The sequence below is a fragment of the Anaerobacillus sp. CMMVII genome (genome assembly GCF_025377685.1).
Classification (GTDB): Bacteria; Bacillota; Bacilli; order Bacillales; family Anaerobacillaceae; genus Anaerobacillus.
On sequence record NZ_JACEHK010000004.1, the window covers coordinates 1 to 57671 of the forward strand.

Consider the following 57671-nt stretch of genomic DNA (forward strand, 5'->3'; position numbering starts at 1 on the left):
AATGAAGATATAGAAATGTAAATCATTATTTTAATGAAGCACTTAAAGGTTCATCGTTAAATTATGAATGTCGACTTATTCGTAAAAGCGGTAGAACTATACATACAAAGGTTACAAATATCCCAATTACCGTTGATGGTGAGGTTGTAGGGGTTTATGGAATTGCTAAAGATATTACCCTACAAAAAATAGCAGAGGAGAATCTGGAGAACTCAGAGAAGCTTTCATTAGTTGGCCAATTATCAGCTTCCATTGCTCATGAAATTCGAAATCCACTTACAACACTAAAAGGATTTTTACAGCTTATTAAAAGCCAAGGTGAATTCACACCTACTTATATAGATCTAATGTTGTCTGAAATGGACCGGATCGAATCGATAACAAGTGAACTACTTCTTTTAGCAAAACCTCAAGCAATTGAGTTCCAGGAAGAAAACATGAAAGACATTATTTTCGATGTTGTTACATTGCTCCAATCCCAAGCACTTATGAAAAACGTGGAAATCATTTTTCTCTACGAAGAGGTTGGTAGTATTTATTGTGTTAGTAGTCAAATGAAGCAAGTCTTTATCAACATCATAAAAAATGCAATTGAGGCGATGTCTGAAGCTGGTGTTATCTATGTTCGTCTTACCAATCTAGATAAATACTATATCTTAATAGAAGTAATTGATGAAGGCTGTGGTATTCCAGAAGAATTAGCCTCTAATATCGGCTTGCCATTTTATTCAACAAAAGAAAAAGGCACTGGCCTAGGAATGCTTACAACCTATAAATTGGTGAATGATCATGGTGGAACCATTACCTTTGATAGTAAAGTAGGCGAAGGAACTACATTTAAAATTCAGTTACCTAGAAAAACATTAAAAATGGGCATCTGAAATCCTGAAATCCTTACTTGAAGTCGTGTACTCGTAGTGAGGATTTTTTAGTATTCAGTTACAAGAGGTTTTTATAGTTGCTTTGTTGAAATAAATATGTGTAAAGAATAGATTTCACCCTTCTATCTAGGCTGCTTGAATATTGTAACAAGGTTGCCATTGGTAAGTATGCTAACTGTGAACATTAAAAAGCCTGGGAGCTCGGGGTGGAAAATGGTTAAGGTGGTGGAGCCAATGTTTACTACTAAGTTTTTAAATCAATTGAAGAAGGATTATAACAATGCTTTTGGAAGAAAAATGATTGTAATGATGATGTTAGGAGTTTGACTAATGTAATCGGGCGGATTGTCTCTAATCAAATGATCCAGAGTTTAGGAATGATCATTTTTATCAGCTTTTTTTTAGTAGTTGCAATTGAAACATGGAAATTCAGTAAAAAAATTAGTCTTATAGTGGTTCTACTATGGTTTGTTGGTGTTGTTGGGCAAGCACTAATTACTTTTTTTTTGAAATAGATGTTTAACAGGTCTAGTTCTCTGCTGAAGAGTGCGATGAGTTTAGGAGGGTTATTAATGGTTTATGATAACGAAAATAAAACAATAACGACTGAAAGGTTAGTACTAAGAATGTTTCAAAAATCGGATGCACCAGTTGTTACTGAGCTTTGTAATAATTATAACATCTATAAAAATACATTATATTTACCTTATCCCTATTCTATTGAATGTGCATTATCATGGATCGAACATCATTTTGAGAATTTCAATGCCAATAAGTCCTATGAATTTGCCATTACGGATAAGGAAACAGGAACATTGTATGGAGCGATAGCATTATCTCACAAACAAAGATTTAAGAATGGTGAATTAGCATATTGGATTGGTGAGAAGTTTTGGGAAATGGTTATGCTACAGAGGCAGGTAAGGCCGTACTAGAATTTGCATTTAATGAAAAGCAATACCATAAAGTTTATGCTCGTCATTTCCACTCAAATCCGGCATCTGGCAAAGTAATACAAAAGTTAGGCATGATAAAAGAAGGTGTTTTAATAGACCATGTAATAAAAGAAAATCGTTTTGAAGATCTTGTTTGCTATGGAATAATTAAATCATAACATACAGCTACTAAAAGCTATTTTGGTCATGTAGTTTCTATTAGCTTTTTAGTTCGTAACTAAGCGAATGCTTGGTTCTTCACTCAAAGCAACAAAGCTTACGAAAACAGCCCTTTAAAAAAATACTCAAGTGAGGTGCCTTATGGAATTTATCATTTTGTTAGGTGTTATCGTGTTGGCAATAGCTTATTTTTCTATTAATGAAAAATTAAGTTTAATAAAGGAACAAGCTAAATTTAAAGTAAAAAACAAATTGGATGGCAAAACATATATTGTCTATTCAGTAAAAAATGAAAACAGTGAACGGACCGAATTTTTAATCTATGATGATGGTCAATGGCAGTGGGTTTTAAGTGATATTTATATCCCTTATTAAGGGAGTGAATAGATCGGTTTTATGAGAAGGAAGTGAACTGGAAGACCTTCAAATGAAATAAATGAAAGTTATTCAGGGAGATGAACTTATCAAACGACTAATAGCTATTTTACTTTTAACGCTTTTTTTAACAAGTTGTTCTAATAATAAAATACTAACAAATAATCCCGATTTTCAAGGTTCTTTATGTTAGAAGGAGAGAGAATCAGTTTAGTAGTAGTAGACAATAATATGACACAAGAAGACATAACGTTTTTTCGCTACCCTGACGAATGGGAAGCTTATGTTATTACGTGGAATGATGAAACAAATTTTCTAAATGAAACCGGAACTGAGATTACAGAAGAGGAATTCCAAAATCATGATTATATGATAAAAATTTGGACGAAGGAAATGTTTAAAAAGGAAATGACTGAGTTAAATACGGGTGGTAACGAAAAACTAACAGAAATATATCCGGTTTATAAAGCTCGTCAACTTCAGCTAGTTGAAATGAAAATGGAGGATTATTTAAAACGGCAGGTTACTTTTGAAGAGGGGAAGTTAGCAGTTATAGTGTTTTTAGGCGAAGAGATTAGTAATGATGATAACGCATTATATAAGTTTCAAACAGAGCTTAAAGAATTTATGCAAAATCAAAGAGATATTCATAGCTACAGCTTTAGTTTAGGAAGGGGTAGCAAACGAGATGTACAATTTTTAGAGATTGACGATTATCCAGCCTTTTTTGTCTTTGATCATGAAAAATTGATTTACAAAACGTACGAGCAAGATGAATTTATCGAGTTTATTGAAAATTACTAATATGATGTTCAATAAAGTAGGTGCTGAAAGTTAGGCTTTCCCTTAAGCGGGTTTCAGCAGTGCTCACGGTCATGCTAAAGTCTCTAGCGTGGCTTCTTTTATTTAGGTTTTATCGAAGAGTTCAGAAAAGCTGTAATGCCTTTTGCTTCATAGTTTACAGATATTTTTTATAAAGTTAACCAAGTCGTTTGAATAAAATTGAATAAGAAAAAAGAGCCAAATTACGTACATTCTCTTTACATAGGCATATGATAACTAGATAAATTTTGAAGGGAATGAATAACATGTATTATGGTCCTCAAAATCCATATTCTTATTATGCTAGTGGTAACACAACAATGTATCATGCAAACTATATGCCCAGAAATGATCTTGGTTATGAACCACAAGTGATTGAAGCGGTTCTTGCCGGTATAAAAAGAGAAGCTTCAGCCATTGACCTCTATAGTCGTTTAGCGAAAGTGGCACCAAATCATGAAAACCAATGGGGTATTCTTCATGCAATAGAAGACAAAAAAGTTCGACTGACTCAATTTACAAATCTTTATATGACTCTTACTGGCTCACAGCCAGTATACCGAGTTGAAAAAGTGCCTTTTACTAATTATAGAGAAGGTGTACAAAAGGCTTATCGATCCGAAGTAGAAGGTTATGAAGAATTTCGAAAGAATTGCGTCATGACTCAAAATCCATTAGTTCGAAATGTATTTACGTGGGCACTAAATGGAGAGAAAGAAAATGCTACACGGTTTGAAATTTTAAATGAGCAACTTGCTAATGAAATTAAAGATTATGGAGCAGAACCGTTTGTTTTTAACATTGAGGAGTTTACCAAGAAAAATAACACTTTCCGCACAGCATTATGGACGGGAAAACACTTACAACTGACCTTAATGAGCATCGGTGTTGGTGAAAGCATCGGTTTAGAACAACATCCAAACCTTGATCAATTTATCCGAATTGAAGAAGGTCAAGGGCTCGTACAAATGGGGGACAGTCAAATCAATTTAAATTTTGAGGCAGAAGCTTATGATGATTTTGCAATAATAATACCTGCAGGAAAATGGCACAATCTAACCAATACAGGTGATAAACCAATTAAGCTTTACTCTATTTATGCGCCGCCTCAGCACCCATTTGGTACAATTCATGAAACAAAAGCAATTGCCTTGGCGGCGGAAGAAGATCACCACCATTAATTAGTCGAGTTAAGTAGATAAGAGGATGGAAAAAGGTTCTATAAACTTGTTTTCATCCTTTTTTTGTTTTAGTTAAATGTTCCACGGTGAACTTTCGTAGAACATAGTAGCAATTTAAAGGAAACACTAAGTCCTAAATTTTTTTAGGATTTGTCATTTGCAGGTATTTCCCATTTTTTGCCGAATATAGAATTTTAGCTTTATATTACATACTAGAAAGGTGAAACCTATGAAAAAATTAGTAACGATTCTAGCGCTAATGCTAGTTTCTATTCCTGCATTCGTTTTTGCAAACTCTGGACCAGCTTATTGGGAGGGGTATCCCTCTAGTGAAATTATGGTAATTGATAAGAATTCGCCTATTAAAGTTGAAAATGAGGTGCTTGTCTTTGATTTTTCAGAAAGTGATAATTATTCACATACGATAAATGGCAAGGTTACTGCCACGTATGAAATGGCAAATCCTACAGATGAGCTACTAGAAGTAGAAATGGTGTTTCCTTTTGTTGGAGTACTTGCCCATTTTTCAGAAAATGAAGTGTTAGTTGCTGTAGATGAACAACCAGTTTCTTATGATTTATATTTAGGAGATTTAGCCAATCTGCAGCAGGAAGGAAAAAAGGATAATTTTGAATTCGAAAATATTGTTCCTATGATCACCAAAGAATCCTATCAGGCGAAGCATTTTACTGAAAATGAAATAGGTAAGCTTTATATCATTGAAGTAATGCCGCCAACAGAGGGAAGAGGCCATTTTGTAATTGACTTTCAACAATTGGATGCTGAAAAAACGAAAGTAATAACCAAAGGCTTTGATAGCTATGGCTATGAAAATGGTAGTACGAAGATCTCTGCATGGTACCACCAACCTGAGACCTTTGAAATTTTTGTTTTAGGTGAGGATGTTGATTTACATTAGCTGCTTATACAGATGGTGATCTTAAAGAGGAAACGAGCGACTTTCATTATGAAACAACAATCCTGGAAGTAGGGGTTAAAGACTTCCTGCTTGAATTAATAAAATCTGATCAAAATTATGGGAAGGTAATCTCAGAAACTCAAATTTACAATCTGTATGCGAAAGCACTTGATAATTACTTCACAAACAAGCATGGCTTTGTCAATGAATATGACCTTTTCGAGCAAGCAAATTACGAACGTATATTTTCGGTAGTATATACAGTTCAGTTCCCGGCTAATTCAAGCAAAAGTGTCAGTGTAAGTTACCAAACAAGAGGAACCATGGATATGACAAGAACAGTGAAACCTTTATACACCTTTGATTATATTTTGAACCCAGCAAAAAATTGGAGTGATTTTGGAGGTTTACAGATTAGAATTATTCCACCAGAACAGGCTCCTTATATTGTTAGTAGTAGCGTCGATCTAGTAAAAGATGAGAATAATATGTATCTCACCAATCTAGCTCAATTACCTGAAGAGGACCTAACATTTACGCTTTATGCAGATGAGGAGATTACTGAAAAGGGTCAAATCAAAGAGTTTTTTAATGTAATGCCCATAGTTATTTTGACAATCATTCTTTTCATTTTAGGCGTAGTTTTCTTGTTTCGTAGAAAGAAGTGAATTAACAATTGAAATCCATAAAACCAGTTTTCAACGGCAATAAATATTATCATGTATGTGTTTTAGTGCGAATTCAAAGGGACATACAGACTTTTTTTGAATGTATAATTAAGTTTGGAAAAATAATATGGTAAAATTGCATCAGAAATTATTAGGAGGGGTTTTTTTGAAAGCTGAAACAAGTTTAAGGGTTTGTGAAAAAGGACATAAGTACTACAAAAGTAGTGAATGTCCAAGTTGCCCTACCTGCGATAAAGAAAACAAGCCTGAAAGTGGCTTCCTTTCGAAACTGAGTTCCCCTGCTAAAAATGCCTTAGTTCACGAAGGGATTGACAACCTACAAGAATTATCAAAGTACACCGAAAAACAAATTTTAAAAATCCATGGTATTGGACCAGCCTCCTTACCAATTATGAGAAGTTTATTAAAAGAAGAAGGTTTATCATTTAAAGAATAAATATTAGGTTGGTAAAAGCTAAATTTGTAAACTAGTTTTGCTAAGGTCATTATGGTTAGTGAGTAATTAACATGACTATCATCTGCAAAATGACTTTTTATGTAGGAAAGGAAGTGTGTAAATAGATGTTAAAGCAAAAAATAATTGGTGAAGTTTTTAGTTGGAGTAAGGCCCTATTAATTGCATTTTCAATCGCAATAATTGTCAGCGCATTTATAGTTCAACCTTTTACAGTTAGTGGGAGTTCAATGGAACCAACATTGGATGGAGAAGACCCTATAAATGAAGAAAAAATCGGTGACCGAGTATTTATTTTCAAAAGTGCTTACATCTTAGGTGAACCAAAATATAATGACATTGTCATTATTGATAGTCGTGTTAATAGAAAAAGAACCTTAAAAGATAATCTACTCGAAAGTCCTATTGTGAGTTTGATATTTAAAAAGAACGATGATGAAAAAAGCATTGGATAAAAAGGGTAATTGGTGAAGGAGGAGATACGATAGAATATAAGGATGGAAGTGTGTACCGTAATGGTACTGAATTAGTCGAAGATTACATAAAGGAAGAAATGGTCTTACCATTTGAAACTATTGTTGTTCCAGAAAACTATATATTTGTAATGGGTGACAATAGAAATGGCAGTAGAGATAGCAGAAGTGTTGGTCCTATCCCGAAAGAAAATGTTTTAGGAAAAGTCCTTCTTAGGTATTATCCTTTAAATAAAATAAATAATTTTTAAGAGGTAGAAGTAATCCTATTTAATCTGTGAAGAAACGTACTTAAAAACGGGTAGCAAAAGTGCAAAAGCGGTCATCACAAATGGTGACCGCTTTTATTCAGGTAAAGAGCAGCAATATTGTAAAAAGGTGAAAGATGGAGGCGTGATGAGTGGATATTCTGAAACAAAGGGTTTTACAAGCATTGAGTTTAACAGATGACTTTTATAATCATATTAATGAGGGTTGTTTAACATTAAAAATATCAGACGTACCCTCAAATACAATAGGAGAACAAGCTTACTGTATGATCGGAGCGAGAGAAAGCTATTTAAAGTCTTTAAAAATTGGTAAATGGGCTGGTTTTGATTGCAGTTTAATTGATCGTAATAATAAACTTTAATAATTAGCAAATTGGAAGAAACTCATATTAACTTAAAGAGATTTTTACAAGATAATAGCATAGATGAAATTAACAGTAATTTGTTAATTGATTTATTAGAGCATGAGGTTCAGCATCACGGACAGTTAATTCGCTATGCCTATGCTAATAAAATTGATTTTCCAAAAAGCTGGAATTTTCGTTATACCGTTTAATTTTCTTCTTTAGCTATTTTTTATAGCTATTGAAACACTTAAGAGTCGTTTAGCTAGCTTATTTTTACGCTCAAGAGTATCGTTGAAAGAAAAATTGTTATTAATTTTTTATGATTTAGAAAGTACTATTTTCAGAATTAAGCGAGGAAACTTTCATTTTACAGGGGATGAATATTCGTGAGAAGTGAAAAAGAAATGTTTGATTTAATATTAAAGGTAGCAAAAGAGGATGAACGGATCCGAGCAGTATATGTGAACGGTTCTAGAACTAACCCTAATGTTCCTAAAGATATTTTTCAAGATTACGATATTGTTTATGTAGTGACGGAAACAATATCTTTTATAGAGGATGAAAATTGGATTAACATCTTTGGAGATTTACTGATGCTCCAAGAACCAGACAAAATGGATAAGTATCTTGGTATAGATAGCGATTTTGAATGTTCATATGGATATTTAATGCTTTTTACTGACGGGAATCGAATTGACCTTCATATCGAAACAAAGGATTCAATGATTAAAGGTTATGTCAGTGATAAACTTACTGTTCCATTATTAGATAAGGACAACATGTTACCAATCATTCCTCCACCTACAGATATTAATTATCAAGTAAAAAAGCCATCCGGACCAATGTTTGTGAGTTGTACAAATAATTTTTGGTGGTGTTTACAAAACGTTGCAAAAGGAATTTGGCGAGACGAATTGCCATACGCAAAATTAATGTTTGAAACTACCACGAGAGCATCACTTGATGAAATGGTATCATGGTGGATTGGAACAAGATATAATTTCCAAGTCTCAACTGGAAAGATGGGCAAGTATTTTAAAAATTATCTTCCAGAACCATATTGGGAGATGTATGAAAATACTTATTCCGATAATAACTATGAAAATTTTTGGAATTCCATATTTATCACATGTGAGTTATTTAGAACTTTAGCAGAAGATGTAGCAGATAACCTATTATTTACATACCCAATTGATGACGATAAAAATATGACGAAATTCCTTAAACATGTAAGATATTTGCCTTCGGATGCAAAGGAAATATTGTAGGTGAAGTTTTTTTATAAGAATAATTCTACTATCGAGTGCTTTGCTTCAAGTAGGAGTAAGGCTCTTTTTTTGCTGAATGATGAACAATAAAGTATGTTGGAGATTCGGAGGTTAATTAGCGTGGGAGATTGTCAGTGTTTGTCCGTTTTGCACCTCACAAGTAAATCCGTTAAACTTCTTTTTTTCGGTTTTCGTAAATGTAAGTGTGAGATACTTGGCTGTTATTGATACCTAGGATGTCGAACAAAAAATAATGGGTACTATCCTAGAAATGCTTCATATAAATAGAATAAAAACTAACAGGAGTAGAGATCATTGGACAAACAAGATAGTAGCTTTAGGTGGGTTGTATTTGCTTCGGTCCTGTTTACGTATTTAATAATGGCGAGCCAAAGAACCGCCCCAGGATTGATTACTGATCAATTGATGACGGATTTTAATGTAACCGCATCAACGATTGGGTTACTGACTAGCATACAATTTTTTGTATACACTGGTTTGCAAATTCCGATGGGGATTTTGGCTGATCGGTATGGACCCAATTTTTTTCTCATAATTGGTGCACTACTTACAGGTTTGGGTACAATGATTTATAGTCTAGGAACGCATGAATATATTCTGTTTTTCTCCCGAATACTTACAGGGACGGGAGATGCCACCATCTGGGTCAATATGGTATTAATTTTGAGTCAATGGTTTAGAGCAAAGGAATTTGTGCGATTAATTGGGGTGGCGGGAATGACTGGAAGCCTCGGTTTTCTTTTGGCGTCAGTTCCTTTCTCTGCATGGATAAACCTCTTAGGTTGGAGGGGAGCATTTTTTGGATTAGGACTCATTTTATGTTTTTGTGGGATACTTCTTTACTTTGTACTCCTAAAAAAACCAACTCAGCTTTTTCCGAATGAACCTGTAGTTATCGAAAATGAAAGCCAACGAGAAAAAATAGGGGAGTTACTTCGGCGAATTTTTTCAAATCGACAAGCGTGGGCATTATTTTTATGTCATTTTGGGCTTGTTGGTGGGTACCTAGGATTTATCAGTTCGTGGGCAGTGCCCTACGGAATGAACGTTTATGATATGACACGTTCTGGCGCTAGTCAGCTTATTATGATAGGGCTTGTCGGTGCACTTATTGGGGCCCCTCTAACTAGTTGGATTTCTAGTCGGGTAGAAACCATTAAACGGCCATACGTTGTTGTCCATATCATTATTTTTCTAGCTTGGTCTACATTTCTATTATTTAATGGAAATCCGCCATATTATTTGCTAGTTATTCTTTTCTTTATTATTGGTTATGGATTTGGGGCAAGTGCCTTGACGTTTGCTGTCGTTCGTCAATCTTTTCCAATTTTAGAATCTGGCATTGTTTCTGGATTTGCAAATACGGGTGGATTCTTAAGTGCAGTATTGCTGCCCAGCATTTTTGGGAGGATATTGGATCATTTTAATTCAACATCAGCAAGTTTAGGTAATGGTTATTTTTACGGTTTCATCATTCCAGTTACTTTCTCTTTAGTTGGTTTGATTGGAGTCATCTCAATTAAGGAAAACGTAAGGAAGCAGAAGGTGTACCCAATAATCCATAATGCTTTATAGTTTTCAACGCTTTACTTAAAAACTTATAAAAAACGGGAAGCTAAAATGCTTTCCTAGGTTCGGAATACTTTTCTAGTTTTCAGCGCAGCAAGTGGAAGAAGGTTAGTAGAATGTATAAAGAAGGCGTAGAGAGTCATTGTCTCTACGCCTTGGACCTTTTCCGTGTCAAATCTACTACTTGAGGATCACGTCAGTTGCTGCTCTGCAAATTCGCGATACAAAGCGTGGAAGTTGACTAGATCTTTGTGAGTTCCGATTCCGGTAATTTCACCTTTTTCAATAAAGATGATCTTATCGGCATTGACAATAGTAGATAAGCGGTGGGCAATAACAAATGTTGTTCTACCTTCCATTAATCGTGTTAACGCCTTTTGCACGATTCCCTCTGATTGACTGTCCAAACTTGCGGTTGCTTCGTCCATCATTAGAATTTTAGGATCTCTTAAAAAAGCTCGCGCGATCGCTATTCGCTGTCTTTGTCCTCCAGATAGTTTGACACCTCGCTCACCGACCTCAGTATCAAGCTTTAAGGGGAATTCCTGAATAAATTGGTCAGCGTAAGCCATTTTTGCAACTTCCCAAAGACGCTCATCAGTGACCATTGCTTCTAAACCATACGAAAGGTTCTCACGGATCGTTCCAGCAATCATTGGACTATCTTGGGAAACATAACCGATTTGACTGCGCCAGGAAGCTAATGTTAATGCTTTGATTGGCGTACTACCAATCAAGATCTGCCCAGAGGTAGGCTCATAGAAACGTTCTAATAAACCAAACATCGTTGTTTTTCCACCACCACTAGGTCCAGCAAAGGCTATCATACTACCAGGATTTACATCAAAAGACACGTTTTTAAGAACAGGCTCATCCTCGCTATAAGCAAAAGATACATTTTCTACGTGAATTGATTGGTTTGTAATATCCAAATCTAGGCCTTCTTGACCTTCTTCCGCTTCGAGGTCTAGTATTTCAATAATTCGCTCTGTAGCTCCTTTGGCTCGTTGAAGCTGCGTAAAAAACATGGTAAAGGCAGTGATCGGAAAGATAATTTGGAATAAATAAAGCAAGAATGCAACGAGTGACCCTGTTGACATCGAACCTTCTGCGACACGAATTCCACCATATCCGATAATTATAACAATTACGACCATAATCACGAGCTGCATCAATGGGCCAATAAGAGCAAAAATTCTTGATTCTTTAAGTCCATACGACAAAAGCTTTCCAATTCCTTGTAAGCCTTTTTCCTCTTCAGCTAGTTCCGCATTAGAAGCTTTCATTAAGCGGATTTCACTTAAAGTTTGTTGGACTTTCCCAGTAAATATTGCTGTTTCATCCTGTAAACCACGTGATATTTTTGCCATTCTTCGTCCAAGAGGCATCATAATTGCTATAGTAATCGGTACTGAAATTAACATTAACAGAGTCATTTTCCAGTCCATGATAAAAAGGATGATAACTGCACCGATAATCGAGATAATTCCGGTAATAAAATTAGGGAAATGCTGTGAAATTAAATCTTTAACAATGCTTGTATCGTTAACCACGCGACTAACCGACTCGCCACTAGTCTTTTTATCATAATAGCTGACTGGAAGCCGAATTAATTTAAAAAACATCATTTGTCGTAGTGTAGCAACAATTTTCTGGCCGACGTAAGCAAGTGAAAAAGTAGATAATCCATCAATGATTGCTTTAACAATAAATACAACACCAATCGTGACAATGAGGGCAACGCTTAAAGAGTCGACAGAAAAACCATCGACCATTTCCCGCGTTAATAAAGGTATGGTAAGACCGACTAGAGTTGTCATTAAACTACCGATTAACCCCAGAGTTAGTGCTAGTTTTGGAATTTTTGTAGAGAGAATTAGTGAGATAAATGGTTTTAGACTTTCTTTTTGAGGTTTTTCCATTAGTTAACTCCTTATGTCTGATAAATGATTTTGTTCATTATAACTCAGGGCTAATAATAAAATCGAATATTGTCCCTATTTTTTTCTGCATTCAAAAACGGGAGAGTAACTCTTACTATCATAACAGTGTAGGATTATAAACGAGGATAAACATGTTTAAAAAGCTGTTTTCGTAACTCTGTTGCTTTTAGGTTGTCTTTTGGGAATCAATAAGCCCTTGGGACAAATAAATTGGTCCCAAGGGCTTATTGATTCCCAAAAACTTCACGCTAAGCGGGAAGAACCAAGCATTCGCTTGGTTACTACCTAAAAGCTTATAGCAACAATCTTTTGGAAGAGATTTTCAAGAAAAATAAAAAATTTATAAATCAGAAAAAGTAAACAGTAGAGAGTGAGACTTTTATTCTAAGGGAACTCAAGAAAATTAAACGTAGCTGCAGCACTTAGATGTTTTTAAAAAACCACTTATAATAAATCCTTGAAAGGACAAATACAAAACCCATACTTACGCTACTCCAATACCATTTCCAGTGAATGTATTTTATGGTCTTTGTGTATTTTACCGCAATAAACTCTAGTCCGGTTAGGACCGAAATATAACAAAAATAATAGAAAAGTTTTAATATTAGCTTATTTTTTTCCGGGAAAAAAAGATTGAAAAACACGGTTATTGAAGGAAATACAAAATATTCAAAAGTGAAACTTGATTTATTAGCTTTCTTAAAAAAACGCCGTGGGTATCTAATTAAGTTTTTTTCAACAACTGTTAGCCCGAGGAGCCAAGTTATGATTTGAGTAAATAAAAATACCACCTGTGCGTTTCGTATTTTGTTTTTAGGTACTAATATTATTAGCAGGAAACCTAAAACTCCCCAGGAAGAAAGCAAAAGGGCTTTTTCTCTCGACAAAATGTTGTACCTCCTTATTGAAAACGTTGTTAAATCGGATAAACATCTCGATTTAAAAGTTTAATATACAACCTTTAGAATGACAAGTAATCGTGATTTTATTCATTACTTAGCTTGCGTTGAAATGGGAAATATATTTAACCTACTGGCAATTATGTTGTGTAAATCCCAAAATAGGGAGTAGAAATTGTCCTTGCATTAATAAAATGATTTGGCTATAATAAATAAAAATATGAATACTAAATAAGTTTTGATAGGAATGAGTAGCTTTTATCTCACTGTTTCAGAGAGCTGATGGTTGGTGCAAATCAGTACAAAGGTAAACGTGAATTACCTCCTTGAACTTTCTTTGTGAACATAAATGTAGCAAAGAACGGCTGAACCGTTATTTTATTAAGAGGAAGAGAAATCTTCAATTAGGGTGGTACCGCGTTAACCACGTCCCTTTTTTAGGGGCGTGGTTTTTTTACGTTAAGAAATATTTTCGCAAAATGTTGGTGCCTAGCATTCGCTTGGCTTCGTCCCAAAAGCTTTAAAAGTAGATAGAAACAGCATTTGAATAAAAGGAGAGAATGAAATGTCAGATTTTATTAAGCAACTTTCAGAGGAACAAATCTTAGAAGTAGAAAGACAATTTATGATTTATAAAAGTGGTGTGCACGAGATTATTCCAGAGCATGAGTTAAAAAACAAAATAGCGAGATCTATCGTGGAAAAAAGACCACTTCGAATTAAGCTAGGCTTAGACCCATCTGCACCAGATGTTCACTTAGGGCATACCGTTGTTTTAAATAACTGAAACAGTTTCAGGAGAATGGTCATACAATTCAACTACTAATTGGTGATTTCACTGGTAAAATTGGTGATCCAACAGGAAAGTCTGTCGCAAGAAAACAATTGACGGATGAAGAAGTGAAACATAATGCCCAAACATATTTTGAACAGTTTAGTAAGGTTTTGGATATGGAGAAGGTTGAACTTCATTACAACTCGAAATGGCTAGCGAAACTTCAACTTGAGGAGATCATTAACCTTTCAGCAAGCATTACTGTGGCACGATTGCTTGAGAGAAACGATTTTTCAGAGCGATTATCGACTGGAAAGCCGATCTCATTCCATGAATTTTTCTACCCTTTAATGCAAGGATATGACTCTGTCGAACTAGAGAGTGATGTAGAACTCGGCGGAACAGATCAGCATTTCAATGTGTTAATGGGGAGACATCTCCAGGAGCATTATGGGAAAGAAAAGCAAATTGTTATCCTCTTACCTTTAATCGAAGGTCTTGATGGAGTCGAAAAAATGTCAAAATCGAAGAACAATTATATTGGTGTATCAGAGGATCCAATCAAATGTATGGTAAAACGATGTCGATCCCTGATGAACTAATTACGAAATATTTTGATTTAGTCACTGACTTACCTTTGTCTGAAAAAAATCAGATCAGAACAAAACTCAACGAGGGTGAACTCCATCCACGAGATGCGAAAATGAAACTCGCAAAAACAATTGTTAGAATTTATCATGGAGAAGAGCTAGCTCATAAAGCTGAAGAAACATTTAAAGCGGTGTTTCAAAAAGGAGCGCTTCCTGAGGATATTCCGACAGTAGAGTGGAAAGGTGATCAAGAAATAACGATCATTGATTTACTAGTGAATTTAGATTTACAAAAATCTAAAACGGAAGCGAGAAAAATGATTCAAAATGGAGGAGTTAAGGTCAATGGTAGTAAAGTGAGTGATCTTAATTTAAATATAGACATTACTAATGAGACCATCATTCAGGTGGGGGAAACGTAAATTTGTTAAGTTAATAAGAACAAATGAATGACAAAAGAAACAAAAAAGCTTGTTAAGCACTAGTAATCTTAACAAGCTTTTTTGCCGTTCGTTATATGTATATTTGTCGTTACTAGAGCTACTTAAAATAAAAGATAACAGCCTTAGCCTAGCGGTAACAGGATTTCAACTAAAGTGCCTTTATTTACTTCGCTAGTGAAAAAAATCTGGCCGTTATGGGTATCGATTATTTGATTAGTAACCAATAACCTAAGCCTGTTCCGTCAGTTTTGTTGTATAGAAGGGATCGCCTAATTTCGAGAGTTTTTCCTTAGGAATACCGCAGCCTTCGTCTTGAACCTGGATTCTTAATTGGTTATTTTTATTGTTCACATTTATGTAGATGTTACCACCATTCGGCATCGCTTCCATTGCATTCTTGATAATATTTATAAATACCTGCTTGAGTTGGTTCTCGTCGCTATTGACAAGTAACCCATGATCATTGAAGGTAGGTATGACCTGAATATTACTCAAATGAGATTGTGGTTCTAACATAAAAATGACATTACTTATGATTTCAGAAATTCTATTCATCTTAAAATTGACAACTTTTGGCTTTGCCAACAATAGAAACTCGTTTACGATTGTATTAATTCTTTCTAATTCGGATTGCATCAGGCTAGCATATTTACTATTTATTTCAGGACTTAGTAAGTCTAGAAACCCTTTCAAGGTTGTTAATGGATTTCTAATTTCATGAGCAACTCCAGCGGCCAATTCTCCAATTACTGAAAGTTTGTCTGAGCGATGCATCATCATTTCCATTTGTTTGGCTTCGGTAACATCTTTGATGATCTCAAATAGACCGACAATTTCATTTTGACTCATAATCGGAATCATTTTCACCACTAATTTAAGTTGTTTTCCTATTTTATTAAAAATAGAAAGCTCGTATTCTTGTGGTTCACCATGACATGCTTTTTGGCAATGATAAATCTTTCGTTCAATATCCTCAATAGCAACACTCGAGATTAATTCTATATCCAAAAGTTCTTTTACAGTATAACCTGTAATTTTTTCAATGGCGGGGTTTGCATCAATCACATTTCCTTTTAAATCAAGAACAAGTATACCATCTATATTATAGTTAAATAGAGAATCATAGAGTTGTTCTTTTTGTTTTAGTATATCGACAATAGTAAGCTTCGTATTCTTGTCAGTTTCAAAATGAGCGTTGGAATGATGAACCACTGCTTTCACCTCTTTTACTAGAACTATTTAAATGTTACCATTTCTTAACAATGTTTTCATTGAAAATTTAGTGACAATTTTAATGTAATTAAAATTATATAAAAAGTTAAGTGAAATTCCTTTAGAATAGCGAGTTGAATGAAAAAGATTTTGACGTGAATATTAAATGTAAAGTATTTTGGTTTGCCATTCTATTTAAGAATATCTGGAGGAAGTATGAATTTTACTGGAAGAATTAGTGCAACGATCCCCATATTAATTATCTGTATTTGGCTATTGCAACATACAATTAAGGATGACGGGACTGCTAAATTTATTGTTAGTCTCACTATTGCTATAATTGCCATCGTGATTGCTTGGAATTTTGGTCGCCAATACGATAAGGCGAAATTTTACTATAAGGAACTTTTAATTAATAAAGAAGATTTGCAAAAAAAGAAAGATGACCTTCAACAAATCTTTGATAGTGTAGATGCCACGATTTGGTCAAATGACATCGTAAATCAACGAATTTACGTATCAAAAGGAATTGAGAGACTGACTGGATATACTGTTCAACAGTTTTATAATGAATATTCATTTTGGACAAGTATACTTCACCCTGATGATGTTACAAAAGGGGAGGAGTTTCTGAAAGAGATTATTTTAGGTAAATCTGCTCAAATCGAATTACGGTATGTGAATACGAGTGGAGAAACGTGTTGGTTACTGATGTCTGGCACACCAATTTTCGCAAGTGGTAGTAAAGAGGTCGTCAAAATTACAGGTGTCGTTGTTGATATCACAGAAAGAAAGAAAACAGAAGGTCGTCTACAAGAAAGTGAAATCCGTTATCGGAGCGTAGTTGAACTTTCACCAAACATAATCTTGATTATACAAGAGGATATAATCGTTTATACAAACCCAACAACAGTTAAAATACTAGGCTTAAGCGATGCATCAGAAATACTTGGGGAATCAATCTATGATTTTCTAGATCCAGCAGTTAAAAACAAGGTTATTAATCGAAAAAACGAAATATATATGGAGAAGGCGAAAATGTTTATACCGAATATAAAATCGTGAAACCCGACGGAAAGTCTATCTATATTGAAATGTTAGGTAATAAAATATCCTATAATGGCAAACCAGCGATTATGGTTGTTGGGATTGATGTTACTGCTAGAAAGGCATATCAAGAAAAAATTACGCATATGGCTTACCATGATTCACTCACCGGTTTGCCGAATCGCCATTTATATAATGAATATTTAGAAAAGGCAATGGAGCGCTGCTTCCAAAATCATCGATTGCTAGCCGTGATGTATATTGACTTAGATCACTTTAAATTCATAATGATACGATGGGACATGGTGCAGGAGATGAATTATTGAAGCTCGTTTCAGCTAGATTACTTTGCGGTGTTCGTGAAGGTGATTTTGTATCCCGTCTAGGCGGCGATGAATTCGCTATTTTATTGGAAGTATTTGAAGAACATGATGTTCGTGAAATTGCAGATCGAATTTTACATACCTTCTCAACACCATTTATGATAAAAGGGAAGGAATTCTTTACTTCACCTAGTATCGGGATTAGCTTATGTCCTTTAGATGGTGAGGATAAGGAGACAATTATGTCAAAAGCAGACACAGCTATGTACCTTGCTAAGAAGAGAGGGAAAAACAATTATCAGTTTTATAGTAAGCAACAAGGAGATTTGCTTGTTCGAAAAAATAAAATAGAACAAAACTTGCGAAGAGCGTTGAAACAAAATGAGTTCTATCTTGAATATCAACCGAAGCTTGAATTGAATACAGGAAATATCTACGCTGTTGAGGCATTAATTCGCTGGGATTGTAAAGAATTAGGGTCTGTATCACCAAATGAATTTATTCCTATTGTAGAAGAGCGCGGAATGATTTTAACTTTAGGAAAATGGGTTTTAAATGTAGCCTGTAAACAAATAAAATATGGCTGGATGCTGGAATTAAAGTGAAAATGGCCGTAAATGTATCTGCTTTACAATTTGAAGATGAGAATTTTATAAATGTAGTAACAGAAATTCTTGGAAAACATCAATTACCTCCACAATATCTTGGGCTAGAAATTACAGAAAGTGTCATGCAAAACTTCAAAAAATCATCAATCATCTTTAATAAATTAAAGGAAATAGGAGTGAAAATTTCAATTGATGATTTTGGAACGGGTTACTCTAGTTTAAGTGTCCTAAGTAACCTTCCGATTGATTTTGTAAAAATAGATAAGACATTCATTAACGAAGTTACAAGCAATAGTAATATAGCATCACTTGTTAAGACAATGATTGAAATGGGAGGAAATCTAGGTTTTGATTTGATTGCTGAGGGAATTGAAAACCGAGAGCAAGCAGAATTTTTAATTGCCAATGGTTGTCGATTTGGTCAGGGGTATTATTACAGTCAGCCCCTAGGTTCAGTTGAAGTGGAGAAGTTGCTGAAAGAAAAGCGAATTAGGGTTTTAGAATAACGCTCTTTTCGCAAATATTGTAGCACAACGTTTACGAAACTAGTCTAAAATAAAAAACTAGGTAAGGAGAAGGGGGAAAAATGAAAAAATATCTAAAGAGAGTTAGATTTATTTTTAGGTTCAAAAAGTTCATACCTTTCTTGAATGAGTTTTTCCGGTCGCGGGAGATACCCTTACCTAAAAAATTAAGTGGTGTACTATTAATTCTAACTTACGTATTGTTTCCTTTTGATCTAATACCCGATTATTTACTCTTTTTGGGTTGATCGACGATCTTGTTATTTCAACGTTTGTCCTAGAAAGAATGATAAAATTAGCTCCACAGTCTCTGAAAGATAAGTACAAAGTATTGGATTAATGATTATTAAAATAGGCGAATAACCAAACAGCGTTACATAAAAACAACCTTAATAACTTAATTATATTACGCTCTTTTCTAAAAGATTGTTGCTCTTAGATTTTAGGTCGTAACCAAGCGAATGCTTGGTTCTTCACGCTTTGCGTGAAGCTTTTGAGAATAAATAAGCCATTGGGACAAAAAAATTTGTCCCAAAAAGCTTATTTATTCTCAAAAGACGACCTAAAAGCAACAAAGTTTACGAAACAGCCTTATATTAAAATATCAAAATTTGCTAAATATAGATTTAAATACAAATAAATAATTAGTACAATAGTAACTATACTAAAATCTATGGAGGTGTTTGTACTATGGAAGGCAAGCCAAATCATTACGATGGTAGTATTCAGCACAATAATGATGCAGAAAATCATTTAACAGAAGAGCCTTTTCAACTAACTGACGAGATGAGAGCAAATCTTAGTGGTAATCCATATACAGGCGAGAAAGCAGAATAAAGAGTTATTAAAAAAATTGACTTTCTAAAGAGAGTCTTATAAAAGTTGCTATTCTAAATAGGTGAAACAAACTTTAATGTTTTGATCTACATTTTAGATGACTTTTATAGGACTTTCTGAGGATAGTCTTTTTTTATTGGTTTTAGAAATTAATTTACTAATGGTCTTGCCGATTAAGAAATTCACTCATTTACATAGAATAAAAAATTTCGTTAAAAATAAGATGATGAACAAATCGAAAGCAAGGAAAGGGAAGATGAAAATGACAAAGGTATTGTATATTACAGCTCATCCACATGACGACACGGTGTCTTATAGTATGGCAGTTGGTAAGGCCTTTATTGAAACCTACAAGCAAACAAATCCGGATCATGAAATAATTAATCTTGATTTATATACAGAACATATTCCAGAGATTGATGTTGATGTCTTCAGTGGTTGGGGGAAGCTAAGATCTGGACAGGATTTTAATGAACTTTCTGCAGAAGAAAAAAATAAGGTAAGTCGCCTATCAGAGTTATGTGAACAGTTTATTGCCGCAGATAAGTATGTGTTTGTTACACCACTATGGAACTTTTCGTTTCCACCTGTTGTAAAGGCATATATTGATGCTATTTCTGTTGCAGGAAAAACATTTAAATATACAGAACAGGGTCCAGTGGGACTTCTAACAGATAAGAAGGCTCTTCATATTCAGGCGCGAGGCGGAATTTATTCAGAGGGCCCTGCCGCTGCGATGGAAATGGGTCACCGCTTCTTAAATGTGATCATGCAGTTTTATGGAGTACCATCGTTTGAAGGCTTATTTGTCGAAGGACATGCAGCAATGCCGGATAAAGCCGAAGAAATTAAAGAAAATGCAATTGCACGTGCCAAGGATCTTGCTCATACTTTTTAATTGCAATGACATACTAGAGATATAAAAGTCGAGTTTAAATCTCGGCTTTTTTTCTCTCAAATTTACCATAATGAATAATCCACAGCTAAGTTTTCAAATAATATCTGTATAATAAAGGGGTGTAACTATGAGACCTGGCCAATCGGATGCATTGAGTAAAATTACAGCAATGACAGAGCAATTAAGCAAGCTCCAAATGGATTACTGGCAACAATACTCGAATATAGAAACATGGGGTTTTAAAATTATTTTGCTAATCTTTGTAGTCCCTTTAGTTTTATTGTATTTTACCATTGATCGAAAGCACATCCTCTTATTGGGTTTTTATGGGTTAAATGTTCATATTTGGTTTAGTTATATTAATATCGCAGGAGTTAAACAGGGGTTTTATACGTATCCGTTTGAGTTAATCCCATTTATCCCAGGGAATCTTGCTTTGGATGCATCATTAATTCCTGTTTTGTTTATCCTTGTTTATCAATGGACAATGCGGCACAGGAAGAATTTCTATCTTTATTCAATCGCATTGTCACTTTTTCTAGCATTTATCTTTAAGCCCATCCTGGTCTATGTAGGTATGTTTGTTATGTATAAAGGAACTAATTATTTTATTTTATTTGTTTTGTATTGCATTATCTTTTTATTGTCAAAACTTATAACAAACCTATTCTTAAAAATGCAAGAAAGTCCGCGGGCAACAAAAGAAGAGATTTAAACGCTATACCATTGTTCAATAAAGGCTTAGAGACTACTCTAAGCCTTAGTTAATTTTAAGAGGAATAAAAACTTTATCTTACGTAGAAAAAGGGATCCGATATCGGATCCCTTTCTTGCATAACTAAATTAAAATCCTAATGTCACTAGCTTCTTTTAATTGCTCTACAAGTTCACCAATAGCAGCTTGGTTTTTTTCGTTAATTAGTTCTTCTTGAAGAAACATTTCTACATCTTCTAGAGGAGGCATTTCATCAGTCTGCTCACTGTATTGAGCGTATAATTCCTCGATTTCCTCTTGAGAAATTTCAGGTGTTCCAATTTTGTCTCCTAAGTACTTATTAATCGTTAATTGGACCTTAATTTCTTCCTGAAGGCTAGCAAGTGTTAAATTATTCTCTTCAAGAATTTTAACTAGCTCTTCTTCACCGCCGTACTCAGCAAGAATCAAATCCATTTCTGCTTGGACCTCAGCTTCAGTAGCTTCAAATCCACCTTCAACAGCAGCTTGGTTTATAAGTGTTGTATTAACAAGCTGATCAAGAACGTGTCTTTTGATTTGAGCTTCGTTTTCTCCGTCAATTTCAATACCCATTTGTAAATAGGACATCTTAACTTGCTCATATTGGTTCGTAAGTTCTTGTTGTAAAATTTCTTCGCCGTTTACAGTGGCAACAGCTTCTTCTGGTGCTAGATCATTTACAGCTGAAATTTCTGTACCTTCACTAGGTTGTGTGTTTTCCTCTTTTACTTCGTCGTTGCTACATGCAGCTAGTCCAAAAGCAAGGACTAAACCCGCACATAATGGGATTAACTTTTTATTTAACAAAAGAACAACTCCTTTTTTATGATTAAAGCCAATTGTAACAAAGTCATTTTTTCATGTAAACCATAAAGGTGTGAAATTTTATCGTCGAAGGTTAAAGATGTGAATAACATGTGAAACAAAATAACTAAATAAGGGGATAAAATTAAATTGGAGAAAGAGTAATAATTATTTTTCTGAAAAAGTGTTCTTTGCATTTCAAAAACTCAACTTGTTTTATTGTAAATGCATGGAAAATAAAAATCTTATATTTTCAGGATAGGTTTTTTTATTGAAAATAAATTCTCAAAACTGTATAGTTTATAGAAAAGGGAATATTTTCCCAATATATTAACGAAAGGGAGGGATCATATGGCACTAAAGACAAATTCTAAATCTATTTCTTTAACAGATAACATTCAAGTGAATGATGGGTCTCATATCTTGTATTTTTATGATTCTGAAGAGAAATATCTTGAAAATCTAGTATCTTTCATATTAGCTGCAAAAAGTATGAATCAGCATGTTATTGTTATTGAGAGCTATGAGCTTTATATGGCCTTATTAGATAGATTAGGAGAGAAATTGATAGAGTTGGAGCTTATTGATTTCCTCCATTATAAAAATAATAAAGAATTTTATGAAACTCATGGGAACTTTAAATTTGAGCAGGCATTGAGTAATTTTAAGACAACTGTGCAACCGTTTGTCGATGGGGATCTTTCAGTTCGAGTATGGGGAAAGGTAGCTTGGAACGATCTTTCTGTTAGTAAAGAAGTGTTAAATAAATACGAATGCCAATGTGACCTAACTGTCAGCGAAATTGGCTATTTGACTGTTTGTTGTTACGATGGGAAAGAGGTTCCCTCTACGGTTCTAACAGACTTGATGAAAAGTCATCCGTATTTTATGACGGATACAAACTTAGTGAAATCATCTTTATATAATCATCCTGATGAAACGATTTTCCCCTCTTTAGCAGCGCAAAAAAAGATTGAAACAGAACTTGACTTCTACCGCCAAAAACTTGATTTTATTCACGTTGTCGCTCATGAGGTGCGAAATCCGTTAACAGTCATCAAATCTTTCGCCACAATATTAAAAAATGAAATAGGTGATAGAGATAAACAAACAAAGCTAAGCTTAATTGAAGATTATTCAGTTGCAATTGACCATGAAATCAATCATATCATCCAAACTGAACAAATGTTGACAACAGATACTTTTTGGAAAATGAAATTAATTAAAGCACGACCTGTTATTGAAGAAGTACTAGAGATTATGACGATTAAAGGAAGAACCCAAAATGTTGTTCTTGTTTCTGATCTTCAAGTACCTACGAATACAATTATCAATGGAAATTTAATGGGTTTTCGATTGATTATTTCTAATCTTCTAAGCAATGCCATTAAATATAGTTTTGAGGGACATACAGTTACGTTTAAGAGTTTTGTTGAAAAAGGTAATTTACATATAAATATTATTGATACAGGTGTAGGGATGAGTAAACAAGAGTGTGAAAAGCTCTTTCAAAAATATCAAAAGATTAATCAAGAAGCGGCAGGACAAGGGATAGGGCTATTTATGGTCTATCAAATCGTTACTCACTTTAAAGGCGAAATCAACGTTAGTAGTGAACCAGGGAAAGGTACAGATATTCGCGTGTCATTTCCGGTTTAGGTAGTCTATAGTCAAATATCTGAAAGTTAGTTCAACTTACATGTTAGTTATCACTAACTAATATAGCAAGAGGAATAAACGAGGAAAACGGATTTATGGAATTGATAAGAAATAGACTAATGGCTATGAAAGAGGTGGATCAACTTGAGATTTGATTATGTGGTCTTGGAGTGTGTTGCAAGCGATTATTCATGTTTTGATTCTGTTGTAGGGAAATTTCATCTCTATGATCTACGAGTTACAGTGTTATTAGGTGAAGAACACTTATCAATTAACTTTTATTTAACGGAATTTTATGACGACTGGGGCCATACCTTTTTTCATGATTCAGAAGGCTATGAGCGAGCGGCATTGTTCCCACGCCAAAAAATTCTCGAGTTATTACACTTTCACCCACGAGTTACACCTTATAAAGAACAAATAGAAAAGCAACTAGGAAAAGAAGGGTGCTTTCCTTATCAACCGATAGAGGAAGAGAGTTTGATTGAATATGATTTTGTTAAATTTTTCAGGAAGTGTAAAAAGATTGCGGCTAAGTTTAAGGTGAACTATAAAATATTGACATTTGAGGAACTTGGTTACACGAGCTATAATGCGGTAAGATTAGACTTTGAAAATGGACCAATCTATATACTATGTAACAACTATCGTGTTACGTTTGTTAAGAATAAGAATTCAGCATGGGGAGGCGAGTTAGATGGCTACCCATTAAATTTTATTGATCATGAACATCTAGCAAGAGAGTTTAGTGGGAATTATAGAGTATACACGGTGGCAGAACTAAATGAACCGTTTAATAAAGATGAATTTGTTTTAGATGATTTTAATAAGTATAGTGTAGATCACTGGAAACCTAAAAAAGTTGGTGACTTTCTGTTTAATTATTGGGATTAATTGGATATAAGAAGGGGCAAATTCATGTTGAGTTTGTTCCTTTATTTTTTATAGGCAATAATCATCAAGTTTGCATGTGCTCGCAGATATATGCAATCCTATTGATAAAGTTGATTTATTCGAGGGAGATTGGCTAATTATGAAATGGTTACGAACAATCCACTTAATTCATGGCATATTATTTACATTGATGCTTTTATCAGGTTTGTTCCTGTATGGTACCACAACACGAACTTGGTTTAACCAGATTGGATTTCCAATGGTTCAATTCCATATTGCCATAGCATTCTTGTATTGTGGGGTCATCCTCCTAAGCATGTATAGGGTGGGACGCTATCTACTAAAAAAACCTCCCATAAAAAAGTTTAATTTTATCTGGATGATCGTATTCTTTTTCTTATGGACGGTCTCGGGGCTACTTATGTATTTTCAGGCTGCTGTTCCTACTGGAATTCGAAATGGAGCCGTTGTTGTCCATGATTGGAGTACTTTTTTATTTATACCGTGGCTCCTCACCCATACAATTTGCCATCTATTTAAGATAAGCCTTCCTTGGCCAAATTGGTGGAATTCGCAAGCGGTATTACCTTCGCGGATAAAAGAAAATATCTTAGATCGCCGTGATTTTTTAAAATTGCTAAGCTTTTCCTTCTTATTTCTTGTGATTGGTGGCTGGCTCAAATGGAATCTACCGATATTAACAGTTGCTGAAAACGAAGTGAAACGGAGAGGATATTTTCGGATTTACAATGTAACGAATGACTTTCCACGTTATCCAAATAACGAGTGGAAGCTGACTATTGGTGGACTTTCGAATAAAAAGGTGGAAATCGGGTACTTTGATTTATTTCGACTTCCGTCAACAACGATTGTTGACGACTTTCATTGTGTGACTGGGTGGAGTGTCAGGAATGTAGAAATGAAAGGAATTCTGTTAAAAGACTTATTTAGTGCATATGGAATTGAAGCGAATAGTGAGTTTGTTACAGCATATTCCGGTGACAATGTTTATTTCGACTCATTTTTAACGAGACAATTATTAGACGAACCTTCTTATCTAATTTATGAAATAGATGGTGAGCCACTAAAAGCAGTGCAAGGCTATCCTTGCAGACTATATCATCCTGACATGTATGGATATAAATCTGTAAAATGGGTGGATCGTCTGGAATTTACTGAAAGTAGAAAACTAGGCTTTTGGCAGCAGAGTGGAGGGTATGATTTAGATGGCTACCTATAAACCAATTAAGCGATACCTTATTCCGTTAGTAGCGTTGTTCATTGGGGGTAGTCTAGCTTTCTTGTTCGTCCCATCAAAGATGGACTATGAATGGAAGATCTGGCGTGATCAAACGATCGAGTGGGAGAAACAACATTATGCAGTTAAAGGGAGTTTCACTTTAAACGGGGAAGTCGTGACAAATGAGATCGGCGATTGGTCAGAGGAAAACAGTCATTTGAATGTCTCAGTAGTAGTTTCCGATGATTCTGTGTTTGAGTTTCAAGTTGTTTTTCAAGAGGAACGAATTTATATCAATTCAGCTGATACGTGGTATCAGAATGAACTTAGCCCTCGCTTCGTTGAAGAATTTGCCCCTCTCTATCAGCCATTTAGTTGGATGCGTGAATTACTAAAAGAAGCCGATCGAATTGAAAAAAATAGAGGAGGGGAGCTAACAACTTATACAGCATTCTTTGATACGTTTGATAAGTTTGAATTTCGTGGCTATGAATTAAGTGAGCAAGAGCAGACATCTTTAACTGTCATAGAAAAAGAGGGTCAAATTCAATCCTTTACCTTTGATGTAAACCCAATTCGACCGGAAACTATAGGGCCACTTGATAGTTATCCAAACCAACTTAGCTATACGATGAGTTTTACAATCATAGATGAAGTACAAATTGTATTACCAAAGGAAGCCTATGAAGGTGAGAAACTGGAATAGCAAAGACTGTCCTTTTATATAGTCCTATCCCATCTAAGCTTTTATCGACTCGCACTATGCGAGTCGATTTATTTTTGCTTAATCAAGAACGTAAAATGACGGGCAAAAACACTAAACGAGTGAATACAACATATATAAGGTAGAAAGGAGGGTTTTATTTAATGGAGAGCAAAACTAGAGGGATTATTGAAGCGTCTTTGAATGCTTTGTTGGAAGATAAAACATTTTTACCAGAATTAGAAGGTAACCAGCGTAAGCAAGCGTTTACTTCGTTAGCTGCTATTCTCTCTACACCTAATCATGTTCATAAATCGTTTTTGCGGATTGCTTTAGAGGATGGGCAGGTCGTTCGTATTCCAGCATTTCGTGTTCAGCATAATAACTGCCTCGGGCCTTACAAGGGCGGAATTCGTTTTCATGAATCGGTGAATGAGGATGAAGTGATAAACTTAGCTTCGTTAATGACGTTGAAAAACGCCCTACATGATGTCCCTTTTGGAGGCGGGAAGGGCGGTATTGTTTTGAACCCGAGGGAACGGACGATTACAGAGCTACATCTCATTGCAATAAAGTATGTTCGCTACTTTAATGAAATACTAGGGCCTGATAAGGATATTCCAGCACCAGATGTCGGTTCAGGCGAAAGAGAAATGGACTGGATGATGGCAGAATTTAAAAGTATTCGAAATGGTGCTCCATATCGAGGAAGTTTTACGGGGAAAAGTGTTGTAAATGGTGGCTCGTTAGGTAGAAGAGAGGCGACAGGTAAAGGAGTCTATTTTGCATTTAGATACATGCTTCACGATTTTTTGAAAGCGCAAGAGGACTTGTTGACGAAAACCGATAATGTATTTGCAAAGACATTATTAGCTCATGCAGGTCGTCCTCTTAAGATGGCCGTTCAAGGTTTTGGTAATGTTGGTTCAGTAGCGGCACTCGAAGCATTTCATTGTAAGAAAGTACAAAATAAAGTTGTCGCGGTTAGTGATCGAAATGTGACTCTATTTAACTCGAATGGATTAGATATACCTAGCTTAGTTCAGTTTAAAAATATGAACAAAGGAGAGTTACCAACAACTGACGAACAACTTGTTGAAGCAGGCATTGAAGCTGAAATTTGTGGCAGAGATGATCTTTTGACGTTTGATGTTGATGTACTTATGTTAGCGGCTTTAGAGGATCAAATTCATCAAGGCAATATGAAAGAGATTAAAGCAAAACTGATTGTCGAAGGTGCAAATGCACCTGTCACAAAAGAAGCTGATCAGTTTCTCAGTGACAAAGGAGTCATTATCATCCCGGACATCTTAGCAAATGCTGGTGGCGTGATTGTCTCTTACCTCGAGTGGATTCAAGGACGGGAAACGCAATTTTACACAGAAGAAGAGGTCTTCAAGCTCTTATTTGATAAAATGCAAGGCGCAATGGATAAAATTCTCCCACAATTTTTGGGGATCCATTCCCTTTACGGCAAAATTGTTACATTCATTCAGTGATGAAATTATCAACTGTCCTTTATACTCAGGGGAAGTTGTATTAGTTTAAGTGAATGAAAATCTACCTATTTTATAGAAAAAATTACCTCATGTGAGTTCACATCTTGAGACAATTTTTTCATTCTTTATAAATCGAAAAGCAACAATCTATGTGTAAACATCCTTAACAAAAGAGGGGTAACACCAATGAATTGGATGTTACCTCTAAATCTTAGACGAGTGGGTTGAACTAATTTGTTATACTCTGTCATCTTCCCAATTTCTATAGTAGTTATCTTGCTTGTCCTGTTTTGCTATTTGATCTTCATTTTGGTGCTCGAGTGTATTTGTTTGTTTTGTATCCTTAGTAGTTTTATTTTCGTTATTTTTCTTCTCCATATCTTTCCCTCCATTTCCTTTCAATTCATACCTAATATAAACCGAAATGGTGGGAAGTATGTAGAGCCCTAGTTTCCCGGGAAAGCGCAGGAAAGGACAGGATATGTCAAAATCTTTTCCGTATTTTTTCGTAAGTAAGAGCACTGCAATTTGGACCGGAGCGGTTTTCGATATCGAGTTTGGTGAAAAGAGAACGATTTTTGTTAAAGGCTCGTAAACTTTTTTGCTTTTAGGTCGTCTTTTGAGAATAAATAAGCTTTTTGGGACAATTTTTTTTGTCCCACTGGCTTATTTATTCTCAAAAGCTTCACGCAAAAAGTGAAGAACCAAGCATTCGCTTGGTTACGACCTAAAAGCTAAGAGCAACAATGTTTGAGTAAACAACCTTGTTAAATAAGGAATAGACTCTAAGTTGAGTTTATCCTTATTTAAGTAGAGACAATTTAGCGAAGACCTGCAGCGCGTTCTACTTGTGCTTGGTGAGAGTTATCTGCTTTTCCATCTACATGCCGAGTACTATTTGAAAAATAGACATCGAAATGTCCGGTAATTCCGTTATTCGTAATGTACTGAATATCATGCGGCATAAAGCTCATAGATGCTGCTAACCTTCTTCCATCTACTTCACAAATAACAGCTCTTGGAGTCCAGGAAAATCCTCCCCAAATTGATTTAGCAATATTCGTATCATTAATCGAGACGGTTTCAGCATCAGCATGGTTTGCACCGATGGTTCGTTTAATATAAAAACTCTGACCAGTAGCTAAATCAGTGATTTTCGCTGTTTTACCAATTGAAAAAACATATTGCGCCTCAGTCCACCAGTCCAATAGCTCACCATGGCGAGCACTAACAACTGGTTTTACAGCAATGTTATGTACTGGGATCGACAGCTGTTGTCCGATAGAAAGCATACTGTTCGTAGACAAATTATTCGTTCTCATAAGCTCTTGTTGTGGAATTCCGTATTGAATACTTAAATTCCAAAGATTATCACCTGAAACTACAGTGTGTGTAATGTAGCTGATGGTATTTCCGCTTGTCTGTGTCGGAGTATTTGTTCCATTTGGAATCGTAAGAGCTTGTCCCACCTGTAATGCATCTGATTTTAATTGATTTGTTGTACGAATTTGATCAACTGTCACACCAAACCTGTTTGCTATATTAAATAAGGTATCTCCTGAGACGACACGATAAGTAAATGTCGTTCTTTCTACTTGTGGAGCAGGTGCTATGGATGTGCTCCCAGTATTAGAAGGAATGACTAATGTTTGTCCAATTTGGAGCATCTCAGATTTCAGATTATTGGCAGTACGTAACGCATCAACAGTTGTACCGTATCTAGCAGCAATTGCCCATAAGCTATCACCCGCAACTACGGTGTGGGAAGTGGTTGTGGGACTTGGGGCTGCAGAAGACGGAGTAACTGCAGTAGTACTTGGAATAGTTAGCGTCTGTCCAATTTGCAACATATCAGTCTTTAGGTTATTAGCAGAACGTAACGCATCAACAGTTGTGTTGTACCTAGTAGCAATCGTCCATAAATTATCACCTGCAACTACAGTGTGGGTAGAAGTAGTTTGAGTAGGAGCAGGTGTCTTTGTTAATTGAAGATTGCCATTAGGAATGACTAACCTTTGTCCAATTTGTAAAATATCAGATTTTAAATGATTAGCAGTACGAATCGACTCAACTGTCGTCCCAAATCGTTTTGCAATGACTGATAAACTATCACCAGAGACAACGGTATAAATCGTATCAATTGTTTGTATTTGTGGAGAGAATGTTCCACTAGTACTCGCTGGAATTTGCAGAGTTTGACCAACTCGAAGCAAATCAGTAGTAAGGTTATTTGTCGATCGAATTGCATCTATTGTCGTGCCAAATCGATTCGCAAGTAAAGACAGGCTATCACCAGAGACCACAGTATAGGTAGTAGTTGCTACTGTTGCTTGTGTCGTTTGATTTCCGGTAATTAGAACAGGAATAATCAATGTTTGTCCGATGCGAACCTGATCGCTAGTTAGGTTGTTTGCTTCCGAGATTGCTGCAGTAGTTGTGTTGTACTGTTTAGCGAGCACGGATAAATAATCGCCAGCAGCAACTGTGTGAAATGCCTTTGGAATGATGAGTCTCTGGTTTAGCTGCAATGAATCTGTTGTAAGCTTGTTTGCTCTCTTAATGTTATCAACGGTTATTTGATATGCTTTTGAAATGCTCCAGAGCGTATCACCCCTCGCAACAAAATAGTGAATCGTTGAAGCCTGTGTAACTTGATTGGTAGTTACTGACGCAGCTGATGCAGAGTGTGTATTCAACCCAAGTGGAAGAGTACTTACGAGCATTCCTCCAACCATTACTTTTACAACAGTAACCTTAATTCCAGGATATTTCCTTCCAATAAACTGAATTGCGGATGAACGTAAGTTTTCTTTTTCCCCTGGTTTTGCCCCAAATTCATCGGCGAACTCCGTTAACTGATCATCGAGAAAGAGAATCAGTGCATATTCGTTCGTTTGCTGATTGATTATTCTAAGCTCATGCCTTTTATAAAAATCCATTTTTTTTATCTCCTTTTTGAGTAGTGCACAAGTAGTTTTCTTCAAAATCGGTAAACCATGCCAAGTAATAATTTATTATCTGAAATTACGTTGGATAAAAATTTTGAACAATGATGAGAATAAGGTGAAATAGGATATTATAAAAACGAATGAGGAAGTGTACATAATGAAAAGACAAAGGTTATGTTTCTTATTGCTTTTTTGTTTACTTGTAGTTGGTTGTAGTGCCAATGGGCAGCAACAATTATCGAGAGTTGATGTTCAAATGGTAAACCTAGAGGGAAGTGAAGCAGAAATTGTTACGATTACCGATAAGACGAAGTTAGGTGACATCAAGCTTCTATTAAAAAGGGTGAACTGGGAGCCTAATAGTGAAGTATCGATGGAACGAAGAGAAGATGCAAAGATAACGTTGTACTTACAATTAGAACAAGATATGCCTGAGCAGTTATTTGAATACAGGGTCTGGTTTAATGAGGACGATACAATAACAATTATCAGTAATAATTTAAAAGAAGGATACGGATACTTGGACCAAAAAAATACGGAGATCTTCAAGAGAGAGTTTTTGAAGGTGAATTAAAACAAGTGAAAACAAACTCAATTGCCATGACAGTTGAGTTTTTCTTTTTAATACTTTCTTTTGAAGGGTAGGATGCGACTATGAGTTTGTAAACCCTAAAACAATTGTTTACTAATTTACTAGAGAGTTGTAGTATAATAAGTGATCATTTAGTTCGATAAAGTAGTGGAATTGAAAAAAAGTCATATATTTACCGTGGCAGTGTGAAGAAACCATAAGCCACGGTATTTTACGTTTCATAACCATTGTTCTTTAACCGAAAAATGAAAGACAAGTGTGAAAGAGGAAGATGTATCATGCCATACGAAATACTAATTATTATGTTAATTATTTTGATCGGTAGTATCATCCAAGGAGTTAGTGGATTTGGCTTCGGCTTATTTGCAATGGGCTTTTTACCGATTTTTTTCACTGTAAAGGAAAGCTCACTGTTTGTGATGTCTTTAGCTGTTGTCGTTTCGGCGTGCATCATTGCTAGAAATTATAAGCATATTGTCGTAAAGGCTCTGGTATTTATGGCAGTTGCGTCGCTATCTGGTAGAATTATTTCGTTTTTTATCTTAAATGCTTTTGGCGAAATGGATGTTATGAAAAAGGTACTAGGGATTTTCTTAATATTGATGGTAATTTATTTATTTTTCAACAAAAAGAACCTTCCTCAGCAGTCTTGAGCAAACCTATCATCCCAATTATGTTTGGTTTCATCGGTGGTTTCATTGGTGGGATTTTTGCTGTTGGCGGTCCATTTTTCGTATTTTATTTTTTACTAGTCTTTAAGGATAAATATAAATATAATGCCAATCTACAAGCAATATTTTTTATAAACAATGCGTTTTCCCTTGTTTTGCATGGAATGAACGGAGATTTTGACTCATCGTTTTAACGTATTTTCTAGTTGGGGTCGTAACTGTTATTGTTGGTACGACAATTGGGATGAAGATGTTCGATAAGCTTCCTCGTGATCTAATTAAGAAATTTGCGATGATCGTCGTCTTGCTAGCTGGTTTGAATTTACTTATTTTTTCTTAGTTGTACGGAGAGATTGCCTCCGACTGAATAAAAGAAAAATAAATAAGTATGGTGATTGGTTTAAAATGGTACAATAGTTGATGAAAAAGAGTTTTCAATAAACGCTGTTTTCGTATAGTTTGTTGCTTTCGTAAAAATCCCAAAAGCCGGATTTTTACACAAATATACTAGAATTTCACTACTTATTTAGTAAGTATTGCTCTTTTCTTACTTATTTTATTGGGTGAATTCTTCAACTAAGGGGTTTTTCTAATTTTCTTAGGTTAAATAGCAACAAGTTTTTTTGTGCGACGAGTAATCGCAGGAGCAATGTTTACGAAAAGAGCCTTAACAAAAAGGAGATAGATCGTTTGAGTATCGAGGAAACAAGTACAAATGTGAAAGTCAGATTTAACGAATTAAAAAAATCAATTAACAGAACCTCTAATTGGCGCGAGCGTTTAGATGCAGTAAATGAGTTGGGGCAGTGGAATAGCAAAGAGGCGACAGAATTATTAAAGTATAGTATGACGGGTGATCCCGTTTATAAGGTACAGGAAGCTGCTTTTCGTCAACTTCAAGCGTTAGGTGAACAAGTCACGATGCCAAAACGTACACCTGGAGAATTAATCAAGGGAACAAATAAAATCTTGCTCAGAATAAAAAAGAGTTTACCTAATAATCATTCATACGAGGATTTCAAAGAAAAAGTAAAAAAGATGCGACTTGATTTATTTGATACGTATGAAGGTGATAAAGGTGCTGATTTTGATAAATGGCTAGAGGAAACATGGACCAATTTACCTACTAGATAACAACGTGTATTATGCGTCTTGTAATACAACCCAAAGAACATCTTCAGAGATGTTCTTTGGGTTGTCTAGAAAGTCTCAATATCCACTTTTATTTACAGTAAAATTGCATTATGACCGTAGCCAAGCAAGCTTGGCTCTTCACGCAAGAGCGTGAAGTTTGTAAACTAAATGAGGCGGAGGGACAAATGAATTTGTCCCTCCGCCTCATTTAGTTTACGAAAACGATCAAAATGCAAAATTTCTTTATATTTTTAATGAAAATAAGCAAGATAGCAAATCACTAGCCAAACAGGGCTAGGTGGTTATGAAATGTTATTTTCTTTTTTCTATAAGGATATTAAGTCACCAATCTAGATAAGAAACACTTTGTTTATTAGGGGTTTCTCGGCACTCTGAGAACATCTTCAGAGATATTTTTTTTGAATTTTTAATGAAAGTCCTAATATGAAATGACAAGTAATTTGAGTTGTAATTGGAGATAATACTTAGGTAAAACTTGGTCTTAAAGGAGGAAATGTTTTGGAAACGACTTTAAAGGTCGGCGATATGGCCCCTGAGTTCACTTTACCTGCTACCACAAAAGAGAAGTTATCACTTTCTGAATACCGTGGTACCAAGAATGTATTGGTGGCTTTTTATGGAATGGACTTTACCCCTGGCTGAATTAAGGAAATTGCCTCTTGGAAAGAGGATTACAAAAGATTTGAAAACTCAGAAGCTGAAGTATTGGCGATAAGTGTTGATCATATTCATTCGCACCGAGTTTTTGCAGCTAGCATGGGCACATTGCCCTATCCATTGTTAGCTGATTGGGACAAACAAACAGTAAAGAGTTACAATGTTTTCAATGAAAAAGGTGGAACTGCGATTCGCTCCGTTTTTATCGTAAACAAAGACGGAATCATTATGTATATCAACACCTCATTTAAAGCAGATAAGAAAGAGGATTACGAGGCAGTGTTTCAGGAACTAGAAGCCTTAACGAAATAATAAAGCAACAATAACTTGTAGGATAAAAAGGGTGGTACGATTGCCATCCTTTTTCTAACTCCTTTGTATACTCAGATTTACTTATTCAATTTTGTAAATCCATAATAATGCAATATTAATAGCTAATTTAGTTGTATTACTGTTTAGGCTGTTTCCGTAAACTTTGTTGCTTTTAGGTCGTCTTTTGAGAATAAATAAGCATTTTGGGACAAATTTATTTGTCCCAATGGCTTATTTATTCTCAAAAGCTTCACGCAAAGCGTGAAGAACCAAGCATTCGCTTGGTTACGACCTAAAAGCTAAGAGCAACAATCTTTTAGAATAGCGAGTACAATTAAACTAGTTAAACTGCAGCATGCAACATCCTAAAAATATTTTGTTAAGAGATTTGCTTAGAAATGTCTGATTTGTTCTAGGAGAAAAGGTTTTAGTAATTGTTAATTTATGATATAACCAATATATGTACTATGTTTTTAAACGAATAAAGGAGTGTACTATGACAACATTATCCAGAACAATCTCTTATTCTAGGAAGAAAAGTAAGAAATCAATAGTTTTAAAAGCTTTTCTCGGACTTTTAGGAGCATTTATTATCAGCTATCTTTTACTATTATTTGTATTTATTTCAGAACGCGATACTCATCCGTTTTTCACTCATTTCGATGAACCTTTGATTATTGCCCATCAAGGCGGCAATCACTTAGCACCTTCTAGCTCGATTGCAGCTTTTGATAAAGCCGTTGAAATTGGAGCACATGTACTTGAATATGATTTACATATTACCAAGGATGGCCATCTTGCACTCATCCATGATCCAACAGTCGACCGGACGACAGATGGGACCGGAGAAGTTGTGGCTATGACGTTAGCAGAAGTTCAAGCGTTAGACGCTGGTTATACCTTTACTGATTTAAATGGTGAACATAGTTATAAAGGTCAAGGTGTCTATATCCCAGATGTCCGTGAAATGTTTGATCGATATCCAGATAAGCTTCATTTAATTGAAATCAAAGATACAAATCCATATGATCGAATGGATGAGATCATCACAACACTTTGGAACATCGTTTTAGAATACAATATGCAGGATAAAGTATTAATCGCTGCATTTGATAGCTTTATTTTAGAGCGTGTTACTGAGCTTACTGAGGGTCAAGCAGCTACTGGTGGTGGGAAAAAAGAAACGACTAATTTTGTTGTAGCTCATAAGTTTTTCATACACCCTTTTTATTTTCCTAAAGTAGACTCATTCCAGCTGCCAACGGCCCAATCAGGCTTTGATTTAACTGACAAGAAGCTAATTAAAGGAGCAAATCGGTTAAATCAAGAAGTGTATTATTGGACCATTAATGACAAAGAGACAATGCTTCACTTACTCGAAAATGGTGCACATGGAATTATCACTGATCGACCAGATCTCTTACAAGAGGCGATTTTAGAACATCAACAAACCAATAACTAATCGTCGAGATTAAGCTTGGGGACATTTGTCTTCCAAGCTTTTTTGTATCGAACGAGCGTTTTGGTCGTCAAAGCGTAGTGGCAAATATCCTGTTAGCCCATAGAATAATAGAAAAATACTGAAGGAGCAGGTTATGTATCATTCTTATTTTAGGTCTAACAGCAGCGTCCCTAGTATTGTTTCCTTTTTACAAGGGGACGTCACAGGGGATAAAGTGGCTGACAATGTCTATTTAACTGGAATTAAAACTCAAGATAGTCCTTTTATTCAAAATATTACTCTAGTTGTTCAGGATGGAAGAACCGGTATTTATACTAGTACAGCACTCAGTGAAAACACTGGTTATGCTCCGTCACTATTCTTGGGCGATTTTACTGGAAATGGCGTCTCCGATATTCTAATAAGCATCGCTACTGGTGGTAGTGGTGGAATAATGAATTATTACATGTATTCCTTCATTGAAAATCGAGCAAAACTGCTTTTCAATTCCAATGATTATTATCAGCAATATAAATATGAAGTGACTTATCAAGACAATTATAAAGTTGCAGTTATGAGTTTTATTAATCGAAAAAAATATATCATTGATATTTCTCTGAGAGATGCTGAGTATTTAAATGAAATTTATGATCAGAACGGCAAGCTGAAAAATCCTATCAAAGGCTTTGTGAATCCTTTAAGTGGCTTATATCCCGTCGATTTTGATCTAAATGGCGTATATGAGCTGTTGGCCTATCAAAAAATCGCTGGAAGATATAACGCAGATTCTTTAGGTTATGTTTTGAATACATTAAAGTGGAAGGATCATAGTTTTGTCTTGGATAATCAGAATGTCGCCATTTTCGGTTATTAAATCTAGTAATTTTACTGCTATTCAGTTCTATATACCGTTTGATATAGCTTGAATGAGGTAAAGGTAATTTTATGGGATTCGATCATATGTATAAAAATCATAAAAATTCTGAAAAGTAATTATAACAAGGTTGGATTCCGTCAAGAATGATTATGAGGTGGTTTTAATGAACTCTATAATCATGGATATAGCGATCATGCTTTATTTATTTTTTATTGTACTTGCTTTTATTGGTAGCTATTATTATGGCTCTTATATGATTAGCAAATCTGGTTATTTTTTGTTGCACTCAATCATTGCGGTCATCATGAGTTTAGCATTAGGGATTTTTGCATTGATAAGTTGGATTATGTTTAGCTGGGGCACGAATGAACATTTATTATTTGGTGGTTTATCGTTAGGGGCAGGGTTTGTTGTAGTTGGTGTACTGCTATTAGTTTCCATTTTGTGTGTGAAGAGAAAGGATCTTTTAAGTATTAAGCAAGTAGAGTAGGATTTTTGGATCTGTTTCACTAGAGAAATGACTATTAAATTAGAGGGCAATTTAATAGTCATTTTTATTTAAAGGCTGTTTTGTTGCTTTTAGGTCGTCTTTTGAGAATAAATAAGCATTTTGGGACAAATCTATTTGTCCTAATGGTTTATTTATTCTCAAAAGCTCCACTCAAAGCGTGAAGAACGAGCATTCACTTGGTTACGAGCTAAAAGCTAAGAGTAACAATCTTTTAGAAAAAACTTTTTATAAGTACAAAATGGCAAGTATAGACGATCTTTCTGTACTTGTTTTTTTACTGAATTTGATGCTAAAACAGCCTTATGTAAAAAGTACCATCTTCCTAAATTAATCGTTCTATAATAAACTTAATCTTAAATATTCAAAAAAATAAATCTACGAGGTATAACGATGCAGATCTCCGTAACGATGAAGAGTACGAGCAGGAAGAAAGATTACTTGACGAAAAAAAGAATGGTATTAGAAACTACGCCTAAATCCCTTCAGCAATTAATTACTGAGATTATCACTGTAAACGTAAAACAGTTTAATGAGAAAGAAGGGGAAAAGCCGCTCGTCGACTTTTTAACAACCAGCGAAATTCTCCAACAAAGCACCACAGGTAAGGTTGGCTTTGGCACGAAATATAATGAAAACAAAACTGACTTAGAGGAAGCGATCAATACCGCTATCCAAGCTTTTCATGACGGGTTATTTAAAGTGTTTGTCAACGAACGAGAACAAGAATCATTAGAAGCCCCACTTCAGCTAGAGGATGGAGCGGAGGTTGTTTTTATCAAACTTACGATGTTAACAGGACGAATGTGGTGAGGAGAGTTTGATGATGGATCAAGAAAAACACAGGACCTATTATAAAGAATTGAAGGTGAAAGCTGAGCATTTTTCTGAAGTAGAGAAAAAAATCCTTTTGAAACTAATTAAAATCTCGAAATCCTATTATTACTTTGATGAGCGTGATACCAAAAGTGTAGAACGTTTGTTACTTGAGTTACATAACGGGGCTGAGGATACATTTTTTGATCCACTTAAGAAAATTGTTCGCACCCTTCTAGGTGAGTATCAAGGAGAGGTTTTCGATTATATACTTCGTCATAAGCATGAATATTCGTATAGCATTGGCTATTACCGAAGGCCGTTTCGGACGACAAATTTAAAGCAGCATACGAGTGGAATCATTTGGAAAGTAGCCTGCCTCATCGACTTATACAAAGATTCGTTTTCGATTACCGAGTATTTAACTAAACCTAATTATCCACTTGAAAGTGAAGTGGTCAAAGAAATCCTAGCGTATGAGATTGACCATCAGCCTCAAAAGGTGATGCCCGCTTTAAAGGAGATTATATATGGTGAGAACAATACAGCGCTTTTAAATAGGACGATGATTTCAGGATTGTTCTTAAGTCATGACGAGGCTGCTTATCAAATGGCGGGGGAGTTACTGGTAGCTGCAAGACTCCAGGAAGGCTTACGCCAAAGCATTGTTGAGAGTATGGACGAAGGCACACTTGAAGCGATGATCTATATGTTAAAGATTATTTTAGATCAAAATCTCATCCGCTACAGTTCGGTTGTCAGAGCCTTAGATGTATGGACAGGTCTAACATTGGAAGCAGTCAATACGAGGGTCGCAAAACAATTAATTGACTATGCCTATCAATGTTTAACAGATAAAGCACTTTGTAGCGAATGGACTTTTAGTCATGATTCCAACAAGGTTTATATGAGTCTATGGGCGACTGCTGTTTTGGAAGAGTTAGAAGTAGAAGAAAAAATTCATAGGTTGATGAACACAGGGGAGACGTACCAGAAAATTGTCGCTCAGTCATTTTTAACGCAAAGTCAAAACGAAGAACTTCGGTTTTCTATTGCGTCTCGTTACCTTGAGCAAACGAACCTTGAGTTACAATACTATGTCTACTCCAACTATGTGTACGACCTATCTACTAGTTATTCTTTTGGAATAGGAAATCGTCGTAGCTTGCTTGAAAGAATTCCCTTTCTCGAGGATAAAAATGAAAGGCTACGTCAGTTCAATATTTTTAAACATGCATTAGTGAAGCTTGGTAAAAAAGAAATTACCTTTTCGTCAATTGCATTTGAAGATGTCTCGATTACGTACTCTTCTGATTTAGTTGCGAATAAATTACTGTACCTTGTCGCCTATGATATGGACCCAGAGTTAATCGCAGAACTTTTGGCGTATAAAGAAATTGTCAGCCCTGAGATCAGAGGGACTTTACTCGAAAACTTCTGTCATGAAGTATCTAATAATGAGCAAAGGAAGTTTATAATCGAAAGTTTAGCTGATAAGAGTATCGCTATCCGTGAAACTGCATTGAAAAAGCTAATGAAGTATGAACTATTGCCAGCTGAAATTGAAAAAATTGAAGCGGTGCTAAAGTTAAAAACAAGTACCTTAAGGCAAAGTGCGATTCAAATTTTATTAAAGCAAGCCAAGGAAACTCTTGAAGGTACAATTGATCGTTTAGTAGCGAGTAAAAGTGAATTGCAGCGATTAGCAGTCCTTGAGATCATCACCGTATTAAAAGAAGACCCAAAGCGAAAAGCCAATATGAAAGCTATAAAGAAAAACTTTCATCACTTACGAAACCGACTGAAAAAGAAAAGTTACTTCTAGCAAAGTTAACTGACACTGAAACGTATAGCATCAAAAATGGATTTGGTTTATTTGACCCTAAAGATCAGTTTGATATTTTAGCGGAAATCACACCGTTACATGACTATACGGTCAAGAATGTTTTTACAGCATCTTTAGAGAAAATGAAAGAATTTCTCTTAGGTTTATCTAACTTAATTCATGAGCATAGGAATTTTCAATACGAAGTAGAGTTTTTTGATGGGTATAAACAAACAGCTGTCCTCGGCGCACAGTTACAGCAGTTGAATTATCAACCATCTGAGCAATTGAAACGAACGGATAACCTTCCATTGTCTGAAGTTTGGCGAGAGTATGTAGATCAAAGTGATATTGGAGAAATCGAACTTCTACAAATGAATTATTACTTTGGACTTGAACATTTATTTTACAACTTTGATTTACTAAAAGACTTTCGCTCATCAAACGACGAAAGAAAAGCCTTATTGTCTGAATTATTTCCGATTGAACAAATCCAGGAAATGTTCGGGTGGACCAATGAATTAACGTATGCATCTCAAATTAACCAAATTGTAGCGGCTTATCTAGCTGACTATGATCAAAATGTGATTTTCTCATTAACTAGCAAAATCTTAAATACTATGCTACACCAAATTCCAGAAGATGAGATTAAGGGTCAAAAAACGATTTTTGGAATTTTAACATCGCCATGGCTTGATTGGTCATACCAAGCTGTTACAGACGACACCTCTTTCAAGGATTATTTTCTCCTTAAATATAAACTGTACGTGAATCACAAATTCAAACGATATCAATTAAGCATAGAAGAGACGGCACGGGCCTTTGATTTGAAGTTAATTGACGAGGATGAGGTATACAAGGAATTAATGGTCAGGGGAGAAAGCAATCAGCACCTTTATCAAGTAACTCAAAAGCGTAGTGACATTGTAACGAAATATCCTTGCATCGTTACTTTGCGGGACCAACTCATTACACGTGTCTTAGGGATTGAACTAAAACGCGGAGATCTTCCAACAGATGCTACCAACTTAGCAATGCAAATCTATTATTATGAAGGCATTGAGTATTTTGTGAAAATTCTCTTGGCCTTAGATAAAGAAACGTTCGTGCGGGGGTACATTTATAGTTATGGCAATCAAATCTCCAAGAAAGAAATTTTAAGTCACCTTTTAAAAGCCTGTTACCCTAAGACAGGGGACGATGAGACGCTAGTAAAGGAGTTATTAGATAAGAAAATCGTGACCGAAAAACGTCTTCTTGAAGCGGCGATGTATGCTCCGCAATGGATAGAAATGGTTGCGAGGCTACTAGGCTGGAGAGGATTGAGAAGTGCCGCTTGGTATTTTCATGCTCACGTAAACGAAATGTATTCAAGCGAAAAAGAGACGATCGTTGCCCATTATTCACCAATTACACCTGAAGATTTTAATGATGGTGCCTTTGATATTGACTGGTTTAAACAGGCTTATCGTGAGTTGGGAGATGAACGATTTTCGATTCTTTATGACTGCGCGAAATACATTTCAGCTGGAGCGAACCACCGCAGATCCCAATTGTTTGCCGATGCAACACTAGGGAAGCTAGACCTTGCAACAATAAAAAAATCTGTTATAGAAAAGCGAAATAAAGATCAACTCTTAAGTTTTAGCCTTGTTCCAATTGATCCAACGAACGGTCAAGATGTGTTATTGCGCTATGAGTTCTTACAACAATTTTTACGTGAGAGCAAGGCATTTGGAGCGCAACGTCGTGCAAGTGAAGGGAAGGTTGTATCGATCGCTTTAGCAAATTTAGCCAGAAATGCGGGATACCAGGATGTCATTAGACTCACTTGGGATATGGAAGCACTGAAAATGAACGAAGTGCTTCATTATTTAGAACCTAAGCAACTTGATGAGGAGCTTACGGTACAGTTAGTCATTGAAGAACATGGTAAAGCAGAAATAAAAGTTTTGAAAAATGGCAAAGAATTAAAGTCAGTTCCAGCTAAATACAAGAAACATGACTATATCATTGAACTAAAAGAAGTGAGAACTGAACTGAAAAATCAATATACAAGAGCAAAGTCAGAGCTTGAACGGTCCATGGAAATGGGGAATTCCTTTACATTGAGCGAGCTAGAGAAACTAACTCAACATCCAGTGATTGCTCCACTTATACATGGATTGGTGTTAAAGGTTAATGATCATTTAGGCTTTTTGTAGAAGGCACTTTACTTAATTCGGCAAAAGAGGAATATAAGATCTCGCCAACAGATCCCATTGTCATTGCTCACCCAGTCGATCTATTTAAGAGTGGCGAGTGGACTCATTATCAACGTGAGTTATTTGATCGAAAGCTGAAGCAACCATTTAAACAGGTCTTCCGTGAATTGTATCTCCCAAATGAAGATGAGCTCGCCTCAGGTACGGTTTCTCGTCGATATGCTGGACACCAGGTACAGCCAAGAAAGACAGTAGCGCTTTTAAAAAGTCGGCTGTGGACTGTTAGCTATGAAGAGGGTTTGCAAAAGGTTTATTACAAGGATAATATTATCGCAAAAATTTATGCGATGGCAGATTGGTTGTCTCCAGCAGACGTGGAAGCACCTACCATTGAAACGGTTGAATTTTATGACCGCCATACCTATAAAAGTATGGAAATTAGCAAAGTACCAAAGCTGATTTTTTCAGAGACAATGAGAGATGTAGATTTAGTTGTTAGCGTTGCGCATGTTGGTGGCGTTGATCCTGAAGCGAGTTTAACAACCGTGGAAATGAGAAAGGCCATTGTCAGAGAAACACTCCGATTAATAAAGCTTGAAACGTTAAGCTAGAAGGAAACTTCGCGCAAATTACTGGAAAGTTAGGAGAGTATAGTGTTCATCTAGGTAGCGGCATGGTTTACAAACAAGCCTCTGGAGCACTTTATATCATTCCAGTCCACTCACAGCATCGCGGAAAAATCTTTTTACCATTTATCGATGAAGATCCAAAGACTGCTGAAATTCTTTCAAAAATTATCATGTTTGCGGAAGATAAAAAAATCAAAGATCCAAGTATTTTGGCACAGTTAAATTGATTTAAGTCCCAGTAAAATCTTTTACTGGGACTTTATATTTACTAAAGTGACGGACAAGAATGGTGAGAGATGAAAACTACTACAATAGGATTAGGATATAAAATATGGCATCTTTAGAGTGGGAAAATAGGTTGATCGACTCATTTTGTTATCGACATGTCGGTTTACACGTGAAAAGGTTTATTGTTTTTAGTTTCTGGGAAAACATTCTATAATCCATCTGCAAAAGGAGTGGTAATGTTGAAAAGTACAATTTATATAAATTATTTAATTAATATTGTTATAGGAATTGCACAGTTTTTCTTAGGTTTTAGGGTTATTCTAAAGTTATTTGGAGCAAGCAGCACCGCTCCATTTGTTCAGTGGGTGTATAATACTAGTCAATCATTACTCAATCCTTTCGAGGGGATTTTTCCCACAACAGTACTTGATGGGAAATTCGTTATAGAATTTTCTGCATTATTTGCATTAATCATTTACACTTTAGTCGGTTACTTCTTGACTCAATTAATCTGGATGGTTCAAAGAGGAATAGAAAGAAAATAATACTAGTAATCACTGCACCAGAAAAATTTCAAATATTTCGATTCAAAACCTTCAAAAAAGTTCTTCATTAAACAGGAAGAGCTTTTTTGCGTTCATGAATTAGCTGCTTGTCGAATTTTTGTTTAGGAGTTTTATACTGTTTGAATAGTGTTAATATTTAGAACTTTGTACACGTCCAATTTTTTACAATTTTTAGTATGATTTCCTTGTCAGATCAATTAATTAATTGGAGGGAATTTTATTGAAGAGAAAAAATCTATTAATTAAAACAACGCTTGCCAGCACACTTTTGTTTACAAGTTTTACAGGAGCTACATTTGCACATGATGCACTTGAAGAGTTTGGTGCTTCCAAGGAAGGTGGAGTTGTATTTGATGCTTCTACTGTTCAGCTGCTACCATACAGCGCTAGCGGTTCGAAAAATTTAAAAATTTCTTACATCAAGCTGCTAGTGTACAGCTTAGTCTACAAAATGGTGTCCAAAACAATACGGCAGACGTTTACGCTCATAAAGGTTTTGCGTACTTAGGAACTCACACTGCAAATGGTGCGAATGGTGGCGTCCGAGTGTTTGATTTGAAGGATCCTGCAAACCCGGTAGAAGTCTCTGTTTTTGCAAATGAGATCCCGTTTACATGGCAAGAAAAGGTCATTGTTAAAACAGTGAATACTCCTCATTTCAAAGGGGACTTAGCGGTTGTAAGTGTTCAACAAACGTCTCGTAATAATGTCAATAGACCAGACAGTTTTGGTGGAGTTCTTTTGTATGATGTTTCTAACCCTGCTGAGCCGAAAAGACTTGGATTTTATCAGTTAGATCGGAGAATTACTGGTACTCATGAACTATACTTAACTACACAAGGCAATCGCGCTATCTTACTTACATCAAGCCCTTATGCTGATTACTATACTTCTGGAGTCGAGAAAGATTTTCAGATTATTGACGTTACGGATCCAACAAATCCAGAAAAGCTTTGGCAATTTGATCCGCGAGAGCTTGATGAAGTTTCAGCCAACTTCAATGGATATCACTGGGATTCTCCAGATGGAAAAATAAGACCAGTTTTTAACCACAGTGTCATTACCGATAACAATGGACAATACGCGTATGTGTCAATGTGGGACTTAGGAACAGTTATTTTGACATAAAAGATCCGGAAAATCCAGTATACCTAGGAAGAACGGAATACAGAGATGACCAAAAAGGAGCTGCACATTCAGCTGCGCTAGCCAGAGGGGGAACGATTTTAATTGAAACTCGTGAAGTCTCCAATCCTGTAGGTACAGGATATGAAAGTGCCTATGGGTATACACGGATTTTTGATATAAAAGACAAAACAAACCCAGTGTTATTAAGCGAATTTACGACCGACTTAACGTTTGACATCCCGCCAACCTCAACAGGTAGAACTACGTTTGCAAAAACTGTTCATGACCCTAAAGTACTAGGAAATACATTGTACTTATCGTATTACTCTGGTGGTGTGCTCGGAGTCGATATTACGGACCCAAGTAATCCAGTCGAAATTGCTCGCTATACTCCAGAAGGCTCTAACGTATGGGGGGTATTCGTAGATAGAAACTACATCTTAGCTTCAGATATGGGCCAAGGATTAAAGGTTCTGTTGAAAAATAATAAAAATAATGGAAATAAAACAATCGAATAGTAATAGTGCAATTCGAAAAAAATTCGGCAAGAAACACTTGTCGAATTTTTTATTTTCACTTGACTTTTTTAGAGGATCTTTTCGTATACTTTGTTGCTTTTTGGTTCGTAACCAAGCATCCCTTGGTTACGAAATTAGCCACCATCTTTTAGAAAAGAGCGTTTTGTAAACATTGTGTCTTTATAGATATTTAATTCAATAAAAACCGTTTATTTTGCGGTTACAAGAATGTTAGAAAAGATCCCCTGAGAACTTGATACATCTGGTCGTATTCTCTATTAAAAAAACGAAAACCTTGGAGGAAATAGCCTTATAATAAATTATTTGTAACAATTATGAGTACCTAATTACTTGCATATTATATATATAAGTCATAGCTTTTTAGGTCCTAATTTGTTAATAAAAAGGTGTTGAACATCTATTTATCGAAAGAATGAAATGAAGTAATTTTAATCCTGTTTAACTAAAGGAGATCTTAGGATGCCAGAAAAAAAAGTGAATGAAATGGTATGCTTAAAACAATACATTTCAGAAAAGGAATATAAGGAAATACATCATCTAGAGAAACTATGCTTCTCATATGATAAAACAAATCTAAAGCTAGAATTAGATTATAAGTTGCATATAAGTAGAAGGCCTGAACTAGGATTAAAAGCGATTAATGAGTTTCTTTATTATGTTAATGATCAGCTGGTGGCTTACCTAGGAATTTGTAGTTTTGGAGGTAGACATGTCGCTGAAATTAATGGAATGACTCACCCAGATTATCGAAAGCATGGATTTTTTAATAGACTTTTCGAACTCGCCGCTGAGGAATGTCAGAAGAGAAACTTTCAGAAGGTTTTACTATTATTAGATGGTAAGTCGATCTCAGGTGTAAACTTTATCAACTCGGTTCACGCAGTATACGAATTTTCGGAGTATCGAATGAGGTGGGTAAACGAAACTAATTTAGAAAATAGCCCGTCAGTAAAATTAAGGAAAGCTACAAAGGTAGATGGGAGAGAGATCTCCAAGCAAAATGCAAGATATTTTAACCTTGGAGAGGAAATTGAGTGGGATTTCCAACAAGAGGAGGCTTTAAATAACATCACCTATATGATTGAACATAACGAACAGATGATTGGGAAAATCGTCGTAAGCTACGGGGACGATTCCGCTTTATTAGTGGATTTGGCATATTGCCTGAGTTCAGAGGAAAAGGATATGGAAAAGAAGCATTAATAGGAACATTGCAGTTAATCCAAGAAAAAAACATTTACGACATCGAATTAGACGTAGAATCTAAAAATGATAATGCCCTTAACTTATATAAGGCTTGTGGGTTTGAAGAAGTGTCAGTGATGAATTATTATGAGTTTAAGATTTAGCAATGAAATGCCATGTAATCTATGGAAAACCCTGGAGGAGACCCGAAACGGAACTCCTCCAAATTTATGTCACAAATTCACCCTAATAATAGCGTAGAATATACTGATTAAATGATGTTGAACTACATTATTTGTGAGGTGGAATTCATGAAAAAGTTAAATCCCTATGAAAGTTCACTTTCACCAACAAACGATGTAAATATTATTATACAACCGATTAGAGAAAGGAAAGTGAACTTTCGAAATGCAACCTATTTACAGGTTAGATCCTGAAAAACTCTTTGTCGAATTCAATCCCCCTATTACTGCTAAAGAACCTATAATCCCCCGCCGTTACACACTTACTCATTCAGATATAACTGCCGAACTATTTTTAACTATTGCTTCAGAGTACGCGTTTGATAAAATTACTTCAATGAGGGATGAGGTTTTAGCAGAATGGAAAACTCATAATGTATCTATCTACCTTCACGTATATCTTTACGTAGGTGATTTTGGGCCAGATGTAACCGCCACACGTAATGCAATTTTTAGGCGTGAGCTACCTTTGGCAATGGAAGCTATTGTATACGGCGATAGGCAATTTTTTTCTACTCATCCAAATTTGAATCAAGCACAAATATGGGTTCATTTTGATTCGCCAGATCCTAATTACAATAAATTTGAATACTGGGGAACTCCTATGGATTATAAGTAAAAAAATCTTAAATGAAAAAGCAGGTCAATTAAAAAGAGTGGCGAGCGATAACTGAAAAAAGGGTTATCGTTTTTTTGATGAGGTAATAAGCTAGTAAATCAGGGACCTTGGTCTGCTAATTCGACAGGAGTGCCAGAACTAAGCGACAGCGTCTAAAGAAAAACTTCGGACAGGAGATAGCTTGAACTAAGAGATCGAGTCCGAAGAGGAGTTAAGTTTGGACAGGAGAAGGCTTGAACTAACAGATCGAGTCTGAAGAGGAGTTTAGTTCGGACAGGAGAAGACTTGATCTAAGAAATCGAGTCCGAAAAGGAGTTAAGTTCGGACAGGAGAAGACTTGAACTAAGAGATCGAGTCCGAAGAGGAGCTAAGTTCGGACAGGAGAAGACTTGAACTAAGAAATCGAGTCCGAAGAGGAGTTAAGTTCGGACAGGAGAAGACTTGAACTAAGAGATCGAGTCTGAAGAGGAGCTAAGTTCGGACAGGAGAAGACTTGAACTAAGAGATCGAGTCTGAAGAGGAGTTAAGTTCGGACAGGAGAAGACTTGAACTAAGAGATCGAGTCCGAAGAGGAGCTAAGTTTGGACAGGAGAAGGCTTAAACCAAGCAGTGGAGTCCGAAGAGGAGCTAAGTTCGGACAGGAGAAGACTTGAACTAAGAGATCGAGTCCGAAGAGGAGCTAAGTTTGGACAGGAGAAGGCTTGAACTAAGAGATCGAGTCTGAAGAGGAGCTAAGTTTGGACAGGAGAAGGCTTGAACTAAGCGGTCGAGTCCGAAGAGGAGCTAAGTTCGGACAGGAGAAGACTTGAACTAAGAAATCGAGTCCGAAGAGGAGCTAAGTTCGGACAGGAGAAAGCTTAAACCAAGCGGTCGCGTCTGAATAGGAGCTAAGTTTGGACAAGACTTTAAAATCAAGGATTTCTCAAAAGCCTCTAGCATTCTTTTCAAACTACTAAAATAGTAAAAACCTTGTTATAATTGATCATATTATCGAAAAATTAGAAGATATGTTTATAAACTGTTATAATTAAGTGAATTTAACCAAGCTATATCAATCTAAATGAAATTTGCGAATGTTTTTTACGTAACATCATTTAGAACTCAGTAGCGGAAATAAAAAATCATAGAAGCCTAATCTTTGAAATATTGTTGTTTTAGATTTGGGGACGTACTAAGAGGATGCTTGGTGACCTAAATAGAATAATTTGTACAAAAACAAGCTAATAGAAATAGTAACGAGGGGAAACGACAGATGGAATTAAAACATAATGAAGAATTGAAAAGTAAGAGTAATTTGAGAAATAATTTTAGACATCTAGTGGAGCATGTGTATTTTCAACCAATTATTATCGCTATCATCCTATTAAACGGACTTATCATTATCTCAGAAACGTATTTTACTGGTAATAGCCTATTACTACTTTTAGATAAATTAATCGTATGGATCTTTGTGTTAGAACTCATTGTAAAAATTGTTGGTCTCGGATTTAAAGGTTATTTTTCTGACAGATGGAACTTATTTGATTTTACTATTGTAATAGCAAGCCTAGTCTTTTACTCAACACCATTCGTGAGCGTGTTGAGATTAATAAGAGTTCTGCGCCTGGTCAGAATGATCCCGGCAATTCCAGCTTTACGAAAAATCATCGATTCATTAATGAAATCCTTACCAGCTTTATCAGGTATTTTAGGGTTGTCGATTTTGATTTTTTCGATCTATGCGATCATTGGAACAACTTTTTTTAGTGAAGTCCTTCCAGACGAATTTTTCGGAAGTTTCCATGCTTCATTATTCACTTTGATGCAGGTTGTTACGTTCGAATCGTGGGCAAGTCAGGTAGCAAGGCCGATTATTCATGAGGTGCCGTGGGCTTGGACCTATTTTGTTTCCTTTATTATCATTGGGGCATTAGTGATTTTAAACCTAGTTGTTGCCGTGATCTTAAGCTATTTGGGTCAGGATGATGAAGCGAAACGAGAGGAACAAATGGGCAGGTTATTCAAAGAAAATCAAGAACTAAAGAGCGATCTAGAAGAAATAAAACAATTGCTTCTTGAAAGAAATAAATAGTTTAAAACAGGCGTTATCCTCGGATAGCGCCTGTTTTTATATTTACTTAAACGATTTTCTCGTAAGTTCTTAAACTAAATGCTTTAAACGGTGTATCGGGAAGTGGTTTGAAATTGTTAGCAGCTGTTTGAATTGAGACTATAGCCTCTTTTTTATTACCCAACTCAAAGTAGCAAAGAGCCTTGAACGTATCAAGTACATAAAAAATTGATAAATCAAAAGGATGATGAACATCCGGAAGAACCACCTTATTTAGATGTAGAAGAGCCTCATCATAACGGCCTAAATAATAAAGAGCTTTTCCTTTTTCGAGAGTGTACCAAGGACTGTAAAACTCCATTGTTTCAGGGTGGGAAAGCAATTCATCAAGTTCATTTAGAGCTTTGCTGTACTCGTGTTTTTCAGATATGAGATACATGATATTAATGAGCTTATAAAAATGAAGGGAAGACAAGTTGTCAGCAAATTCCCCGTAGAGCTTGAGTTTTTCTAAATAGCAAGCCTTTTTCTCTTCATTTCGGGACATCATGGCATGCGCTGCAGCAAGTCGATATAATTCATCGATCCGATAAAAAATCTTTTTTTCTTTTGAAAAGTCGAGTGCACTTTCCATGATCTGTGTCGCTGATTCTGAATCGCCAACTGCGTAGTATAAAACTGCTTCGTGATAATCAAGGTCAAGCCTTGTCAAAGGGTCGATATAGGCATGATTTGCTTCGATAACTTTTCGTTCATCTAAGAAAATCTCTAGTGATTGTGAGTAATCATGCACGATGAATTTGTTAAATGCACGGAAAATAGCGATGGAAGATCGATTTGCTGAAATATTCATTTGATCAAACATTTTCGCAGCACGTTCAGAAATCTCCTGCCAGCCTTGAATTTTTTCGTGGGAAAGGGAGTAGCTATAAATCTCTAGTAAGCGAGCTGCTTCATATCCCTGTGATAGGTTTTCGGCAAAAGGTTCAATTAACGCAATTAGTTGTTGATGTTTATCGGTTCCTTTTTCAATTGGAGTATTATATAATTTCTCAGCAGTTTCTAAAACTCCTCGAAGTTCCTCTGAACTAACAACCTCTAATAAATCAGAAACTTCAACTTGAAGACGTTCTGCGATATATGTCAGGCTTTCCATAGATGGGTTAGCCTTGTTGTTTTCAATTAAGCTAAGCATGCCTTTGGTTAGTTCTTTGCCAGCTAATGCTTCTAGTGTCATTTTCTTTTGTTTTCTTATTTTTTTAATTCGTTCACCTAGCATTTTATTGAAAAACCTCCTCAAAGCCTAGTTGTTTAATTATATTAAACTTTTGCTTGAAAAGAAAGTAGGAGCATGATATGATTTGTTTAATTAAATTAAACTTTTAAAAGAGGTGCTATCATGGACGATCAGTTGAAGATTAAAAAAGCGACGTATCACCTGTATACATTTATGATGAGTAAACTTATTTCTACGTTTGGAGCACAGGTTTATACATTTGCGATTAGTTTTTATATTTTACAATTGACTGGATCTGCAACAAGTTTTGCAATGAACCTTATTTGTAGCATTTTACCCCGTACACTTATGGCTCCTTTTGCTGGGGCAATCATCGATCGCTATTCGAAAAAAGCAATTGTGATCCTAGCGCAAATTGCAACTACGCTTACAATTGCAGGCCTGCTGGTCTATACGTTCACCTCCGGTCTTTCATTAGCGGCGATTTATGTCACTACGAGTATCCTGTCACTAACATCGACGTTTTCTGGAATAGCGTTCACATCTTCGATTACAGGACTTATTGATAAAGATCGAATTCAAAAAGCGATGTCATTAAACCAAATGTCGATTTCCTTTGCTGCGATCGGTAGTCCTGCAATTGGAGGCCTTTTATATGGTGCGGTTTCGATGCCGGTATTTCTAGTCATTTATATGACTGCATCTAGCTTTGCCGTTTTACTCGAGTCAACGATGAACTTCAAACTTTTTGCAAAACAAAAAGAAGTTGTTGAAGGGGAACGAAAGGAAACAATCATGGAAAGCATCAAACTTGGAATTAGTTACTTGAGATTGCAACCAATTATTTTGATCATGCTCTGGATTGGTTTAATGGTGAACTTTTTATTTGGGGCGTTTGAGGTAGGCTATTCCTATATCTTAATCGAAAAGTTAAAAATGCAATCACAACATTTTGGTTTTACGCAAGGGGCATTTTCTGTAGGCATGTTGTTGATGTCGATTTATTTCTCAGTAAGAAAAGAAGTCAAATTTCCATTATTAGTTTCAAAGCGTGGGATTATTGGGATTGGGATTATCATGGCGGCTGTAGCGATACCACTAATAAATTCAATGTCTTATAATCTCGTTTTTGTTTTTTATTTGGTGCTTATGTTTTGTTTCGGAGCCATGATAATTGTCATAAATACTCCGTTACAAGTAATGCTACAAAAGAGTATTGATGATGAATATAAGGGTCGTGTATTTTCAATCATCGAAACGATGTCAATGGCGCTCATTCCACTAGGGATGGTATTATACGGAATTTTATACGACATTTTCCCAGGGCAATGGATCTTATTGTTCTCTGCAGGCCTACTAATAAGTGTTGTCCTTGTCTTAGCCAGACCAGCAGTGCTTCGCAAGGTTCATCCAGAACTCGCTAAAGGTACCGTAAGAGAAGAAGTACGGGTTGGTGTCTGACCACCGCAAATGGACAAATTCTTCAAAAAGTCCACCTGAAATGAACAAAAAATGTCGTAAAGAAGCAGCAGGCTCTCAGGGGGAGGCTGTTGCTTCTATATGAAATAGATTTTAAGTCTTAAGTATATATTTAGTTAGTGTGATGTTTAAACCGTAATTAGTACTCTTAGCAAATAAATATGTGCAAATATAAATAAATATTTACATTCTAACGATATGTTATACTAAGTAAATAGTTTTGCATCTGGAAGGGGTTAAATATCTCTTGAAATATATGAAGTCACAAATGAAGCAACTGGTTAAAGACAATCAAGAATTACAAAACGTTTAAAGAGCTAGTAGAAGAGCACGACCTTGAGAAAAGTTTGCCCTTAAGGCTTTATATCATTCCGAGGTTGCGGATGGTGGAAGATATCAAACAGCATACAAAGCATTAGACTTGCCTAATAAAAGGTAGGTCTTTTTTGTTGTATCGTTTAATAAAAAGCACAACAATAAGATGGAATTTTATGTTAATATTTTAAGTGAAGATTTGTTAATGATTTTTTCTAATTAATGAATTTCATAATCATTATTTTCGTAATTTAGTTCTATATGCAGTTGTGTAAAAACCGCTCGCTACTACATATAGATTGATATTGCTGGATTAAGTAATTATGAAATTCCATTTATTATCTTTTGAAAAAACTGTTATCATCAGGAATTTAGCTTTTTTAAACCAATCAAGAGGGGCAGTATTTTTACCAAGTGAAAATAGTAAATCTATCCTTAAAAAATTTTTTAGGGTGATGACCTTGGAAAAGAAGATAATGTATATGATTCCTGGAGGTTTGTTAGTTGGCTTTGGCGTTGGTCTAGCATATGGCGATCCTGGACTGGGATTATTTATCGGGCTAGGATCAGGTTTTATTTTCATCGCGATTCACTCACTAATACTAAGCAATATAAGAAGAAATGAAAAAGACCATCATACAACCGAGTGAAATGTGTAAAATCGACAAGTGATCGCGGGCACTTGTCGATTTTTTTTTTGAAGCAAATTAGTTTAAATCATTCTTTTGTAAAAGAAGATCGCTTATATTTTCCCATCCATACGCACATTCTTTCAATTCTTTCCCTGCAATTGTTGTGTTCTTTTCGTACACTTCTTTGCCGTTGAGATATTCAAAAAAGGCACAAGACGGGTGGTTCTCGAAGGTCCACAAGGCTACCTTTGAATGGTGAAGTGAAGCTAAATGTTCCATAACAGACTCAAATAGCTTCTTTCCAAAACCATGACCCTGAGCTTCAGGGTGTACATAGATTCCGTAAATTTCTGCTGTATATCCAATTCTTAAACGGGGATCCCTCATGGTTCCACCTAAGGCAAAACCAACAATTTCCCCTTGATTATCTAACGCAACAAAATTCATTGATCCTCCCTTGATAGAATTGGGGAGATCCTTTTGCCAACGTTTTTCTCGATCTTGATATGTAAATTTATCTAAAATATTTGAGGGTAAAATGGCTTGATAGGCTGTATGCATGCAATCCACATGAACCTGCGAAATACCTTTCCAGTCATCAGCAGTTGCTTGTCTAATCATCATGTTTACTTTCCTTTCCTGTATCCTTATTATGTATTTCCTTAATTCTATCACACTTTAAAACAAGGTGTCAGGCACCGCAAATGGACAAATTCTTCAAAAAGTCCATCTGAAGTGGACGTTTAATTGGTCAAACGCTTGCTTAATTGGTGTTTAGATAGATTATTCTTAGGTTAACTGAAACTTCTGAATGGACCAATCGTATATAGAAGCAAATAGAATTTGAAGGGTGAGAGATGATGGAAAGAGGTCTTGATCAAATTGTTAATGACTATACGGAAATCTATAGCCAACTTAAGAAAAAGCTAAAGTGGAGTGTATCGGATGCTCGTTCGTTAATGCTAGTTTCGTCGCTTTATATAATGAAGGGAAAGCCTTTTGAAATGGAACGGTTTCAAAATGTAAGTGAATATATTAAGAAGAATGTAGGATTATTTTCGACACTGAAATCATCGCAACGTTTTACCACAGCAGCAATGCTTGATATCCGGTGTAGTAATCCAAACGATAAATTTCATGAGTATCTTGATCTTTATGGGCAACTAGTAAAAGGTGGCTTTCGAAGAGGGCCGTTTACCTACATTGCATCGTTAAGTCTTCTTAACAACGATACATCAACTGAAAATCCAGAATATCTTATTGAACGTGCCATGGCGGTCTATAAAGCTATGAAAAAAGAGCATTTCTTTTTGACAGGTGATAGTGATTATCCACTAGCAATTCTCTTAGCCCAATTGGAGGAGCCAATTGAAGAGTTGATGGAAAGAATTGCTTACTTTTATCAAGAGCTAAATAAAAATAGCCTGCGAAAAGGAAACGATTTGCAATTTTTAAGCCATATACTTTCCTTGCAAAAAGAAGTAGAACCCGATTTCCTTATTGAAAGAACGACTAGTTTATTAGATGAATTCAAGCAGGCAGGACGACGAATAAAAACAGTGTATTATCCTGTCATTGGTTTACTTGCTTTATTGGAAACTAGCTCTAATAATGAAGTAAAAGATATTATGGACTTGTACCATCGCTTAAATTCCGAGAAATTATTCAAGCGGCATAAAGATATGAATTTTATTCTCTCTGTAAATTTCATCGTAAAAGATAAATTAGATGATGCTAGTCTAATTAGTACAGGAATTCAAACAACCATTGAGTCAATCATTCAAGCTCAACAAGCTGCAATGATAGCAGCTATGGCAGGAGGAGCAGCCGCAGCTAGTGCAAATAGTGGCAGTTCTTGATTTTCTGGAAACTGTGTCAGGCACCGTTAATAGACAAATTGCTAAGATTTCACTAGTAGGGTGATGAAGTTTTCGAAATAAATAAAGGGTAACCTTGCATTTTTGTGCATTAATTGCAAGGTGTTATCTATAAGTCTCTGATATATTGCAATTAGAAGGGATGTTTTACATGGATTGGCTTAAACGAATGAATGGTGCAATTAACTATATTGAAGATAATCTAACAGGTTCTATTGACTATAATGAAGCCGCAAAGATTGCATATTGTTCAAAATACCACTTTCAGCGGATGTTTTCATATATTACAGATGTTCCTCTATCTGAATATATCAGACGAAGAAGACTAACACTTGCAGCATTTGATTTGCAGGATAGTGATTTGAAAGTTATTGAGATTGCTCTTAAATATGGTTATGAATCACCGGAAGCATTCACACGTGCATTTCAAAAACTACATGGGGTAACTCCATCACGAGCACGCCATGTAGGATCAAAGCTGAAAGCCTATCCACGCATGTCCTTTCATATTTCAATTAAGGGAGATGTAGAAATGAACTATAGGATTGAACAAACAAATGATTTGGAAATTTTCGGTAAAGATATTGTCTTAAAACCCGATGATAGCCCATTTATCATTCTACCGCAATTTGGAGATGAGATCTGGGAAAATGGAACTCATGATAGAATAAATGACATTGCTGGAAATATACGTGGTACCTCGCTTTACGGTGTTCACTTTGATTTTAAAGATGACGGATCACGACGGTACATGTTTGGCTGGAATAAGCCAGACAGAGAAATACCAGATGAGTTTATTAGTCTCATGATACCAAAAACAACCTGGGCAGTATTTGAAGGTAGAGGTAGCATGCCTGATGGATTAGCCATTCAGGATATATGGAAGCGAATTTATTCAGAATGGTTTCCTACATCTGGTTACGAACAAACGGTAGGACCTTGTATCGAAAAATATTACTGGGCGGATAGAAATCAGGAAGATTATATTTGTGAAGTGTGGATACCTGTTGTCAAAAAAACAGATCTTTTATCTAGTATCATTTAATTCCAGCACCAATAAATCAAATAAAATAAGCAAAATGGATTTGTACAAAGTGAGAATTATATATTTAGACGATTTGTCCTTAGTTCTAAAAGCAGTCCTTTAATGAGAACTGATTACTAAAGGGCTGCTTATTCTTTTGGATTATAAAAAACTTTGGTCTTCGGGAAGTGGCAACCTTCCATATTATTTTTACACTAGCTTTTTTAGGGCATGATGGACAGTGCTTCCTTTTTTGCAAGCACAAAAAGCGACTGCTCTTTTCGAGCAATCGCAAATAGTTCGTACATAATCGAATGGCTTAGAAAGACAAACCATTCGCCTAGTAATAAGGGTAGTAATATGGATATGGTTGTGGTGGAACAATGTAAGGTAATAGGGCTAAAGCTGCTAAGGAAGCTAAAGGAAATGTTTGACGTCTAAAGCGTCTGAATCTTCTTCTAGGGCGTCCATACCCACCATAGCCACCATAATATTGCCGTTCGTCATATTGAGTCTCATTTTCTTCCATAACATCTTCACCAACCAAAACGGTAACACGGTCTGGCCCTACACTTTCAATAATTCCATCAAACGTATTACCATCTGTCAATGTAAATGAACAGTGATAATTCATATACTTATTGCAGTCTTCATGTAAGTTCTGTGAGTGGCTGTAGTTTTGTCTTATAAAATCCATTTTGCCCAACTCCTTTCGAATACAAGATATTCATCCATTAGGCGAAGGGTTCCATATTATTATTCGAAATAAATCGACAATTTTTTTCTTCTCTGTAAATAACTAGTCTTCGAGAACTTACTTTCTCATTTTAGTGAGTTTATCAAAAGTTAATTAAAAGGAGAGTAGTCACTTGGAACAGATCATTACAAGAGCTCAAATATACGACTTAGATGATATTATAGAAATCGACCGAGCTATATTTGGTAACGATAGTAGACGAGAGTACATAAAAAAAACGATTCATGAAGCGAGATGTATTGTTGTGAAAAAAGAAGAAGATGTTGTAGCGTTCCTAACCTATGATACTCATTTTTTTGAGTGCAGTTTTATTTCATTGGTTATCGTGTCGCCACTTGAAAGACGAAAAGGTTATGCAACCTCTCTTTTAGAGTATTTTGTAGAAATAGCACCAACCGATAAAATCTTTTCTTCCACGAATAGATCAAATGAAATAATGCAACATGTATTTAAAGCTAATGGATTTGTAGAAAGTGGAATAATTGAGAATTTAGACGAAGGTGATCCGGAACTTATTTACTTTAAAATGAAGCAATCATAAAGGTTTCTTAAACTAAAATACAAAAGGCTGTTGAGAAAGTCTCAACAGCCTTTTGTATTTTTCCTTGGGAAGAATATGTGGTGTAGGAATAAATGAATTTGTCCATCGCATTATTTTGTTTTTCTAAACGGTCAAAATGTAAACTATTATAATTTTTTCGTGTAGTACTAGCACGATTATATTCAAATAATCATTTGAATATAAAGGAAGGTATGGTAAGCTATATTCAAATGATTATTTGAATGAAGAGTGGAGTTGAAAATCAATGAGTAAGAAAGATACGTGTGAAATTTATTGTTATGACGAGCAAAAAGTAAATCGAATTAAAGATGAAATAACAAACGAAAATTTAGGGAGTATTGCTCAACTATTTAAAGCACTTGCAGATGAAAATAGAGCGAAAATTGCTTACTCACTTTGCCAGGATGAGGAATTATGTGTATGTGATATAGCGAATATTATTGGAGCTTCTGTGGCAACGACTTCGCATCATTTACGCACACTTAATAAACAAGGAATTGTAAAATACCGTAAAGAAGGCAAACTTGCCTTTTACTCATTAGACGATGACCACGTAAGGCAATTAATTCTGGTCGCAAT

Annotated in this window: 57 protein-coding genes, 9 pseudogenes and 1 other annotated feature (1 of these 67 running past the window's edge); of the genes and pseudogenes, 57 read left to right on the plus strand and 9 right to left on the minus strand. The window is 35.5% G+C overall.

What is annotated here, in order from left to right; genetic code table 11:
• Nucleotides 1-35: 35 nt before the first annotated feature.
• The 16 genes and pseudogenes from H1D32_RS25350 to H1D32_RS08520 all read left to right on the plus strand — a co-directional run.
• Nucleotides 36-194, plus strand: a pseudogene (locus H1D32_RS25350) (PAS domain S-box protein); the annotation flags it as partial.
• Nucleotides 195-203: 9 nt separating this feature from the next.
• Nucleotides 204-881 (plus strand): ATP-binding protein, encoded by a 678-nt coding sequence (locus tag H1D32_RS08455; RefSeq protein WP_261177956.1) that lies wholly within the window; start codon nt 204-206, stop codon nt 879-881.
• Between the two features lie 323 nt (nt 882-1204).
• Nucleotides 1205-1396 carry a hypothetical protein gene (locus H1D32_RS08460; RefSeq protein ID WP_261177847.1) on the plus strand — a complete coding sequence of 64 codons (192 nt, stop codon included), beginning with the start codon at nt 1205-1207 and terminating at the stop codon, nt 1394-1396.
• A 57-nt stretch (nt 1397-1453) separates the two neighbouring features.
• Nucleotides 1454-1995: pseudogene (locus H1D32_RS08465) on the plus strand (GNAT family N-acetyltransferase).
• A gap of 142 nt (nt 1996-2137) precedes the next feature.
• Nucleotides 2138-2371, plus strand: coding sequence for a hypothetical protein (locus H1D32_RS08470; protein ID WP_261177849.1), 234 nt, complete (start codon nt 2138-2140; stop codon nt 2369-2371).
• A 231-nt stretch (nt 2372-2602) separates the two neighbouring features.
• The gene (locus H1D32_RS08475; RefSeq protein ID WP_261177850.1) at nt 2603-3175 is read left to right on the plus strand and encodes a hypothetical protein; all 573 of its coding nucleotides are present in this window, start codon (nt 2603-2605) and stop codon (nt 3173-3175) included.
• A 284-nt stretch (nt 3176-3459) separates the two neighbouring features.
• Complete coding sequence (locus H1D32_RS08480) at nt 3460-4374, plus strand: cupin domain-containing protein (protein ID WP_261177851.1); 915 nt, start codon at nt 3460-3462, stop codon at nt 4372-4374.
• A 229-nt stretch (nt 4375-4603) separates the two neighbouring features.
• Complete coding sequence (locus H1D32_RS08485; RefSeq protein WP_261177852.1) at nt 4604-5293, plus strand: hypothetical protein; 690 nt, start codon at nt 4604-4606, stop codon at nt 5291-5293.
• Between the two features lie 323 nt (nt 5294-5616).
• Nucleotides 5617-5961 carry a hypothetical protein gene (locus H1D32_RS08490; RefSeq protein WP_261177853.1) on the plus strand — a complete coding sequence of 115 codons (345 nt, stop codon included), beginning with the start codon at nt 5617-5619 and terminating at the stop codon, nt 5959-5961.
• Nucleotides 5962-6088: 127 nt separating this feature from the next.
• Nucleotides 6089-6418 (plus strand): RNA polymerase alpha subunit C-terminal domain-containing protein, encoded by a 330-nt coding sequence (locus H1D32_RS08495; RefSeq protein ID WP_396126167.1) that lies wholly within the window; start codon nt 6089-6091, stop codon nt 6416-6418.
• Nucleotides 6419-6543: 125 nt separating this feature from the next.
• Nucleotides 6544-6891, plus strand: a complete 348-nt coding sequence (locus H1D32_RS24925) for a S26 family signal peptidase (RefSeq protein WP_314733378.1) — start codon at nt 6544-6546, stop codon at nt 6889-6891.
• Nucleotides 6892-6920: 29 nt separating this feature from the next.
• Nucleotides 6921-7160 (plus strand): signal peptidase I, encoded by a 240-nt coding sequence (gene lepB, locus H1D32_RS24930; protein WP_314733384.1) that lies wholly within the window; start codon nt 6921-6923, stop codon nt 7158-7160.
• 149 nt (nt 7161-7309) lie between these two features.
• Nucleotides 7310-7540: a hypothetical protein gene (locus H1D32_RS08505; RefSeq protein ID WP_261177855.1), complete on the plus strand. Its 231-nt coding sequence runs from the start codon at nt 7310-7312 to the stop codon at nt 7538-7540.
• Between the two features lie 11 nt (nt 7541-7551).
• Nucleotides 7552-7734 carry a hypothetical protein gene (locus tag H1D32_RS08510; protein WP_261177856.1) on the plus strand — a complete coding sequence of 61 codons (183 nt, stop codon included), beginning with the start codon at nt 7552-7554 and terminating at the stop codon, nt 7732-7734.
• Between the two features lie 177 nt (nt 7735-7911).
• Complete coding sequence (locus H1D32_RS08515) at nt 7912-8793, plus strand: aminoglycoside 6-adenylyltransferase (RefSeq protein ID WP_261177857.1); 882 nt, start codon at nt 7912-7914, stop codon at nt 8791-8793.
• Between the two features lie 315 nt (nt 8794-9108).
• Nucleotides 9109-10389, plus strand: a complete 1281-nt coding sequence (locus tag H1D32_RS08520; RefSeq protein WP_261177858.1) for an MFS transporter — start codon at nt 9109-9111, stop codon at nt 10387-10389.
• A 185-nt stretch (nt 10390-10574) separates the two neighbouring features.
• On the opposite strand, the gene H1D32_RS08525 is transcribed toward H1D32_RS08520, so the two are convergent.
• The gene (locus tag H1D32_RS08525) at nt 10575-12305 is read right to left on the minus strand and encodes an ABC transporter ATP-binding protein (RefSeq protein ID WP_261177859.1); all 1731 of its coding nucleotides are present in this window, start codon (nt 12303-12305) and stop codon (nt 10575-10577) included.
• Nucleotides 12306-12748: 443 nt separating this feature from the next.
• Entirely contained in the window at nt 12749-13213 is a 465-nt protein-coding gene (locus H1D32_RS08530; RefSeq protein WP_261177860.1) for a CBO0543 family protein, read from the minus strand.
• Between the two features lie 241 nt (nt 13214-13454).
• Nucleotides 13455-13662 (plus strand) — a binding site (T-box leader).
• A 128-nt stretch (nt 13663-13790) separates the two neighbouring features.
• Between H1D32_RS08530 and tyrS the strand changes: the two are divergent.
• A pseudogene (tyrS, locus tag H1D32_RS08535) lies at nt 13791-15043 on the plus strand (tyrosine--tRNA ligase).
• A gap of 218 nt (nt 15044-15261) precedes the next feature.
• Here the strand turns inward: tyrS and H1D32_RS08540 are convergent.
• Complete coding sequence (locus H1D32_RS08540) at nt 15262-16245, minus strand: PAS domain S-box protein (protein WP_261177861.1); 984 nt, start codon at nt 16243-16245, stop codon at nt 15262-15264.
• A gap of 216 nt (nt 16246-16461) precedes the next feature.
• Between H1D32_RS08540 and H1D32_RS08545 the strand changes: the two genes are divergently transcribed.
• From H1D32_RS08545 to H1D32_RS08580, 8 genes and pseudogenes are all read left to right on the plus strand, one after another.
• Nucleotides 16462-17310 (plus strand): PAS domain-containing protein, encoded by an 849-nt coding sequence (locus tag H1D32_RS08545; protein ID WP_261177862.1) that lies wholly within the window; start codon nt 16462-16464, stop codon nt 17308-17310.
• Nucleotides 17307-17369: pseudogene (locus H1D32_RS25355) on the plus strand (hypothetical protein); the annotation flags it as partial. The gene H1D32_RS08545 and the pseudogene H1D32_RS25355, both read left to right, overlap by 4 nt.
• Nucleotides 17370-17438: 69 nt before the next feature.
• A pseudogene (locus H1D32_RS25360) lies at nt 17439-18220 on the plus strand (putative bifunctional diguanylate cyclase/phosphodiesterase).
• A 2-nt stretch (nt 18221-18222) separates the two neighbouring features.
• Nucleotides 18223-18729 (plus strand): EAL domain-containing protein, encoded by a 507-nt coding sequence (locus H1D32_RS08560; RefSeq protein ID WP_261177958.1) that lies wholly within the window; start codon nt 18223-18225, stop codon nt 18727-18729.
• A gap of 80 nt (nt 18730-18809) precedes the next feature.
• Nucleotides 18810-18995: a DUF1232 domain-containing protein gene (locus H1D32_RS25650; RefSeq protein ID WP_483861127.1), complete on the plus strand. Its 186-nt coding sequence runs from the start codon at nt 18810-18812 to the stop codon at nt 18993-18995.
• A gap of 442 nt (nt 18996-19437) precedes the next feature.
• Nucleotides 19438-19584, plus strand: a complete 147-nt coding sequence (locus tag H1D32_RS08570) for a hypothetical protein (RefSeq protein ID WP_261177863.1) — start codon at nt 19438-19440, stop codon at nt 19582-19584.
• A gap of 262 nt (nt 19585-19846) precedes the next feature.
• Nucleotides 19847-20482 carry an FMN-dependent NADH-azoreductase gene (locus tag H1D32_RS08575; RefSeq protein ID WP_261177864.1) on the plus strand — a complete coding sequence of 212 codons (636 nt, stop codon included), beginning with the start codon at nt 19847-19849 and terminating at the stop codon, nt 20480-20482.
• A 127-nt stretch (nt 20483-20609) separates the two neighbouring features.
• Entirely contained in the window at nt 20610-21197 is a 588-nt protein-coding gene (locus tag H1D32_RS08580) for a CBO0543 family protein (RefSeq protein ID WP_261177865.1), read from the plus strand.
• A gap of 123 nt (nt 21198-21320) precedes the next feature.
• Here H1D32_RS08580 and H1D32_RS08585 read toward each other — a convergent pair whose 3' ends face one another.
• Nucleotides 21321-22025, minus strand: coding sequence for a SurA N-terminal domain-containing protein (locus H1D32_RS08585; RefSeq protein ID WP_261177866.1), 705 nt, complete (start codon nt 22023-22025; stop codon nt 21321-21323).
• Between the two features lie 348 nt (nt 22026-22373).
• On the opposite strand from H1D32_RS08585, the gene H1D32_RS08590 reads away from it, so the two are divergent.
• The 5 genes and pseudogenes from H1D32_RS08590 (at nt 22374) to H1D32_RS08610 (ending at nt 28061) form a co-directional block, all read left to right on the plus strand.
• On the plus strand, nt 22374-23681 hold the full coding sequence (locus tag H1D32_RS08590; RefSeq protein WP_261177867.1) for an MEDS domain-containing protein: 1308 nt from the start codon (nt 22374-22376) through the stop codon (nt 23679-23681).
• A 144-nt stretch (nt 23682-23825) separates the two neighbouring features.
• Complete coding sequence (locus H1D32_RS08595; RefSeq protein WP_261177868.1) at nt 23826-24575, plus strand: hypothetical protein; 750 nt, start codon at nt 23826-23828, stop codon at nt 24573-24575.
• Between the two features lie 139 nt (nt 24576-24714).
• On the plus strand, nt 24715-25815 hold the full coding sequence (locus H1D32_RS08600; protein WP_261177869.1) for a molybdopterin-dependent oxidoreductase: 1101 nt from the start codon (nt 24715-24717) through the stop codon (nt 25813-25815).
• Nucleotides 25802-26521: a hypothetical protein gene (locus tag H1D32_RS08605; protein WP_261177870.1), complete on the plus strand. Its 720-nt coding sequence runs from the start codon at nt 25802-25804 to the stop codon at nt 26519-26521. Before H1D32_RS08600 ends, H1D32_RS08605 begins: the two co-directional genes overlap by 14 nt.
• A gap of 161 nt (nt 26522-26682) precedes the next feature.
• Nucleotides 26683-28061: pseudogene (locus tag H1D32_RS08610) on the plus strand (Glu/Leu/Phe/Val family dehydrogenase).
• A 193-nt stretch (nt 28062-28254) separates the two neighbouring features.
• On the opposite strand, the gene H1D32_RS08615 reads toward H1D32_RS08610, so the two are convergent.
• Together H1D32_RS08615 and H1D32_RS08620 are read right to left on the minus strand one after the other, a co-directional pair.
• On the minus strand, nt 28255-28395 hold the full coding sequence (locus H1D32_RS08615; RefSeq protein ID WP_261177871.1) for a hypothetical protein: 141 nt from the start codon (nt 28393-28395) through the stop codon (nt 28255-28257).
• 443 nt (nt 28396-28838) lie between these two features.
• Nucleotides 28839-30956 (minus strand): LysM peptidoglycan-binding domain-containing protein, encoded by a 2118-nt coding sequence (locus tag H1D32_RS08620; protein WP_261177872.1) that lies wholly within the window; start codon nt 30954-30956, stop codon nt 28839-28841.
• 166 nt (nt 30957-31122) lie between these two features.
• On the opposite strand from H1D32_RS08620, the gene H1D32_RS08625 reads away from it, so the two are divergent.
• The 20 genes and pseudogenes from H1D32_RS08625 to H1D32_RS08710 all read left to right on the plus strand — a co-directional run bounded on the left by H1D32_RS08625 (nt 31123) and on the right by H1D32_RS08710 (nt 49230).
• Complete coding sequence (locus tag H1D32_RS08625) at nt 31123-31539, plus strand: hypothetical protein (RefSeq protein ID WP_261177873.1); 417 nt, start codon at nt 31123-31125, stop codon at nt 31537-31539.
• A gap of 320 nt (nt 31540-31859) precedes the next feature.
• Nucleotides 31860-32422, plus strand: a pseudogene (locus H1D32_RS08630) (sulfite exporter TauE/SafE family protein).
• 496 nt (nt 32423-32918) lie between these two features.
• Nucleotides 32919-33362 carry a HEAT repeat domain-containing protein gene (locus H1D32_RS08635; protein WP_261177874.1) on the plus strand — a complete coding sequence of 148 codons (444 nt, stop codon included), beginning with the start codon at nt 32919-32921 and terminating at the stop codon, nt 33360-33362.
• A 546-nt stretch (nt 33363-33908) separates the two neighbouring features.
• The gene (locus H1D32_RS08640) at nt 33909-34352 is read left to right on the plus strand and encodes a redoxin domain-containing protein (protein WP_261177959.1); all 444 of its coding nucleotides are present in this window, start codon (nt 33909-33911) and stop codon (nt 34350-34352) included.
• A gap of 496 nt (nt 34353-34848) precedes the next feature.
• Nucleotides 34849-35814 (plus strand): glycerophosphodiester phosphodiesterase family protein, encoded by a 966-nt coding sequence (locus H1D32_RS08645; RefSeq protein WP_261177875.1) that lies wholly within the window; start codon nt 34849-34851, stop codon nt 35812-35814.
• A 133-nt stretch (nt 35815-35947) separates the two neighbouring features.
• Entirely contained in the window at nt 35948-36667 is a 720-nt protein-coding gene (locus tag H1D32_RS08650) for a VCBS repeat-containing protein (protein ID WP_261177876.1), read from the plus strand.
• 166 nt (nt 36668-36833) lie between these two features.
• A complete protein-coding gene (locus H1D32_RS08655) occupies nt 36834-37160 on the plus strand; it encodes a hypothetical protein (RefSeq protein ID WP_261177877.1) in 327 nt (108 codons plus the stop codon).
• Nucleotides 37161-37571: 411 nt separating this feature from the next.
• Nucleotides 37572-37991, plus strand: coding sequence for a hypothetical protein (locus H1D32_RS08660; protein WP_261177878.1), 420 nt, complete (start codon nt 37572-37574; stop codon nt 37989-37991).
• A 13-nt stretch (nt 37992-38004) separates the two neighbouring features.
• Nucleotides 38005-41600, plus strand: a pseudogene (locus H1D32_RS25655) (DUF5724 domain-containing protein); the annotation flags it as partial.
• 72 nt (nt 41601-41672) lie between these two features.
• The gene (locus tag H1D32_RS25660) at nt 41673-42023 is read left to right on the plus strand and encodes a DUF4132 domain-containing protein (RefSeq protein WP_483861128.1); all 351 of its coding nucleotides are present in this window, start codon (nt 41673-41675) and stop codon (nt 42021-42023) included.
• Nucleotides 42024-42079: 56 nt separating this feature from the next.
• On the plus strand, nt 42080-42634 hold the full coding sequence (locus H1D32_RS08675) for a DUF4132 domain-containing protein (RefSeq protein WP_261177960.1): 555 nt from the start codon (nt 42080-42082) through the stop codon (nt 42632-42634).
• 17 nt (nt 42635-42651) lie between these two features.
• Nucleotides 42652-42879, plus strand: coding sequence for a DUF7737 domain-containing protein (locus H1D32_RS08680; protein WP_483861129.1), 228 nt, complete (start codon nt 42652-42654; stop codon nt 42877-42879).
• A 237-nt stretch (nt 42880-43116) separates the two neighbouring features.
• Nucleotides 43117-43425, plus strand: a complete 309-nt coding sequence (locus H1D32_RS08685; protein WP_261177882.1) for a YggT family protein — start codon at nt 43117-43119, stop codon at nt 43423-43425.
• A 241-nt stretch (nt 43426-43666) separates the two neighbouring features.
• Nucleotides 43667-43954, plus strand: a complete 288-nt coding sequence (locus tag H1D32_RS24935) for a hypothetical protein (RefSeq protein ID WP_314733379.1) — start codon at nt 43667-43669, stop codon at nt 43952-43954.
• Nucleotides 43955-43992: 38 nt separating this feature from the next.
• Nucleotides 43993-44574, plus strand: coding sequence for an LVIVD repeat-containing protein (locus H1D32_RS24940; protein WP_314733380.1), 582 nt, complete (start codon nt 43993-43995; stop codon nt 44572-44574).
• Entirely contained in the window at nt 44544-45092 is a 549-nt protein-coding gene (locus H1D32_RS24945) for an LVIVD repeat-containing protein (protein WP_314733381.1), read from the plus strand. The genes H1D32_RS24940 and H1D32_RS24945 overlap by 31 nt, the downstream gene beginning before the upstream one ends.
• A 480-nt stretch (nt 45093-45572) precedes the next feature.
• Entirely contained in the window at nt 45573-46316 is a 744-nt protein-coding gene (locus H1D32_RS08695; protein ID WP_261177883.1) for a GNAT family N-acetyltransferase, read from the plus strand.
• Nucleotides 46274-46462 carry a GNAT family N-acetyltransferase gene (locus tag H1D32_RS08700; RefSeq protein ID WP_261177884.1) on the plus strand — a complete coding sequence of 63 codons (189 nt, stop codon included), beginning with the start codon at nt 46274-46276 and terminating at the stop codon, nt 46460-46462. The genes H1D32_RS08695 and H1D32_RS08700 overlap by 43 nt, the downstream gene beginning before the upstream one ends.
• Before the next feature lie 244 nt (nt 46463-46706).
• Complete coding sequence (locus tag H1D32_RS08705; protein ID WP_261177886.1) at nt 46707-47159, plus strand: staygreen family protein; 453 nt, start codon at nt 46707-46709, stop codon at nt 47157-47159.
• Between the two features lie 1252 nt (nt 47160-48411).
• Nucleotides 48412-49230 (plus strand): ion transporter, encoded by an 819-nt coding sequence (locus H1D32_RS08710; RefSeq protein WP_261177888.1) that lies wholly within the window; start codon nt 48412-48414, stop codon nt 49228-49230.
• Between the two features lie 46 nt (nt 49231-49276).
• Here the strand turns inward: H1D32_RS08710 and H1D32_RS08715 are convergent, their stop codons facing one another.
• On the minus strand, nt 49277-50488 hold the full coding sequence (locus H1D32_RS08715; RefSeq protein WP_261177889.1) for a helix-turn-helix domain-containing protein: 1212 nt from the start codon (nt 50486-50488) through the stop codon (nt 49277-49279).
• Between the two features lie 120 nt (nt 50489-50608).
• On the opposite strand from H1D32_RS08715, the gene H1D32_RS08720 reads away from it, so the two are divergent.
• The 3 genes and pseudogenes from H1D32_RS08720 to H1D32_RS08730 all read left to right on the plus strand — a co-directional run bounded on the left by H1D32_RS08720 (nt 50609) and on the right by H1D32_RS08730 (nt 52890).
• Nucleotides 50609-51907 (plus strand): MFS transporter, encoded by a 1299-nt coding sequence (locus tag H1D32_RS08720; protein ID WP_261177890.1) that lies wholly within the window; start codon nt 50609-50611, stop codon nt 51905-51907.
• 265 nt (nt 51908-52172) lie between these two features.
• A pseudogene (locus tag H1D32_RS08725) lies at nt 52173-52364 on the plus strand (hypothetical protein).
• 199 nt (nt 52365-52563) lie between these two features.
• Nucleotides 52564-52890, plus strand: coding sequence for a hypothetical protein (locus tag H1D32_RS08730; protein WP_261177891.1), 327 nt, complete (start codon nt 52564-52566; stop codon nt 52888-52890).
• Between the two features lie 57 nt (nt 52891-52947).
• Here H1D32_RS08730 and H1D32_RS08735 read toward each other — a convergent pair whose 3' ends face one another.
• Nucleotides 52948-53496 (minus strand): GNAT family N-acetyltransferase, encoded by a 549-nt coding sequence (locus H1D32_RS08735; protein ID WP_261177892.1) that lies wholly within the window; start codon nt 53494-53496, stop codon nt 52948-52950.
• 233 nt (nt 53497-53729) lie between these two features.
• On the opposite strand from H1D32_RS08735, the gene H1D32_RS08740 reads away from it, so the two are divergent.
• Both H1D32_RS08740 and H1D32_RS08745 read left to right on the plus strand, forming a co-directional pair.
• Nucleotides 53730-54731 carry a DUF4003 domain-containing protein gene (locus tag H1D32_RS08740; protein ID WP_261177893.1) on the plus strand — a complete coding sequence of 334 codons (1002 nt, stop codon included), beginning with the start codon at nt 53730-53732 and terminating at the stop codon, nt 54729-54731.
• A gap of 169 nt (nt 54732-54900) precedes the next feature.
• Entirely contained in the window at nt 54901-55794 is an 894-nt protein-coding gene (locus H1D32_RS08745; protein ID WP_261177894.1) for an AraC family transcriptional regulator, read from the plus strand.
• Between the two features lie 319 nt (nt 55795-56113).
• Here H1D32_RS08745 and H1D32_RS08750 read toward each other — a convergent pair whose 3' ends face one another.
• Nucleotides 56114-56470, minus strand: a complete 357-nt coding sequence (locus H1D32_RS08750; protein WP_261177895.1) for a small nuclear ribonucleoprotein — start codon at nt 56468-56470, stop codon at nt 56114-56116.
• Between the two features lie 172 nt (nt 56471-56642).
• Here H1D32_RS08750 and H1D32_RS08755 point away from each other — a divergent pair, with 172 nt between their 5' ends.
• Nucleotides 56643-57071 (plus strand): GNAT family N-acetyltransferase, encoded by a 429-nt coding sequence (locus tag H1D32_RS08755; protein WP_261177896.1) that lies wholly within the window; start codon nt 56643-56645, stop codon nt 57069-57071.
• A 265-nt stretch (nt 57072-57336) separates the two neighbouring features.
• A protein-coding gene (locus H1D32_RS08760; RefSeq protein WP_261177897.1) for an ArsR/SmtB family transcription factor crosses the window boundary here: on the plus strand, nt 57337-57671 show its 5' portion. The gene runs 34 nt beyond the window's last position; the window shows 335 of its 369 coding nt (coding positions 1-335); its start codon is at nt 57337-57339; its stop codon lies beyond the right edge, outside the window.

Excerpts from the sequence above, each read along its gene's own strand:
- H1D32_RS08740 (WP_261177893.1), top strand. The coding sequence starts at position 53,730 with ATGATGGAAAGAGGTCTTGATCAAATTGTTAATGACTATACGGAAATC.
- H1D32_RS08650 (WP_261177876.1), top strand. The coding sequence starts at position 35,948 with ATGTATCATTCTTATTTTAGGTCTAACAGCAGCGTCCCTAGTATTGTT.
- H1D32_RS08660 (WP_261177878.1), top strand. The coding sequence starts at position 37,572 with ATGCAGATCTCCGTAACGATGAAGAGTACGAGCAGGAAGAAAGATTAC.
- H1D32_RS08655 (WP_261177877.1), top strand. The coding sequence starts at position 36,834 with ATGAACTCTATAATCATGGATATAGCGATCATGCTTTATTTATTTTTT.
- H1D32_RS08645 (WP_261177875.1), top strand. The coding sequence starts at position 34,849 with ATGACAACATTATCCAGAACAATCTCTTATTCTAGGAAGAAAAGTAAG.
- H1D32_RS25660 (WP_483861128.1), top strand. The coding sequence starts at position 41,673 with ATGAACGAAGTGCTTCATTATTTAGAACCTAAGCAACTTGATGAGGAG.
- H1D32_RS08490 (WP_261177853.1), top strand. The coding sequence starts at position 5,617 with ATGGATATGACAAGAACAGTGAAACCTTTATACACCTTTGATTATATT.
- H1D32_RS25650 (WP_483861127.1), top strand. The coding sequence starts at position 18,810 with ATGAAAAAATATCTAAAGAGAGTTAGATTTATTTTTAGGTTCAAAAAG.
- H1D32_RS08470 (WP_261177849.1), top strand. The coding sequence starts at position 2,138 with ATGGAATTTATCATTTTGTTAGGTGTTATCGTGTTGGCAATAGCTTAT.
- H1D32_RS08735 (WP_261177892.1), bottom strand. The coding sequence starts at position 53,496 with ATGATGATTAGACAAGCAACTGCTGATGACTGGAAAGGTATTTCGCAG.
- H1D32_RS24925 (WP_314733378.1), top strand. The coding sequence starts at position 6,544 with ATGTTAAAGCAAAAAATAATTGGTGAAGTTTTTAGTTGGAGTAAGGCC.
- H1D32_RS08730 (WP_261177891.1), top strand. The coding sequence starts at position 52,564 with ATGAAATTCCATTTATTATCTTTTGAAAAAACTGTTATCATCAGGAAT.
- H1D32_RS08620 (WP_261177872.1), bottom strand. The coding sequence starts at position 30,956 with ATGGATTTTTATAAAAGGCATGAGCTTAGAATAATCAATCAGCAAACG.
- H1D32_RS08750 (WP_261177895.1), bottom strand. The coding sequence starts at position 56,470 with ATGGATTTTATAAGACAAAACTACAGCCACTCACAGAACTTACATGAA.
- H1D32_RS08590 (WP_261177867.1), top strand. The coding sequence starts at position 22,374 with ATGGCACTAAAGACAAATTCTAAATCTATTTCTTTAACAGATAACATT.
- H1D32_RS08705 (WP_261177886.1), top strand. The coding sequence starts at position 46,707 with ATGCAACCTATTTACAGGTTAGATCCTGAAAAACTCTTTGTCGAATTC.
- H1D32_RS08580 (WP_261177865.1), top strand. The coding sequence starts at position 20,610 with ATGAGACCTGGCCAATCGGATGCATTGAGTAAAATTACAGCAATGACA.
- H1D32_RS08570 (WP_261177863.1), top strand. The coding sequence starts at position 19,438 with ATGGAAGGCAAGCCAAATCATTACGATGGTAGTATTCAGCACAATAAT.
- H1D32_RS08485 (WP_261177852.1), top strand. The coding sequence starts at position 4,604 with ATGAAAAAATTAGTAACGATTCTAGCGCTAATGCTAGTTTCTATTCCT.
- H1D32_RS08475 (WP_261177850.1), top strand. The coding sequence starts at position 2,603 with ATGACACAAGAAGACATAACGTTTTTTCGCTACCCTGACGAATGGGAA.
- H1D32_RS08495 (WP_396126167.1), top strand. The coding sequence starts at position 6,089 with ATGGTAAAATTGCATCAGAAATTATTAGGAGGGGTTTTTTTGAAAGCT.
- H1D32_RS08710 (WP_261177888.1), top strand. The coding sequence starts at position 48,412 with ATGGAATTAAAACATAATGAAGAATTGAAAAGTAAGAGTAATTTGAGA.
- H1D32_RS08695 (WP_261177883.1), top strand. The coding sequence starts at position 45,573 with ATGCCAGAAAAAAAAGTGAATGAAATGGTATGCTTAAAACAATACATT.
- H1D32_RS08525 (WP_261177859.1), bottom strand. The coding sequence starts at position 12,305 with ATGGAAAAACCTCAAAAAGAAAGTCTAAAACCATTTATCTCACTAATT.
- H1D32_RS08575 (WP_261177864.1), top strand. The coding sequence starts at position 19,847 with ATGACAAAGGTATTGTATATTACAGCTCATCCACATGACGACACGGTG.
- H1D32_RS08685 (WP_261177882.1), top strand. The coding sequence starts at position 43,117 with ATGTTGAAAAGTACAATTTATATAAATTATTTAATTAATATTGTTATA.
- H1D32_RS08715 (WP_261177889.1), bottom strand. The coding sequence starts at position 50,488 with ATGCTAGGTGAACGAATTAAAAAAATAAGAAAACAAAAGAAAATGACA.
- H1D32_RS08625 (WP_261177873.1), top strand. The coding sequence starts at position 31,123 with ATGAAAAGACAAAGGTTATGTTTCTTATTGCTTTTTTGTTTACTTGTA.
- H1D32_RS08745 (WP_261177894.1), top strand. The coding sequence starts at position 54,901 with ATGGATTGGCTTAAACGAATGAATGGTGCAATTAACTATATTGAAGAT.
- H1D32_RS08600 (WP_261177869.1), top strand. The coding sequence starts at position 24,715 with ATGAAATGGTTACGAACAATCCACTTAATTCATGGCATATTATTTACA.
- H1D32_RS08615 (WP_261177871.1), bottom strand. The coding sequence starts at position 28,395 with ATGGAGAAGAAAAATAACGAAAATAAAACTACTAAGGATACAAAACAA.
- H1D32_RS08545 (WP_261177862.1), top strand. The coding sequence starts at position 16,462 with ATGAATTTTACTGGAAGAATTAGTGCAACGATCCCCATATTAATTATC.
- H1D32_RS08605 (WP_261177870.1), top strand. The coding sequence starts at position 25,802 with ATGGCTACCTATAAACCAATTAAGCGATACCTTATTCCGTTAGTAGCG.
- H1D32_RS08480 (WP_261177851.1), top strand. The coding sequence starts at position 3,460 with ATGTATTATGGTCCTCAAAATCCATATTCTTATTATGCTAGTGGTAAC.
- H1D32_RS08720 (WP_261177890.1), top strand. The coding sequence starts at position 50,609 with ATGGACGATCAGTTGAAGATTAAAAAAGCGACGTATCACCTGTATACA.
- H1D32_RS08560 (WP_261177958.1), top strand. The coding sequence starts at position 18,223 with ATGGCCGTAAATGTATCTGCTTTACAATTTGAAGATGAGAATTTTATA.